This is a genomic window from Streptomyces pallidus (ex Mingjun et al. 2026), from assembly GCF_051550185.1.
Lineage (GTDB): Bacteria > Actinomycetota > Actinomycetes > Streptomycetales > Streptomycetaceae > Streptomyces.
Window position 1 is genome coordinate 517,568 of sequence record NZ_CP196182.1, and the last position, 57,671, is coordinate 575,238.

The following is a 57,671-nucleotide window of genomic DNA, read 5'->3' on the forward strand; positions in this document are numbered from 1 at the left end:
CCCACCCCGCACAGCCCCTACGCCGTCAGCAGCCAGAGGCCGTCGAGTACCTGCGGATGCTCGCGCTGGAGCGCCTGATCGGCCGACAGCACCACCCGCACCAACTGATCGAGGCAGGGCTCACCGCACTGGTCCTCGACGTCGAGACGGAGTCGCTTCCGCTGCTCGCGGGCCTGCCACGCAGCGGGCAGGAGAGCGCCCATGCGCTCTTCGACCAGGTACTGGCCGAACTCGGCCTACCCGGGACCCTTCCCGTAGACGACACCGATCTCCCCTGGGAGGCAGCGCGCTGGGAGCTCGTACGCTGGTGGCTCCGGCTGATCGTGAACGGGAGTCCGGCCCCCGGGACCGGCGCTGACGTGATCACGTACGAGGGCTGGGGCGCACTGGCCCGGCCACCGTCGCTTCGGCCCCTGGTCGACAAGGTCGCTGCGTACAACGACTCGGTGGAGACCCGGCGCGGGACGCACGAGCAGGCGATCACCAGGGAGGCCGAACGACTGCTCGCCGGTCCCTGGCCTCCGCCGGACTGACCGGTGGCGGTGAGGCCGGCGGCGGCCGGGGGTGCCGCCGCCGGGCAGGACGGCCGTGCCGCCGCAGCCCAGCGCGATCGAGCCGTTCGGCACGGGTACGGACGGCGTGCTGAACCACACCTACAACCCCGACGCCGGCTCCTGGCAGGGCTGGACCACGCTCGGCACCTGGAAGTTCAGGACCATCTGATCGAAGCGGCAAGCAACGCGCACCGCCCCCGTGGCCGCATCGGCCGCGGGGCGGTACGGGATCAGAGCGTCGTGATCAGGCCCCCGTCGATGGTGTGGTCGGACCCCGTGGTGTTGCCCGCCCGGTCGGAGGCCAGCAGCACGACGAGGTCGGCTACCTCCTCGGCGCGCGTGAAGCGCCCGGTGACGAGCCGGGCGGCGGTCCTCGCGACGACGTCGTCCGGGGTGTTCCCCGACCCGGTCGCGAGCGTGGCGGCCACGCCCCGGTCCCCGAGCCAGAGGTCCGTCTCGACCGGGCCGGGGCTGACGGTGTTGACCCGTACACCGCGCGGCCCGAACTCCTTGGACAGCGCCTTCGAGAAGTTGGTGAGCGCCGCCTTCGCCGCGCAGTAGTCGATCACCCCGGGGTCGGGCAGGAAGGCGTTGACCGAGCTGACGTTGACGATGGACGCCGTCCCGCGTTCGACGAGGTGCGGCAGGGCGGCCCGAGCGGTACGGACGGCCGTGAGGAAGTTGATGGTCAGGCCCCAGCTCCAGTCCTCGTCGGTGACCGACAGGAAGCCGCCCAGCCGCGGGCTGACGGCGCCGACGTTGTTGACGAGGACGTCGAGCCCGCCGAACGCCTCGACCGCTTCCCGTACCGTGCGCGCCGGTCCGTCCGGGGTGGTCAGGTCGACCGCGACGGGCCGGACCCGCCCGCCGGCCGCCAGGTCGGCCAGCGGGCCGTCCACCGTACGCGCGGCGGCGACCACCCGGGCGCCCTCGTCGGCCAGCGCCCGGGTGATCGCCAGGCCGATGCCCTTGCTCGCTCCGGTGACCACCGCCACCTTGTCCGTGAGATGCAGGTCCACGCGGTGCTCCTCGTCGCGATGCGGACCGGGACCCGGCCGCCTCGGCCCACGAGCACCGAGTGTGCGGGAACACGGCCCCCCGACCGAACTGACAGGGCCACGACGTCAGGCAGGTGGCCCAGCGGCCCAGCGGCCCAGCGGCCCGACGGTCCAGCGGCCCGTCGGCCCGGGACGCCGGGCCGACGGCTCCGACCCCTGGCCCGGCCATCACCGAGAAGCAAACGCTCACGTGAGGCCCGTGCCGCACATGAAGATTTCATGAGAGGCCCAACCCGGTACGCGAACTGATCATCTTCTTCGCCGAGTCCGTCACCGCCCCCCTCCGAGGTGACGGCTCGTGAGCGAGGAGGTTCGCATCCCCATGAGGCTGCCCCGCAAACGCCGCGCGGATCGCACCGGTTGCCCGGACGACATCGGAAGCCAGGAGCAGGCGGAAGGTTCGAAGCGCACCCGGCGCCGTGCCGGCCGAGCCAAGAGCCACAGGAGAGCCTCCCGCAAGGCCCGTCGCCGCCTCGTCGACTTCCCCAGGCGCGGCCGGCGGGGCTGGCGGCGCTGGACGCCCTCCTGGAAACTGACCTCCGGCTTGTTCCTGCTCTGCGCCGGCGCACTCACCGGCCTCTTCGTCGCCGTCTACACGCAGGTCGAGATCCCGGACCCCCACGACTCCGCGCGCCGGCAGGCCACCGTCTACTACTGGGCGGACGGCAGCCGGATGGTGAGCGTCGGCGACGTGAACCGGCAGGACGTGAAGCTCTCCGAGGTACCCGAGTTCGTCCAGCACGCCGTCATCGCGGCGGAGAACGCGGATTTCTACCGGGACGCGGGCGTTTCCGTGACGGGCATCGGCCGCGCCGCCGTCAACATCGTCAAGGGCGAGGAGACCCAGGGCGGCTCGACGATCACCCAGCAGTACGTGAAGAACACCTATCTGAGCCAGGACCAGACCGTCCAGCGGAAGATCAAGGAACTCTTCCTCTCCCTGAAGGTCAGCAACCAGCGGCCCAAGGCGGAGATACTGGAGGGGTACCTCAACACCTCCTGGTTCGGCCGCGACGCGTACGGCATCCAGGCGGCCTCGTACGCGTACTACGGCATCCCGGCCAAGGACCTGAACCCCAGTCAGGGCGCCCTGCTGGCCGCCGTCCTCAAGGGCGCGGAGAGCTTCGACCCGTCCCTCAGCCCCGAGAACCACGAACGCGCCGAGGACCGCTGGAGCTGGATCCTGGACCGCCAGGTCGACACCGGTTCGATGAGCGCCGAGGAACGTGCGAAGTACACGGAATTCCCCGAGCCGAAGCTTCCCGTCAAACCGACCAGCCAGGCCGGGCAGATCGGCTACCTCGTCGACATCGCCAACAAGTACCTCAAGAGCCGCGGCATCACGGGCAAGGATCTCGCCGGCGGCGGCTACACCGTTCACACCACCTTCGAGAAGGACAAGGTGCTCGCGCTGACCAAGGCCGTCGAGCAGGTACGTGCGGAACGACTGGACCCGACGAAGCGCCCGGACGACGAACACGTGCAGGTCGGCGCCGCCTCGATACGCCCCAAGGACGGGGCGATCGTCGCGGTCCACGGCGGAACCGACGCGATCGAACACTTCACCAACAACGCGGACACCTCGGGCGTCCCCGCTGCCTCGGCGTTCAAACCCTTCGTGTACGCCGCCGCCCTGGAGAAGGACCTCGAAGGCAGCGGACGCTCCGCCGAGGGCACTGACCGGGGCCCCCTGAAACCCGCGCCGATATCGGCGCCCATGGCATCGATGAACCTCCACTCGGCCCTGGTGGCCTCCGACCACACGCCGTTCGTGGAGATCGGCAAGAAGGTCGGGCTGACGAAGGTCCGAGAGGTCGCGGTCGCGTCGGGACTGCGCGAGGACAGCATGGCCAAGCTGGAACCGACCTTCTCCATCGGTACCTCCACCCCCAGCGCCGTCCGGCTGGCCAGCGCCTATACGACCTTCGTCAACCAGGGCCGGGCCACGGAACCCTACTCGGTGTCCAAGGTCGAGCGGAACGGCGTCGCGGTGGACGGCCTGGGCCGACCCAAACCGCGGCGGGCGATGAGCTCCGAGGCGGCGTCGATCGTCGGCGCGGCGCTCCGCCAGGTCAGCGGGAGTGCCGTCGGACCGCTGAAGGACCAGCCGACGGCCCCGTCCTGGGCGGGCAAGACCGGTCCGAACGACCGCATGAACTCGGCCTGGTTCATCGGCGCGACCCCGGACCTGAGCACTTCGGTCGCGATGTTCCGCACGAAGCCCGACGTCCCGCAACTGCTGCCCATGCAGGGTGTGGGCGGCCCGGATTCCGAGCGGGGCAGTGCCCTCCCGCCGCTGATCTGGAAGGCGTACAACGAGGCGGTGGCCCCCGCGAAGCCGTACCCGGCGGACGGTCCCCGGAACCGCCCGTGACGCTCGTCCGGTCCGGCCGGCCAGTGAGCTCGGCGGGGGGTCGCCGCTGGCGATGCCGACACGGGTCAGTACGGCCGGGCCCGCTTCGTGAAGGCCGGCGACAGCTCGTGCTGCAAGGCGCTCGGGAAGGCGACGGTGTTCGGGTCCCCGTCCGAGACGTACCGGCTCTTCTCGGTGGCGAGTTTGTCCAGCCAGCGCGACGAACCGAACTCGGCGTCCTCGTCATCGGGCCCCGCCGAGCGGATGCGGGGGATCGCGCCGGGGGTGAAGGCCTTCGCGAACGGCGAGACCGACGGGTTGGCGCCCACGAGGTACACCCCGTCGTACCGGTAGCCCGCTCCGTGCGTGGCGAGCCCGGCCGGCTCGGGCATGGCGCCGAAGGGCAGGGCGAGCGAAGTGACCCGCGTCCCGGGCGCGGCCTTCTCGATCGCCTCCTGGCCGGCCGAGATCGCCCTCGCGGCGTCCGCCTCGTCCAGGGAGCGCAGGTTCTCGTGGCCGCCGGTGTGGTTGGCGACCTCGTGCCCGTGCTGCTTCAGCCAGGTCAGGGCCTTGGCGGAGCCCGTGGCCGAGAAGGCGTCCGCGTTGACGAAGAAGGTCGCCACCGGCTTGAAGGCGGGGTGCTTCTTCGCGGTCTCCGCCAGAATGGCGATGGCGGTGTCCTTCGCCGGGCCGCCGTCCGGGCCGAGGCGCACCTGGCTGTTGGTCGAGTCGTCGAACGTCAGGACCACCGGGTGCGTGCCTGCCGGGATGTCGATGCGGCCCGTCTGGAAGTCCCGTGCCGTCACGGGCACGTAGTCCTCCCGGGCGAGGCGCTCCAACTCGGCCCGGAAGTCGGCCGGGGTGCGGTCGTAGACGCTGGCCGGCTTCTCGGTGAGCTGGTGGTACATCAGCACCGGCACCTGGCCGAGTTCGTTGGCGCCGACGTCGGCCGGGCCCTTCGCGGTGACGGGGCCGGCCGCCGCCGATGACGCGGCCGCGCGGCCTCTCCCCGCGGCCGGTGACGGCCCCGTGGAACAGCCGGTGACGAGCAGGGCGGCGGCGCCGGCCAGGGCGCCGAGCGGGACGAGCGGGTGGCGCATCAGAAGCCCCTCCAAGGCGATGTGTCGCGCCATGACTACCTGCGGCGGGCGCCCGCATATCGCACTGTCCCCTGCATGGCGTAGCCGCCGCGCCGGAACCGGTCGAGTCCGTTCGTATGAAATACGAGCACGCGGCAAGGCGGCCGGCACGCGGAGCGGCAATGAATGGAGGCACATCCGGCCCATGCCCACGGCGCGAAGGACCCCAAGATGTTCCCCACACGCAAGTCGCACTCCAGTTCCCCTCTCCGTTCCCGGCGCCCGGGCCGTCGGCGCGCCCTCATGGCGACGACCGGAGCGGTCGCGCTGGCCGGAGCGGGCGTCGGAGTCTGGACGTTCCTCACGCCGGGTCCGGACATCCAGGGCGTCAGCGACGGCGTGGTCCTCGACGGGCGCGCGGCCGCCCGGGTCAGCGCCTACCTCCCCGCCGACGAGGCCGGCGGCAGGAACGAGCTGCGCGTCAGCCTGGACGGCGCGGCGGTCCCCGTCAGAGCCGACGGCGCCCGCCTGAAACTCGTCCTTCCGCGCCTCAAGGAAGGCCGGCACAACCTGGTGGTGGCCGGCAGCGGCAGCCTCCCCTTCGCCTCGTACCGCAAGGTCGTGGGCTTCACCGTCGACGCCACCGCCCCCGAGCTGAAGGTGGCCGACCCCCAGGTCAAGAACGCCGCCCCCGTGACCATCGCCGGCAACGCCTCCACCGACGCCCGGGTGAGCGTCAACGGCAAAAACGTTCCTGTCGACAAGGCCGGGGCCTTCAAGGTCACCGTGCCGAAGGGCACCCCGCTCGTGACGATCACCGCGGTGGACCGCGCCGGAAACACCACCACCAAGGACGTGTCCGCCCGAGGGCGCCGCCCCATGATCCGGGCCGCGCACATCACGGCCATCGGCTGGGGCGACGCCAAGCTGCGCGGCGACATCCTCGCCCTGGTCCGCAGCGGCAAGCTCAACGCCGTCGAACTGGACGTGAAGGACGAGGACGGCGAGGTCGGGTACGCCTCCCAGGTGCCGCTGGCCCGCCAGATCGGCGCGGCCAAGGGCTACTACGACGCCCGCAAGGCGATCGCCGAGATCCACGCCGCCGGCGCCCAGGCCATCGGCCGCATCGTGGCCTTCCGCGACCCCAAGCTCGCCTCGGCCTCCTGGAAGTCCGACAAGCAGGACCAGCTCGTGCTCACCCCGGACGGAGAACCGTACGACGGCGGGCACTACGGAGCCCTGTCCTTCACGAACTTCGCCAACCCCACGGTCCGCAAGTACAACCAGGACCTCGCCGTCGAAGCAGCCCGGCTCGGCTTCGACGACATCCTCTACGACTACGTGCGCCGACCGGACGGCCCGCTGACGGACATGCGCTTCCCGGGCATCGGCACCGCCACGCCCGAGCAGTCCGTCACCTCGTTCGTCGCGGACACCCGGACGGCGCTGCGCCCCCACGCCAAGTACCTCGGCGTCTCGGTCTTCGGCATCGCCGCGACCCGCCCCACCGAGATCGCCCAGGACATCGGTTCCCTGGTCAAGGTCACCGACTACATCGCACCGATGGTCTACCCGTCCCACTGGGGGCCGGGGGAGTACGGCGTCGCACAGCCGGACACCGCCCCGTACGCGATCGTGCAGCGTTCGCTCGCCGACTTCGCCCGCCAGGCGAAGGGCACGCAGACCGAAATCGTCCCGTGGCTGCAGGACTTCTCGATGGGCAGCACCTACGGGCCGGCCGAGGTGGCCGAACAGATCAAGGCCGCGGCAGCGAACAAAATGAACTCCTTCATCCTCTGGAACGCCGGCGCCCGCTACCAGGGCTCGGCACTCCAGAAGATCACCACGCGCTGACGCGGCCGGCCGTACCTGCCTGACCCCGCCGGCGCGCTGCTCCCCGCCGCGCGGGGAGCAGCGCGCCGGCATCGCACACGACCGCCTCCCACGGTGTCGGCGGCAATTCCAGGGCTGCCTGCTCCGGCCCGGCCACCCGCAACACCGGCATCGACCTCGGCGAGCGGAGCGGGCAGCACAGCCCTGCGGAGCTCACCCACCAGACGCGTGCCTCAAAGCGAGTCTTATGAAACTCGAACTCTTTGCTTATTTCGCTTATGGAAGGATGTCCGGTGGCCAGCAGGACGCCGGCAGCGAATGTGAGGAGTGGGCGCGTGAAGACGATCGGACTGATCGGCGGGATGAGTTGGGAGTCGACAGCGGAGTACTACCGGTTGGTGAACGAGTTCACGCGCGACCGGCTCGGGGGGCTCCATTCAGCCCGGTGCGTGATCTGGTCGGTGGATTTCGCGGAGATCGAGCAGTTGCAGGTCCAGGGGCGTTGGGCGGAGGCCGGCGAGGTCCTGGCCGCGGCTGCCCGGTCTCTGGAGGCGGCCGGCGCTGACCTGGTGCTCATCTGCACCAACACCATGCACAAGGTCGCCGACGTCGTGGGGGCGGCGGTGTCCGTCCCGCTGCTGCACCTGGCCGATGCCACCGCAGACGCCGTACGGGCGTCGGGCCTGCGGAGGGTCGGACTGCTGGGCACGGCGTTCACCATGGAGCAGGACTTCTATCGAGACCGACTGGCAGCGGCCGGGCTCCAGGTCCGCGTCCCGGATGCCCACGGGCGCGCACTCGTCCACCAAGTGATCTACGAGGAGCTCTGCCTCGGTATCGTGCGGGACGAATCTCGCACCGGTTACCGGAAGGTCATCGACGACCTCGTTGCCGCCGGCGCGGAAGGCATCATCCTGGGCTGCACCGAGATCGAGCTCCTCATCGGCCCCGAGGACAGTCCCGTCCCGCTCTTTCCCACCGCACGACTGCATGCCGGGGCAGCGGTGGACGCGGCGCTGGCGGGCCCCCGGAACGACACCCCCGCCCCGCGGCGTCCGTATCCCGCTGACCGGGGCGTGAGCGCGCTTCCTGCCTGAGTCGCGCCTGCGGCACGACGGCTGGGTTTCGGAACGGGCGGCGCACCGTTCCCCTGCGCCCGGCGGCGGCCCGGCCAGGTGCCGAGCACCTGGCCGGCGCCGGTGCGGGACAGCCGCCCGCACCGGGTGGCCGTCAACGGCCGGATCGCGACGATCGTCCTTGCAGGCCCCTGGGGCCTGTGCCAGCATGCGATCTGCGCGATCGTGATCTTGGAGCCGGCCGCGGTGCCGGTGAGCGGCCCGCGCCGATCTGTTGACGAGAGGTGCGACATTGAATTCGTCTGCCGACCCCGGGCAGCCCGTTCACACGACCCACTCCGGCCACTCCCACCAGCCGTCCGTACCCGCCCAGCCCGACGGCGGCCCTTTCACCGACTCGGTGACCGCCCCGGCCGCCGACCCCGTCGCCGAGCGCTTCCACTTCCTCGTGAACGCCCCGGCCCTCTTCAACGCCGTCGTCACCGCCATGGAATGGGACGTCTTCGGCCATCTCGCCCAACACCCCGGCGCCTCCTTCGAGGAGCTGTGCGCGTCCACCGGCGTACCGGCCCACTCCCTGCGGGTCCTCCTGCACGCCGTGTGCACCACCGGCCTGCTGGAACGGCACGCCGACGGCACCTACCACAACGCACGGGCGGCCACGGAACTGCTCGCACCCGACGGCCCCGACAGCTGGCGCCACATCCTCACCGGCTGGAGGGAGATCTACTACCCCGCCTTCTCCCGGATGAGCGAGGCCCTCGCAGCCGGCACCAACACCGCGCTGGACGACTACCCGGGCGAGGGAACGACGCTCTACCGCCGTCTGGCGCACGACCCGCAGCTGGAGGCGGTCTTCCACCGCAGCATGAGCGCCTTCACCCTCAAGAGCCTTGATGCGCTGGTCGAGTCCGAGGAGTTCGCGACCGTACGGCACCTCCTCGACGTCGGCGGCGGCGACGGAACCACCAGCGCACGGCTGACCGCGCGGTACCCGAGCCTCCGCTCGACCGTCTTCGACATCCCGTCGGTCGCGCGGCTGGCGGCGGGCGCCCAGGCCGGCGACCGCATCCGGCTGCACCCCGGCGACCTCTTCACGGATCCCTTCCCGGCCGGTGCGGACGCCGTGCTCTTCAGCCACGTGCTGGAGATATTCTCCGGCGAGCAGATCACGGAGCTGCTGGCGAAGGCACACTCCGTCCTTCCCTCCGGCGGAAGGGTGTTCGTCTACGGCTACAACGCCTCCGACGACGAGACCCGCGGATGGTACTCCGCGCGCCTCTCCCTCTACCTCAACGTGCTCGCCAGCGGCCAGGGAATGGCCTACCCGGCCCGCGACTACGAGGAATGGATGCGCCGGGCCGGCTTCGGCGACGCGCGGACGCTCACCGGCTACCCCTACGAGCACGGTCTGACCATCGGCACCAAGCCATGAGCCGGAGTCGCTTCCCGGCAGCCGATCCCGGGCCTCCCGCCACCGCCTCCCCCGTCCGCTACCTGGTCTGGTTGGCCACCCGCCAGCGGGCCAGCCTCGCCCTGGCCACGGTGTTCGGCGTGCTGTGCACCCTGGCACAGGCACTGGTGCCGGTGGCCATCGGCCTCGGCATCGACCGGGGGCTGCTCCAGCGGGACCGGGGCGCGCTGCTGTGGTGGGGCGGTGCGGTGCTGTCCCTCGGCGTCTTCCAGGCGGTCGTGGGGATGCTGCGCGACCGGGCGTCGACCACCAACCGGTTCGGCGCCGTGTACGGGACCACCCAGCTGGTCGTCCGCCAGGCCACCGCACTCGGTGCGGAACTGCCCCGGCGGGCTTCCACCGGTTCGGTCGTCAGCGTAGGCGCCATGGACGTCGGCCACCTCGGCACCGCCCTGGAGGGCACGGCACGGGGCAGCGGGGCGGTCGTCTCCATCCTCTTCGCGTCCGTGTTCATGCTGGTCACCTCCTGGCAGCTGGGACTGCTGGTGCTGATCGGCGTTCCGCTGATCGCCGCCACCGTGGCCCGGTTGCTGCGCGTGCTGCACGGCCGCCAGCAGCGGCTGCGCGACGAGCAGGGCGCGCTCACCGACCTGTCGGTCGACATCATCGACGGGCTGCGCGTCCTGCGCGGCTTCGGCGGCGAGAAGGTCTACGGCCGCCGCTACCGAGACGGCTCCCAGGCCGTGCGCGCAGAGGGCATGCGCGTGGCGGCCACGGTCGCCGACATCGCCTTCCTGCGCGTGCTGCTGCCCGGGGCCCTGCTGGTCGCCATCGTCTGGCTCGGCGCGTACCAGGTCAGCACCGGCCGCCTCGAACCGGGCCTGCTGGTCGCCTTCTACGGATACGCCGTCTTCCTCACCGACCAGCTGGGGCAGGTCACCACCATGCTCGACCAGCTGACCCGGGCCACCGTCGCGGCGGGTCGGGTCCTGGACTTCCTGGGCCTGGAGCGGGAACTGCCCTCGGGCACCCAGCCGCTGCCGGACGCAGCGGACGACCTCCCGCTGCACGACCCCGACTCCGGCCTGACCGTTCCGCCCGGCCGACTGCTCGCCGTGGTGTGCGGATCGGACGGAGACGCCCGGACCCTGGCGGACCGGCTCTGCCGGTACACCGACTCGGCCGTCCGGCGCGGCGACACGCCCCTGGCCGCCCACCGGACCGACGACCTGCGCCGCCACGTGCTCCTGACCGACAACGACGCCACCCTGTTCGCGGGACGGCTCGGCACGGAGCTCGATCCCCGCGACAGCAGGCCCGAAGACGCCGTTCTGCGAGCCCTGGACGCGGCCTCCGCCCGGGACGTCGTCGACGCCCTGCCCGACGGGCTGGCGCACGAGATCGCCGGCGGACGCGAGTTCTCCGGCGGGCAGCAGCAGCGGCTGCGCCTGGCCCGCGCCCTGCTGGCCGATCCGCAGCTACTCGTCCTCGTCGACCCGACGAACGCCCTCGACGCCCACACCGAGGGCCGGGTCGCCCGGCGCCTCGGCCCGTACCGCGCGGGCCGGACCACCGTCGTCTTCACCACCAGCCCCATCGTCCTCGACCACGCCGACCGCGTGGTGTTCGTCAAGGACGGCAAGGCCGTCGCCGAAGGGCACCACCAGGGTCTGCTCGCCGACCCCGACTACCGTGCCGTCGTCACCCGGGAGGTCCCGGCATGACCGCCACCGCCGCCCCGTCCGCCGAACGGCTGCCCGTCGCCTCCCCCGGGGAGGTCCGGGCCCAGGCCCGGCGCACCATGCTCAAGCACCGGGGCGCGCTGGCCCGTTCACTGGCACTGCACGCGCTGGCGTGCCTCGCCGCGCTGGCCGCGCCCCAGCTGCTCGGCCGGATCGTCGAGGACGCGGCACGCGGCACGATCGCGGTCACCCCGGTGGCCCTCGCGATCTGCGCCGCGGTGGTCCTCCAGGCGGTCCTGACCCGTTTCGCGCGGCTGGCCTCCCTGCGCCTCGGCGAGACCGTACTCGCCGAGCTCCGCGAGGAGTTCGTCGACCGGGTGCTGTCCCTGCCCACCCACACCGTGGAGCGGGCCGGGACCGGGGAGCTGGTCACCCGGACCACCCGGGACATCGACGTCCTCGCCTTCACCGTCCAACGAGCCGTCCCCGACACCCTGGTCGCGGGCACCACCATCGTCCTGACCCTCGGGGCCGTCTGCCTGACCGACCCGCTGCTGGTGCTGCCCTGCCTGGTGGCCGTACCGGTCCTGTGGCTGTCCACCCGCTGGTACCTGAGGCGGGCCCGAGCCGGCTACCTGCGGTCGAACTCCTCGTACGCCCGGCTGACCGACCACCTCGGCGAGACCGTGGCGGGCGCCCGCACGGTGGAGGCACTCGGGCTCCAGGGGCGGCGGCGCGGACGGACGGACACGGACATCGCCGCCTCCTACGAGGCCGAACTGCACACCCTGAACCTGCGCAGCATCTACCTCCCGATCGCGGACACCGGATACATCCTGCCGGTGGCCGCCACACTGGTCATCGGCGGGCTGATGTACATCGAAGGGCTGGTCGGCCTGGCCGCCGTCACCGCCGCCACCCTGTACGTCCAGCTGGTGATCGGGCCCGTGGACACCCTGCTGTACTGGATGGACGAACTCCAGGTCGGCGGCGCGTCCATGGCCCGCATCCTCGGCGTCCGCGACGCGGCCGCCGAGGACACCTCCGCCAGGAGCGCCCAGGACACGACGCCGCGCCCCGCTCCCCGGGACGGCGCGATCGACGTACGGGGGGTGCACTTCGCCTACCGGGAGCAGCAGGAGAGCCTGCGCGGCGTCGACCTGTGCGTGCGCCCCGGTGAACGGCTGGCGGTCGTCGGCCCTTCCGGGGCCGGCAAGTCCACCCTCGGCCGGCTCCTCGCCGGGATCGACACCCCCGGCCGCGGCAGCGTCGCCCTGGGCGGGGTGCCCCTGACCGAGCTGTCACCGGCAGCGCTGCGCCGCGGCGTCATCCTGGTCACGCAGGAATACCACGTGTTCCGCGGCACCCTGGCCGACAACCTGCTCATCGCCCGCCCCGACGCACAGCCCGCGGACCTGGAACGCGCCCTGCGGGCCGTGGCCGCCTGGGAGTGGGCGTCGGCGCTGGGCCTGGACCACGAGGTCGGCTCCGGCGCGGCAGAGCTGTCCCCGGCCCGGGCCCAGCAGCTGGCGTTGGCCCGACTGGTGCTGCTCGACCCGCCGGTCGTGGTCTTCGACGAGGCGACCGCGCTGCTCGACCCGCACACCGCGCGCACGGTGGAACGGGCCCTGGCCGGGCTGCTCAGCGGTACGGTCGTCTCCATCGCGCACCGGCTGCACACCGCCCACGACGCGGACCGGGTGGTGGTGCTGGAGGACGGCCGGATCACCGAGAGCGGGACCCACGACGAACTGGTGGGCCGGGGCGGTGCGTACGCGCAGCTGTGGAAGTCCTGGCACGGCTGAGGTGAGGGCCGCCCGGTGGCCGCCCACCCCGCACCCCACCGCGCCGCGGGGCTCGTCTCACCAGGCCACGGGCAGCCGGTGGACCCCGTAGAAGCCCATGTCCTCCCCCAGCGGCACCTCGGACGGCGGCACGGCCAGCTTCAGGCCGGGGAAGCGCGCGAAGAGCGCGGGGAACCCGATCCGCATCTCCGTGCGGGCGAGGTGCTGCCCGATGCACTGGTGCGCCCCGTGGCCGAAGGCGAGATGACCTGCGGCGGAGCGGGTGATGTCGAGGCGGTCGGGATCCGCGAACCGTGCGGGATCACGGTTCGCCGCGGAGAGCGAGACCGTCACGGACTGCCCCGCGCGCAGGGTGTGCCCCTCCAGCGTGACGTCCTCCAACGGGGACCGGGGCACCCCGAAGTGGAAGATGGTCAGGTAGCGCAGCAACTCCTCCACGGCGTTCCCGGCCAGGGACGGGTCGGCCGTCAGGCGGGCCAGCTGGTCGGGGTGACACAGCAGCGCGAAGGTGCCGAGCCCCAGGGAGCCGGCCGTCGTCTCGTGTCCAGCCGACAGCAGCAGGGCGCCCGCGCCGGCGACCTCGGCGGTGGACAGCTCGCCCCCGGTGACGAGCGTGCTCAGCAGGTCGTCGCCCGGCGCACGGCGCCGGTGCCGGGCCAGCTCGGTGAGGAAGGCGTCCAGTTCGGCCATCGCGGCCGCGGCTTCCGCGGCGGTCGCCTCGATCCGGAAAAGGGTGGCGCTGCTGCGCTGGAACCCGGCGCGTTCGGAGTAGGGCACACCCAGCAGCTCGCAGATGACCAGCGAGGGGACGGGCAGCGCGAACCGTTCGACGAGGTCGGCCCGGCCGCCGAGGTCGGCCATCGCCTCCAGGTGCTCGTCGACGATCTGCTCGATCCGGGGCGTCAGGGCCCGGGTCCTGCGGGCGGTGAACCAGCCCATGAGGTGCCTGCGCAGCCGCGTGTGGTGGGGCGCGTCCATGTCGACCAGCCAGCCCGGCAGGGCGGGACTGCCGTAGAACGGGTCCGTTCCCGGCCGGGCCACCGGCACCCGCTTGAGTTCCGAGCGCGCGCTGAACCGGGGGTCGGCGAGCACCCGGCGGGCCGGCTCGTGGCCGGTGACCAGCCATCCGATGTGGCCGTCGGGGTAGCGCAGGCGGCTGACCGGGCCGCGGGCGCGCATCGCCGTGAGCTCCGGGGGCGGGTCGAACGGGCAGGTCCGGTCCCGGGCAGTGGGGTGGGCCGGAACGCCCCGGCCGCTCATGACCGGGCTCCGGCGGCGGCCGCGGTGCCCGGCCGCGGCCCGGCGTGGGCCCGGAGGAACGCGACGAGCCGACGTACGCCCTCGTCGATCTGGTCCGGGTCCAGGTAGCTGCACGACAGCCGCAGCGTGCGGGTGCCTCCGCCGCCCGGATGGAAGGGGGCCATCGGGGTCCACAGGACGCCGTACTGCGCGGCCGATGTCTCCAGGAGGTCCGTGTCCGCCGGCACCGGCAGCCGCATGCGCACGAAGAACCCGCCGCCGGGCCGGTTCCACTCCACCCCCTCCGGCAGGCCGGCGGCGCTCTCGCGGTCCAGTGCCCGCAGCAGGCGGTCGAGGTTGCGGCGGTAGAGCACGGACCTGGTCCGGCTCAGTTCGGCGAGCGAGCCGCCGTGCTCCAGCAGCATGCCGGCGATCAGCGCCTGGCACACCGGTGAGGTGTTGACCGTGACGGCGGTCTTCAGCCGCGCCAGTTCCGCCGCGAGCGTGACCGCGGAGCCGTCGGCGGCGCGGACGGTCTGGTCGGCGACGACGTAGCCGACGCGGGCCCCGGGGAAGCACACCTTGGCGAACGTGCCGATGTGCACGACCCGCCGTCCGGTGTCCAGGGCCTTGAGGGCGGGCAGTTCGGTGCCCGGGAGCGCCGTGAACCCGTACGCGTTGTCCTCCAGGACGAGGAAGTCCTCCCGCTCGGCCAGCTCCAGCAGCCGCGGGCGCCGCCCGGCCGCCATACGGGTGCCGCTGGGGTTGGCGTAGTCGGGGGCGACGTAACACGCCCGGATCCGGCGGCCGCGGCGGCGGGCCGCCCGACACGCCTCGGCCAGTGCGTCGACGTCCAGGCCGCCGGCGTCCTCGGGGACGGGGACCACACCGGCGCCGAGCAGACTGGCGGCGCTGGTGATGCCCACGAAGCAGGGGTCGGAGACCGCCAGCAGGTCTTCGGGGGAGGCGATCAGGGCACGCAGCGCCAGGAACATCGCCTCCTGCGCGCCGACGGTGATCACCAGTGTGTCGGGGTCGGCGTCGACGCCCTGGTCGCGGCGGAGGGCTTCGGCCACGATGCCGTTGATCAGGCCCCGGGCAGGCCCGTACTCGTAGAGCAGCCGGGCCGCCCCGTCGGGGGTGCGGCCCGCTGCGGCCGCGTGGGCGGTGAAGCGGTCCAGGTAACGGGAGGTGTCCAGCCCGGCGTAGGGGGCCGGGTGCGGGGCTCCCGGGGCGAAGGAGAGGGCGTCCGGGTACCGGCTCATGATCTCGTTGAGGAAGCCGATCGACTCCAGCACCGGGTCCTGGAGCGAGGCGTGCAGGGCCTCGCGGGCGAGGCCCGTCATGTGGCGGCCCGTTCGGAGCGCGCCCAGTGGCGCTCGGTCTTGGCCAGGACGTCGGGGCTGTAGATGCGGCGGGCCTGGACGACCGCGAACTCCGCCAGATACGTGCGCAGGAGGTCAACGGGTTCCTCGGCCAGCGTCAGCATGGCGCGGTTGGCGGCCACGGCCGGGGCGGCCAGGTCGCGTACGGCGCGCTCGGCGGCCCCGTCGAGCGCGGCGGCGGGCAGCACCTCGTCGACCAGCAGGGCGGCCGCCGGGTCGTCGGTGTGGATACGGCGGCCCGAGAGGATGATCTGCCGGGCCGTCCGGGCCCCGGTGAGCCGGGTGAGCCGCAGGTTGCCGAGGCCCGGGACGATGCCCTCGTCGGCGGCGGGCAGGCTCAGGAAGGCACCCTCCTCGGCGATCACGCGGTCGAGGACGAGCAGGAGCTGCATGCCGCCGCCGATGGCGAACGAGTCGACGACACCCACCCAGGGCTTTCCCGCCGTGGCGGTGCCGCCGGTGGCTGGACCGTCGCGGAGCAGACCGCGGGCCATCTTGTTGACGTACCCGAGCTCGCGGGCGAGCAGGAACTCGACGAAGGAGATCGCGCCCGAGCGCAGCTCCTTGAGGTTGATGCCCGCGCTGAAGACCCGCTTCCCGGCGTGGCGCGGGTGGGTCACGGGACCGCCGCGCAGGACCCCGACGCGTACGCGGTCGTCGAGGAGGACGACGTCGACGGCGGTTTCCAGGTCGGCGATGAGCCGGTTGTCCTCGGCGTTGAGGCAGTGCCCGTTGCGGAAGGTGACGTGGGCCGCCTCGCCCCGGCGTTCGAGCAGCACGGCGTCGAGCTCCAGCCGGTCCGTACGGCGGAACTCCGCGAGACGGGCGGCCGAGCCGGGGGCGGGGCAGAGCATGCTTTCGATGAGGTGCGCGCCCGCGGTCGGGGAGCGCAGCAGGGCCCCGAAGAAGATGCCCTGGTCGATCTCACGGCCTTCCTTGTGGGCCTGGAGGCGGCCCCGTTCCGCCGCCAGTTGGGCGGCGTCCGGCACGAGACCGGGGAAGCGTACGGCGGCCTCGGCGGCCAGGTCGGTGAGCCGGGGCCGGCGCGTGCGCCCGGAGGTGAGGCCGTCGTAGACCGCTTCGGCGTGGCGCGTGAGGAAGGCGTGCCGGGCCGCCCGGCAGCCCTCGTGGAGGCGCGCCGCCTGGTCCGACTCGGCTTCGGTGCGGGCGGGGCGGGGCGGCAGGTGGGCGAGCATCCGTTCGGTGTCGGCGGCGTGGCGGGCGAGGGCGTCGGCGTCGGCGGCGAGGTCGCCACCGAAGCCGGGGGCGCGGGCCCGGAGGTCCTCCTCCTGGTGGCTCGCCCGGTCGCTCACGCGGGCTCTCCTGCCGTGTGGCCCGGCTCCGCGGTGGCCAGGCGGCGCAGTTCCCGGTCGCAGGCGGCCAGGTGGGCGCCGAGCGCGTCGTCGAACTCCAGGCTCTGCGCCTCCAGCAGGAGCTGCCGGCGGACGGCGAGCTCGCGGTCGGAGATCCGGCCCATCAGCACGGTCGCCGTGTGCGCCGCCTCCTCGGTGTCGTCCGTGATCTGGTCGATCAGGCCCAGGTCGCGGGCCCGGTCGGCGTCGATGTCGTCGCCCCACAGCACGATCTGCCGGGCCCGGGCCGCCCCGACCTGCTGGGAGATCCGGTAGACGGCCATCCCGGGCCAGAAGTGACCGTCGTTGACCGGCGCGAGGAGCCGCAGGTCCGGGGCGCCGATCCGGTAGTCGCTGACCAGCAGCAGGTCGAGGGCGGGGCCGCCGCAGGCACCGGAAGCGACGGCGATGCTCATCGCGGGCAGCCGCTCCAGCCTCCGTACGGCCCGCTCCCAGCGGTTGATCTGCTGGATGTCCACCGGGCCCGGCCAGGACCGGGCCCCGGCGGGGGCGTCCGGCAGCCGCAGGAGCACCACCGAGCGGTCGGCCCGTTCCTCGGCCCGGGTGCAGGCGTCGTTGACGGCGGCGGTCAGCTCGGGCAGCGGCTGCCCGGCGTCGAGCTGCAGTGTGACGCGCAGCCCGTCCGAGGTAGCGTCGTTCGCGTTCTTGGCCGTGCCTTCCGCCGGTCCGCCCTCCGCGGGCAGCGGCGGCATGTCGTGCGTCCGCATCGCGGTTCCCTTCGTCGTCGTGCCACGTCATGCCGTGCGGGCCCGGGGCGGGTCACCACCGCGCCAGCGCCATCTCGATCGTCGATCCGGGCCCCATCGTCATCAGCACGCCGAGGTCGCCCCGCCGTACCCCGCCTTCGGACGCCAGCCGCTGGTAGGAGAAGAGGAAGGAGCCGCTCGACAGGTTGCCGTGGTCGCGCAGCACGCCGGTGGTGTGCCGTACGTCGTGCCGGGTCAGCCCGAGGTTGACGCGCACGGAGTCCACGACCTTCTTGCCCCCGGAGTGCACCACCCAGTGGTCGATGTCGGAGGCCAGCAGCCCGGTACCGTGCAGCAGCCCCTCCAGCGCCCCCGGGGCGTGGGCGCCGACGACGTACGGGACCTGCGGGTCCAGCCAGAAGCTGAACTTGCCGTGCCGGTCGTCCCAGTCGTAGCGCATGGCGTCGACGGCGTCGGGGATGATGCGGCTGGAGAAGCGGAGCAGGGCCGGCGCGAGCGTCCTGTGGGCGTCCAGCCCCCCGTCACCGGGTGCGGTGACGGCGACCGCCGCCGCGCCGTCGCCGAAGAGGCTGTTGACCACGGAGGAGCGCATGGTGCCGTCGAACACGTACGCCGCCGAGCACACCTCCACGCACACCAGCAGGGCCAGTTCGCCGGGGTGTGAACGCGCCCAGCCGGCGACCGCGTTCAGGGCGTTCAGACCGGCGTTGCACCCCATGCCCACGACGTCCAGCCGCGCGCACGAGACGTCGAGGTCCAGTTCCTTGATGAGCAGGGCGGAGAACCCGGGGGTCAGGAAGCCCGTGGACGTCACGCAGCAGAGGTAGCGCACGTCCGACGGCCGGGCGCCGGCGTCCGCGAGGCAGTTCTCGATCGCCCGACGGCCCAGTACGACGCCGTGTCCGGTGTGCTTGCGCAGCAGTTCGCCCTGCGATTCCACGACGGGGGAGCCGTCCGGGGCGAGGGCGGGGAGCGTCAGGCCCCGCCGCTCGATGGCGCTGTTGAGGAAGACCGAGCGGACACGGGGATCGGTGACGGCCAGCAGGTCGAGCAGCTCGCGCTGGCTGTAGCTGGTGTCGGGGACAGCCGTGCCGACCCCGGCGAGTCGGGCGGCTCCGGCGTCCGGTCGGGTCATCCGAGGTAGTCCTCCGGGCCGCCTTCGCGCACGGTGTCCAGCGTGAAGCAGTGGAAGCCTCCTCCGAACAGCCGCCGGTGCCGGTGCCGGACCGGGACGACCGTGAAACCGTGCTTCTCCAGGGTCCGCACCAGCTCCGGGCAGGCTTCGTTGACCAGGACGGTGTCGGGGCTGGCGGACAGCACGTTGAGATCGATGAACGGGCTGGTCAGAACCAGGTCCTCGTCCTCGTAGCGGGGGAAGTTGTCGGTCTCAGGGGCGGGCGCGACGATCCGGTCCCAGCGCCGCAGCGCCTCGGGCAGCTTGTCGGCGACGGCCTCGGAGCGGACGAGCAGGATGCCGGGCCGCAGCGCCAGGACCATGCTGTCGATGTGGCTGTCGCTGAGCCGGTGCACGCGGTGGATCCGGAACCGGCCCCCCACGTGGCGTTCCAGCCAGTCACAGGCCAGAGCATGGTGCGCGGTGGAGACGTTGACGACGAGGTCGCGGCCGAGCCGCAGGACCTGGGCGCCGTCGAACATCATCTCGATGCCCACGTCGTAGGGCGACGGGCTCGGCGTGCCGATCGGTTCCGTGGGCCCGCCGACCGTGCTCTCACGGGCGTAGTCGAGGTCGAACGACGCGTCCGTCATCAGGGGGCGGGGCATCACCGTCCAACGGGCGCCCTGCGCGAAGTACCGCTGGAAGACCGGCGTGAGGAACTGGGTCTCGAAGTAGCGGGAGCGGATCATGGGCGGTGTCTCGATGATCTCGTCGCCCAGGATCAGCGTGTTGTCGCGGATGTTCAGCGGGGGGACGACGGAGGCGGACCAGGCGGGCGTCCGTATCTCGCTGGTGCCGGCATCGAGGTCCATGGGCCGGTGCACCGTGACCCCGAGGTCGGTCAGGGCCGCGGCGATGCCTTCGAGGTCCTCGACGAGCTCGTCCACGTAACGCTGCTTGATGGGCACCCGGCCGCGGCGAGCGCCGTCCTGGCCGGTGTCCCCTGCCTTGGCCCCACTGACCGACAGCCGCGGGTAGTACCACTCGGAACGGGAGGAGTTGTCGCCGGCGATGTTGTCGTGGAAGAAGAGGTCGAAGGACAACTCCCGCTCGTGCGAGGTGTAGTTGGCCGCCGAGCCGACGACCACTTCCTTGAGGGTGGACCATTCGTCGAAGCTGTTCAGCGTCATCGTGAGCTCCATCGATCGCTTGGTGTGCGCCACCGCCGAACCCCACCGGCTCCGACCAGCCCGGACCGGGTTGTCGTGCTCTCCAGCGTCGGCGTGGTGGCGATCAGCGGCAAGGGGCTTTCGCCGCGGTGGCCGCTTTTCGGTCTCCCCCCGGGAGGGGCGTCCCCCGCCCGGCACGCGGAGGGCGGGTGCGCGCGTGTCGGAGGAATATTCCTGGTCAGTGAGTCACGCGACCGGCGGAACGGGATTCCCCAGATCTGTTCACGGTGGCAACGAGGCATGCGCGAGAAGTGTCTGGATCCATTCACGGACCACCTTTGTGTATGTGGCGTGGGTCACATCGGCTGCCCGGGTGGCGCCCGGTGTGCTTCCATCGGAACCGGCGAGGCCCCGGCCGGCAGGACGACGCCGAGAGCGTCCTTGAAATCCAGACAGCGCTGATTTCCAACGGAATTGCCCCCACCGACACAGGTTCCCCCGACTCTCCGGGACCCAGGCGTTCCGCGCGCCGGGGCCCCGACGCCCGGGTTTCCTTGCCCAGGCGGGCCGGCTCGTACCTCCCGCCGTTCACGGCATGATGACGGCGCACGCAGGGGTCTCGACCTGTGTGCGCTTGCAATGCATTGCATGTCGCGCGCGCCGCAGGCTCCTGCGCATGCGTCACCCCTTGCCCCTTCCCGCACACGGACGACGAGGTGGACACACGGACATGCCCCGGCTCCTGATCGGTAACCGACCGAGTGACGACCTGGTGGGAACGTGGGGCAAGCCCGCCATGGGCTGGTGGGCCCAGCGCCTGCTCTGGTTCGTCCGCGACGGCGACGTCCTGGTGCTGCCCGAGCCCCCGGACGAGGCGTTCCTGTCCTACGTCACCGGACTGACCGGCACCGACCGCACGAGCCTCACCCTCGTGGTCCGGGCGGCCGGGGAGCGCCCCGGGGAATGGCTGCTCGACCCCGAACTGGTGGAGCGAACCAGGCAGGCCCTGGCCGGGCGCCCCGTGGACGAGGTATTCGCCCTCTGCCCCAACGAGGCGGTGGTCGAACTCGCCAGGGAGGTCGGGGCGGAGGAAGCCGTGCCCGGCCACGCCTTCCTCGACCAGGGCGGCGCCCTGATCGCCGACAGCAAGGCGGTCTTCCGCACGCTCGCCGCCGGCGCCGGCCTGCCCCTGCCCGAGGGCGGGGTGTGCGCCAACCAGGAGAGCGCCCACCGCCTGATCACCCGGCTGCTGTCGGCGGACCGGCCGGTGATCCTGAAGAAGGAGTTCCTCGCGGCCGGCAACGGCAACGAAGTCCTCACCCTCACCGAGGACATCAGGGTGAACGGCGCCGGCCGCACGGTCGTCCTGAACGACCCGAGGGAAGCGGTGCGCACCTACCTCAACGAGCGCTGGGACTGGCTCACCGAGGGCCGCCGCCACCGGGTGGTCGTGGAGGAGTACCATCCCGGCAGCCGGGGCGTCTTCGCCGAGTTCTGGATCGGCGACGAGGAGATCGAGCTCGGCGGTCAGGGTGAGATGGTGGCCGAACCGGTCGCCGACCACTCCTACCTGCCCGCGCCGGACCTGGCGCCCGACCAGGAAGCCGCGCTGACGGCCGGCGGGCGCAGGCTGTGCGAGGTGCTCCAGGCGATGGGCTACCGCGGCGTCCTGAGCGCCGACGCCATCATCGTCACGCGCGGCACCGACCCCGTCGTCCTCTTCACCGAGTACAACGGACTGGTCACCGGCTCGACCCACGTCTACCACCTCGGCAAGCGGCTGGCCGGACCGGACTACGCCCGCGACCGCCTGCTGGCCGAGTACGTCTCCTGGCGCGTCCCTTCCTTCGCGGAGGCCCGCGAGCACCTGGACAGCGAGGGCATCGCCTACGACCCGGCCACGCGCACCGGCGTCGTGCTGCTGAACTCCTGGCGGGACAATCCGGGCGTCGTCCCCTACTGCCTGATCGCCGCGGACGTCGACGCCGCGGAGCGCCTGAAGGAGCGGCTCAAGCAGGCCCCCGGACCCTGAGCCGCCACCCCGCAGACCAGTCCGCGGACGGGTCGACCCCTGCCCGCGGACCGGACACCACACCGCCGCACACGGAGAGGAGTGAAAACCATGCAGAAGGAGTTCGAGGACTTCATGCGCCAGTACGAGGCGTCCCGCGCGCGCCTCAACAAGAGCGAGTCCCAGTAAGGGACTCGCCCCTCGGGCCCCGACAGGGGCCCGGTAGCACCGGTCACTCCGGCCGAGGGCCGGACCGTTCGTGGCGGGCTGCCACCGGGCAGCCCGCCACGACGGATACCACCCCCACCACGGAGAGCCTCCATGCCAGCGGCCCGGAACACGGACCCCTTCCTCCTCCAGGGCGAACGCTTCGAGGACACGTTCCGGCAGACCGGCGTCGACTACCAGCGCCGCTTCCGCGCGCAGCTGCGTACCCTGCCCGCCCACGTTCCCGAACCGGCCCTCGTCGTGTTCACCTCCGCCCACGACGCCGAGATCGACCGGCTCTCCCTCGAACTGGGCCTGCAGGGCTACCCGCTCTACCGGGTCGACGCCGACGACTGCGTGAACCGCTCCCTCGTCCTCGATCCGGACGCGGGCACGATGCGCATCGACGGCCTGCTCGTCCGGCCGGTCCTGCTCTGGATCAGGCACTTCCTGCCCAACGCCATCGTCGTCGACGGCTCCCCCCTCCTCGACCGCTACGTCCGGGACCAGTGGGCCGCCGTGCTGGAAGTCGTACGCGAGTGGCCCACCACCCACGTCAACCCGCCCGCTTCCCGCCGCGCCAGCCGCCTCGCCCAGGTGCGCCAAGCCGCCGCACTGGGCGTACGCGTGCCCGAGACGGTCCTTGCCAGCAGCGCCGACGAGGCCGCCGCCGCCCTCGGCTGCCTTCCGACGGACCTGATCGCCAAGGCGGCCGGCGACCACTTCGTCCAATCCGAACCGGCCCGGTTCACCGGCGTCTTCCCGCGCCGCGTGACCACCCGGGTCCCCGGCCCGGAGCCCGTCCCCCTGCTGTTCCAGCGCCATGTGCGCCACACGCACGAGGTCCGCGTCTTCAACGTCGGCACGGACCTGTTCGCCTACGAGATCCGCAAGGGCGACCCGAGGGACGTCTGGGCGGACCCCGGGGCCGTCTCGGTGACCCCCGCCGCGGTGCCCGCCCCCCTCGCCCAGCAGGTCACCGCCCTCCTGCAGTGCACCGGTTACACCTTTTCGGGCTTCGACTTCCTGCTCACCCCCGACGGCGCCCCGGTCTTCCTGGAATGCAACGCCAACGGCGACTGGGCCTGGTTCGAGCGCGGCGCCACCGACAGCCGCGTCAGCCGAGCCGCTCTCCACCACTTCGTCAGCCACCCGGCCCTCGCTCCGACGTCGGCCGTCGACTTCCGGGGCTGACCGGCCGAGCGGGCGGTCGGTGCTCCCGGGGCCGGACACCGGCCGACGGTACCGGCGCCCCGGTCACCGCTCGCCGCCCGCACGCCGTCCCGGACGCCCGGGCAGCCCGGGCCGGAGCGGCAGCCCGAGCGAGAGGTACTTGCCGTCCTCCTCCAGGCAGATGCCGTGTGCGACGCAGGACCCGAGGAACTCCTCGACCTCCGCCCGCTCCACCGGCCCTCCGCCGCGTTCGCCTGCGCCCCGCTCGGTCAGCTCCCGGTGGATGCGGGCGGCGCTGCGCGGGGCGTCGCCGCACAGCTCGTACACCTGTGCCCGCCAACCGGTGAGGGTGGCCTTGCGGCGCCGGCCGCCCCGGGTGTCGAACAGCGTGAGCCAGTCCGGCCCGCGCCGGTAGGTGAGGGTGGGCCGGTCCGCCGAGGCCCATGCGCGTCCCCACGCCTCCACGGCCTTGGCGAGCTCGGCGACGGAGTCCGGGGAGGCGACGTCCGGTGCCCGGTAGTCGAAGAAGTACGCGATCCGGCTGTGGTCCAGCCCGGGGACCGGGAACGCCAACCGGTAGGCGCTCTTCGGGGCGATCTCGCCCATCCCGAACGAAGGGTCGGTGAAGTACGGGCTGAACCGCTCCAGCCAGATGCGCCCCACGCCGGCGGGCGGCTCCAGATGGGTCAGCAGGGGCACGAGGGCGGCCTGGCCCGTGTAGTCCTCGTCCGTCTCGCCGGGGAAGCCGGCGAGGAGGTTCCAGTCGACGCGGACGCCGTAGTAGTGGGCCCACTTGAGCAGACGGATGTTGAGGAGCCGCGAGGAGCCCTTGCGCATGAGCCCGAGGACGTGGGTGCTCAGGCTCTCCAGGCCCGGCTGGATCTTCCACACCCCGGCCTCGGCCAGCAGGCGTATCTGGTCCCGGGTCAGGTTGGCCTTCACCTCGAAGAACAGGGCGGTGTCCCAGACGGACCCGCGCAGGCCGGCGCAGAAGGTGTCGAGGTAGGCCATGTCGAGGATGTTGTCGACGGCGTCGACCGCCAGGACCCGGTGCCGGCGCATCAGCTCCTCCAGCTCGGACAGCGCCCGCGCGGGAGACTTGGCCCGGTACTGCATGCCCAGCGCGTTGAGCCCGCAGAACGTGCAGTGGTGCTTCGCGCCCCACCAGCAGCCCCGGGAGAACTCCACCAGCAGCCGCTGGGTGTTCCGGCCGATCACCCGGTCCCGGCCGAGGGCCTCCAGGGCGGTGAAGTAGTCGTCGTAGTCCGGTACCGGCAGCTGGTCCATGTCCCGGGTGCGGGTGCCGGGGGAGGGGGTGGTCACCCGGCCTTCGGGGGTGCGGCCGCAGACGCCCGGTATCCCGGTCGGGTCGGCGCCGCGGGCGACGGCCGCCGCCAGCCGGGGGAGCGTCACGTCGCCCTCCCCCACGACCACGTAGTCGATGAAGTCGAAATTCCTCAGGTACTCCGGGCCCATGTCCCCGTCGTAGTTCGCGCCGCCGAATACGACGATCAGATCGGGACGGGCTTCCTTCAGGCGGCGCGCCAGCGCCAGGGCGGCGACGTTCTGGATGAACGTCGACGTGAATCCGACGATGTCGAGTTCCGACCAGATACTTCGGGCGGCGAGTTCGTCGATCCACGCGGGCAGGCGCACGCACCGCAGATCGGCCACGGCGTCCCAGTCCGCGCCGGCCTCGGCGCACATTTCGGCCACCTCGGGAAAACGCCGACGGTAATCCTCCACGTCCTCGGTGACCCCGAAGGCAGCCGTCCCGAAGAGCCATTCGCCGAACAGGTGGACCCGTTCGGAAGGGGCTTCGGTGATGACCTCGTAAAGGTCCGCGCCCAGCTCGGCGGACAGCTCCAGGTTCGGGTAGACGCTCCGCGCGTCGTGCCCGAAGGAGCGGAGTGCGGCCTGGAGCAGCCCGCACTGGATGGAGGGGGTGTCGGTGCGCGCCCACGGCATGTTCACCAGGCCGATGCGCAACGGCCTCGCCGGAACGCAGTCCGCCGGGAAGAGGGGCTGGTCGAACAGGGGCTGGTCGATCAGTTTCAACTCACCGTCGCCTGACACTGGTTCCTCCGTACGTCCGCTCCGGCAGGCCGGACCCCTCCCCGGCGGGCGGGGAAGGACCCGGGTCACGCGTTGGTCGGTGCGCCGGCTCAGTCCTTGACGTTGCTGGCCGAAACGACGCCGATGTCCTTCACGTTGCTGTCCGAGACGATCTCGGCGACGTCGGATTCCTCGATCTCGGTCCAGACGATTTCACGCTCCATGCTTCACCTCCCTCCTCATATGCGGACATGAGATTCCGTCGGTGAACGGTCATCGATCGTAGGAACCGCCCCGGCGGTGAACAAGGTGGCGATCCGGCCATCGGAACACCGAAGCCGCGTTCCGTGCCCGACTCCCGTGGGGCTTCGGAGGCGGGTGCGCTATTGACGCCCCATTCGGCCGCTTCTCACAATTGGCCGGTCCAGCCGGGCGAGGAGTCCTTCGCCGGCCCGCCGGAAATTGCACTGCGACCACAGGAGTGTCACCGCATGCTGCGACTTCTCATCGGAAACGACTGGAGCGAGGAGCTGGAGGAGCCCGTCGGGACCGGCTGGGCCGTGCAGCGCCTGCTGTGGTTCGCCCGCGACGGCGACGTCCTCGTCCTGCCCGTCCCGCCCGAGGAGGAGTTCCTCTCCTACGTCACCTCCCTGACGGGCACCCGGCGCGACTCCCTCCAGGTGGTCGTCCCGCCCCCCGGCCGCACCGGCACCGGCGCGCTCACCGCGGACCGGCTCACCGACCCCGCCCTCATCTCCGAGCTGCGCGAGAAGACCGCCGGCCGGCCCGTCGACGAGGTCTTCGCCCTCTGGCCCGACGCGGCCGTCGCGGCCGCCGCCGACGCCCTGGGCTGCCCGGGAGCCCTCCAGGGACACGCGTTCCTCACCCAGAGCGGCGGACTGCTCGGCAGCAGCAAGGCCGTCTTCCGGGCCCTGGCCGCAGGCGTGGGCGCCCCCCTGCCGGACGGCGCGGTCTGCGCCGATCCGCGGCGCGCGGAGGAGCACATCGTCCGCCTGCTGGACGGCGGCAGCCCGGTCATCCTCAAGCAGGACTTCGGATCGGGCAGCGACGGCAACGAGATCCTCAGTCGCACCGGGGACGTGGAGCTGCGCGGCGCACGGGAGATCCGCCGGCTCGCCGACCGCCCGGCGGTCTCCGCGTACCTCGCCGAGCGCTGGGACTGGCTGACCGCCGGCGGCCGCGACCGAGTGGTCGTCGAGCGCTACCACCCCGGCAGCCGCGCCTACTTCGCCGAGTTCTGGATCTCCGACGCGGGCATCCGGCTCGGCGGGCACGGCGAGATGCAGTACTGCCCGCTGCCCAACGCCCAGGTGATGCCGGCCCCGGACCTGACAGCCGGGCAGCTGGACTCGCTGGTGGACGGCGGGCACCGGATCTCGGCGGGGCTACGGGCGGTGGGCTACCGGGGGATCCTCAGCGCGGACGCCGTGGTCACTCCTCAGGGGGAGGTGCTCTTCACCGAGTACAACGGCCGCGCCACCGGCTCCACCCACATCTACGAGATCGTCGGCAAGCGGGTGGTCGGACCGGGTTTCGGCACCGACCGCATCCTGCTGGAGCGGGTGTGGCCGAAGCACTGGGAGGTGCCCTCCTTCAGCGCCGCCCTCACCCGGCTCCGCGAGTCCGGCCACGCCTACGATCCGGACACCCGCCGCGGCGCGATCATCCTGGCCGCGTACCACCCGGGCCGCAAGGGCGTCATGCTGTGCTTCGTGGACGACACCGTCGGTGCCGCCCTGCACCGCGAACAACTGGTGGGCGGGTTGTTCGCCCCTGCCACCTGACCAGCCGGGACGACGGCCACACCCACCACGGAGGTCGCGCACTCGGACCCGGAGCCCCGGCGCGGCGATCGTTCGCGACGACGCCCTGCCGCGGACAGGGCACGCCGGGGACGTGCGCACTGGGCCGTGCAGGGAGTCGTGTGGGGACGTTTGACGAAGCGCGTGCGTGGGGGCGGGTCGCGCTGCGCAGGGCTCGGGAGAATCGCCGACACCCAGGGCACCCCCACGAAAGGTCCTGCTCTCGATGAAGCACATCGGACGACGAGCCGCTGCCGGACTGGCGGCGCTCGTGCTCCTTGGTACCGGTTCTGCCCGTGCCCTCGCCGCGGACGACCCGGACGACTCCGGCACGGTCGTGATCCTCAACACGGGCGACAACACCAAGATCGCTGGACGGGACCTGATCGACGGCAACGACAACACCATCGGTACCGGGCACACCGTCACCCGGGGCACCACGCCGCCCACCACCCCGGTCACGACCGCGCCCCGTCACGTGGTGGCGTTCTACCAGACCGGTACCACCACGGGCGACGGCACCCCGTACGTCTCCCCGGCGCCCCTGGCCGGGTACGCGGACGTGGTGGAGGTGGCCGCCTTCCACCTCAACGACCCCGCGCAGTTCCCGATCCTCACCCTCAACGACGACGCCCCCTCCGCGGCCAAGTACGCCCCGATGTGGCGCGACGTCGCCGCCCTACAGGCCAAGGGCGTCAAGGTCACCGCCCTCCTCGGCGGCGCCGCACCCGGCACGTACACGCGCCTCGACGCCGACTTCGACATGTACTACCCGCCGATCCGCGACGCCCTCAGGACCTACGAGCTGGACGGCATCGACCTCGACATCGAGGAGACCTTCACCGAGGCCACGGCAGAACGACTCGTCAACCAGCTGCGCGCCGACTTCGGGGCGAACTTCCTGATCACCCTGGCCCCGGTTCCGGGCGACCTCACGGCAGCCCCCGGCAGCGGGCTTCCCGACGTCGACTACCGCACCCTCGAGGCCAACGTCGGATCCAAGATCAACTGGTACAACGCCCAGTTCTACTGCGACAACGGCAGCCTCGCCGACACCAGCGACTACGACGCCGTCATCCAGAACCAGTTCCCCGCGTCCAAGGTCGTGGCGGCCGCCATCACCAACTCCACTCTCAACTGCGCCGGCTTCGTCGACATGCCGACCCTCCAGAACACCCTGCGCAGCCTCGCCAACAGGTACCCCGGATTCGCCGGCGCCGCAGGATGGGAATACGCGCCCTCCCGCGACGTCAACGCCACCAACTGCCCCACCGGCCCCGCCAACTGGTACTGCGCCGTCCGGCAGGCCCTCCCCACCACGACCACCCCCTGACGTCGAGGGCTCGGAGCACGACTTCGCGCGTGCCCCGCGCCCCGCGCCCCGTGCGGCCCGCATCGCATGAGGTCCTTCTGCTGTTGCTGCGTCAGGCCGTCGATGTGGGACGCGTCGACCGGGATCTCGTTGTGGGCTTGTCCGGTTCGGCGGAGGGGTTCGCGTCGGCCCGGGAGACCACGCGCAGGGCTTCCTCGATCAGCGCGCTCGCGCGGCAGCAGCGTGAGACGGATCAGCACCGAATGCTCGCGGCCGTGGGTCGTGTCGGGACGAGGCGTCAGGGACGCCGTGCAGGCGCGGCGGCTTCCGTTCGCCCGTCCGCTCGGCTACGCCGAACGCGCCAGCTCCACACGGTGTGTCCCACGAGAGCCACGGCGACGACGCATGCTGCGACGCGAGTGACGTTCCAGGTCACGGCGAAAACCGGACCCTGCGAGTCCGCCTCTACGCTCAGTCGTTGAGTCGCCTCGAAGAACGCGGTCAAGGGAACGAGCAGACGGAACGGAAGCCCGCCAATTCCGGGCGTTCGCGCTACGTTCCCCATGAGTCCCACAGGCGCACCGAAAACGAAAGCCGCCATTCCCCACACGAGGATTTGCGCCTTGTTGAAGGAGTTGGATTCCATTCCATCCGGAACGGAGGTGGCGGATTCCAGTCCGGCCGGAATGGTGGGATTCAAGTCCTTGAAGACGTAGTACGTGACCACGCCGATGGCCAAACCCAAAGATGCCAGCAATGCCGACTCGATTTTGGATCGACGGAAATAGCCCACCAGCAACGCATAGCAGGCCCATGGCCACCCGCTGGAAAAAACAATACTCACGGCGACGCAGGCGGGATTGTCCCATTTTCCGGCAATGGGGCCCACCAGGCCGAGTAGTAAACCCGCTCCGAGAGACACGGTGACCGGCGCAACGCGACCGCGCGCAAGGTGCATGATTGCCCTTCCCCCGTTCAGTGGGTAGGTCCGAGGTGGAGGTGGCGCCGCTCCGGGGCTGCGCGGACAACTGAGCAGCCCCGGAGCGGCTCACCAACCTACCGCACCTTCCGAGGAGTTACTGCTCGGATCGGCGATCAGGGCCTAATCGACGCTGTAGTAGGTGGAGCAGGTGTAGGCGAGACCCGCAGTGAGGTTCGCGTTGGAGGTGTTGCGGGCTGCGGCCCAAGCGCGACGCGTATTGCCCGCGAGCTTCACCGTGGACGAGTGCCCCTTCGTCTGGTGGAAGTAATTCGAGTAGCAGTACTTATTGACCACCCCGGGGCTGACCTCCCTGGCCTGCCAGCCGTAACACCAGTTGCCACCGCTGGACGGGCTGAGGCACGCCTGCGACTGCGGGCCGAAAGAGCCCGTCGAAGCGTCCATCTTGAACGTCACCACACCCCATTCGGAGGGGTTTCCCAGCTCTGCGGGCGGCTGGGTGCCGTCTCCGCGGTGGTGAACGGTGACGGTGGCTCCGAAGGCGCTGGCGCTGGCGCTGGCGCTGGCGGTCGCGGACGCGTCGGCGGCGGCCGGCGCTGCGAGGCCTGCAGTCGCAATGGCTGCGCCCGCCATGGCGAAAGCGACGGACCTGGCGGCAGTCTTCATGAAATTCCCTCCCTTGATTCCCCCTGTTGGGAACGGGAGAGATCCTTCACGGGTCCTCACCTGCCGGCAAAGAAAAATTGCACCTTTTGGCTCGAAATCGCCCTAGTCGATTCGTGTGCTCTCGCCCAAGTATTTCAGTATTCATCATCACCTGTTTTGAAATGATTAGTCCGATAAAGCTGCCCAGTTCGACACGTCAGTCATGCAGCGCCTCCGATACTGAGCGGTGGCCGATACCTGACGCTTTTGTTTGGTCTGTGGCGTCGGCGTGCCCACCCGTCCCGTGCACGCGATACCGGACCCCGGCAGCAGCGGAACCTGGGTGAGTGGAGTGGGGGCGAGCGCGCCGAGCACCATCGGCCCGGTTCCGTACCGCCGCGCGACACCCGGGGCGCACGGCGCGCCGGCGGCCGAGCCGGTCTCGTGGCGGCGCTCACCGCGATGATCCGCGCGGAGCCCGGCCGCCCGGGGGCAAGGACCGCGAGCAGGCCGACCGCGCGTCCCGGCCCAGACCTCCCGGACCCGGACGTCCCTGGCCCGCTTCGCGTACCCGCCCACGCTCTTCCGGCTTTGCCATCTTGAAGCGGTTGGGGTTACTGCCGGAAGAGGGTCTCGACGATGATCTGTCGTTCGGCGGTGCGGGCGGAGTGGACTGGCTCGATGCTGACCTTCGCCGTGTCACACCAGGCCCGTGAGCGTGTCGACGAGGTGAAGCCAGGGCCGCGCGGGATTCGGCCACGTCCGGTGGTTTTGTGCCATTCGTCGGCAATCCGCCTCCCGCGTCACAGAGACGCGGCTACACAGGGAGCCTGGGCTGCGTCCTGCCGCCCACCTGTGATGGCCGGTCCTGGGGGAGGTCTGGACGGTTGCTGACCATCAACGTGGCCGTGCTGCTCGTCGTCATCGTCTTCTTTCGCCTTCGGCGGCGTACGGAGGCCCGCAGCCGCTTCGACGAGAGGATGACCGTCGTCATCGTCCTGGCGCTCGGTGTCCTGCTCGCACCCACGCCGGTCGGCCAGGGAATCATGGACGTCCTGGGACAGCTCGCGAGCGGCGTCACGCAGGCCAGCCGATGAGCCCCCGCCGGCGCAAGGGACGACCGTCGACGAGCCGGCGCCCGCCGGCGCGGCGGCGCACCCGCAGGCCCGGCGGGCGGCGGCGCGCAGAGGACGGGCTGGTCGGTCTCCTCGTGGCCGCGGCCCTGGCCATCGCCTTGGTCGTGGCCGCCGTCAATTGGTTACTGGCCCACTGGTGGGTCCTGGTCGTCATCGGCACGCTCGCGGTACTGGCCGGCGGCGCCCGGCTCCGCCAAAGGCAGCAGCAGGCGCGGTGGGAAGCGGCCCGCGCGCAGGGCCTGCGCTACGACCTGTCCCAGCTGGATGCCCTGCACCACTCCCGGTTCGAGGACGCGGTGCGGGACCTCATGCGCCGCGACGGCTGCCAGGACGCGGTACGCGTGGGCGGCCGCGGGGACTTGGGCGCCGACGTGAAGGCTACCGACCCTTACGGGCGGCGCTGGGTGGTCCAGTGCAAACACCGCCGGAACGGTCTGGCCGGCTCGGCCGTGGGTACGCCGGACCTCCAGGTCCTCAACGGCACCGCCCGCCCGGTCCACGGCGCCGATATCGCGGTCATCGTGACGAATGGCCGGGTGACTGCACCAGCCGTGGCCTTCGCCGAGCAACAGCGCCTCCACGTGGTCGACCGCCACGCCCTCGGAGCCTGGGCGTCGGGCTCACGTCCCCTGTGGGAGCTGCTCCGCGCCGTCCCGCCACCCCGCAAACCGACGGCCCTTCCCTGAACCCGCCCGCGGCCGGGCCTGCGGTCAACCCCGGTGACAACCACTCAACCCCTGCGTGTGCGAGTGGGCACAGCGGGTAGACGCGCGGCATGACCGTGCAGAAGACTCCCGTGATAGCCCTCGACTGCGCCGACCCCAAGTCCCTGGCGCAGTTCTACGCCGACCTGCTGGGCGCGGAGGTCCGGCCCGGTCCCACCTCGGACGACGTGGGCGTGGTGGGCGTGGCCGGTGTCAAGATCGCGTTCCGCCGTGACGCCGGTTTCACGCCGCCGAGTTGGCCCCGGCCGGAGGACTCGCAGCAGGCGCACCTGCGGATCGAGGTGGCCGCAGCCGACCTCGACGAGGCCGAGCGGGAGGCGGTGTCGCTGGGCGCCCGCCCGCTCGCCACCGGCAGCACCAGCACCAGCACCAGCATCGATTCCGGCATCCACACGGGGGACGGGTTCTGCTCCGCCCGCCTCCTCAGCGATCCCGCCGGCCACACCTTCGCCTTGGTCCCGGCGGATCCTTCTTCGGACCCGGCCGCGGTGGGCGGTTGAGGGTTCGCACGCAACCAGCTCGGGCCCGCCAGGGTGAAAGGACACCATCTGTTCGACGTGGTGGACTTGGACTCGTGGAGGCAAGACGTGGCGGTCGACCGCCGGTGGGCCCGGATGCGGTATCCAGTGGCGGACGAGAGCCGATGAGCACCAAGATGCGATCATGGACTCAGGCGCGCGCGACGACACATCACCGGTGACCCGGTGGACCCCTTCCACCCGCTACCCCGACATGTGGGTCGACCCGGATGACGACCCGCGCGAGACCGAACTCGAGACGGTCGGCGAACGCGCCACACTGCTGGAGAGTCTGCGCCACTTCCGCCTGACCATCGAGATGAAGTGTGCGGGCCTGGACGCCGAACAGATGGCCCGGCGCTCCGTACCGCCGTCCACGATGTCCCTGCTCGGCCTGGTGCGGCACATGGCCGAGGACGAACGGCACTTCCGCCGGATGGCCGGTGAGGACTCGCCCAGGATCTACCGCACCGCTGAAGACCGTGACGGGGACTGGAACGGCGCGGTCGCCGACCCGGCGGTCGTGGGGGACGCCTGGCGGCAGTGGCGGGCGGAGAGCGAGGTGACCGACCGTTTCATCGCCGGCTTCGCCGACCTCGGCACGCGCACCGGGGAGGCGCCGCTGCGCGAGATACTGGTGGCGCAGATAGCCGAGTACGCGCGGCACTGCGGCCACGCCGACCTCCTGCGCGAGAGGATCGACGGCCGAGTAGGCCAATGACCAACGGTGCCGTCGAGGGTGGAGCGGGAGTTGTCCGTCCTGTTCCTGACTGCGGCAGGACGGCCTCCTACGATCTGGCGCGGACGACCGCCCCCGAGCCGAAGGTGGTCGTCGAGGGCCGGGGCCCAGCTCCCGGCGGCCATACCCTCGTACGTCGTGTGGCCCACCCGGAGCACGTTCCGCGGCGGGGAACTCCTCGTGCGCGTAAACGGCGTGGCCAGCGTCGAAAGGGGCCGCGGGGCCTGCCCCTGCTGACCGGACGGAGCCGGTGGGGAAGGGACGGCCGGTCAACCCGCCCGGCCCGGGCGGCGGGCTGTGCGGACCGCTGGCCGCGACAGTCCCGGACACCACCGCGACGAAGGCCCTCACCGCAGAGGTGGCGCGGTCCGCAGGCCCCTCACCTCCCAGCAGCCGGCGAGTGACGAGCCACGGCAGTCGGGCGCCGTTCACCGCTGGCGACGAACAGTGCGGTCGCACCGCCCGCCACGGCACGGATCGCAGGGCAGATCTCGCCGAGGAACTCCACTTCGGCCGCACGGCGGCCCGCTTCAACGCATCGGCGCGCCCCTTTCCGGGCACACGAACCGTGTCGTGCCCCCGACCGGACTCGGACACCGGCTGCACCAGGACCTGCGGCCCGCGGGCCCGCGTACGAGCAGATAGGCCGGTCGGGACCGGGCGATCGCCTCCGCGCGCCAGGACGGGGGAAGAACTGACGCCCGGCCACCGGGTAGCCGGCCCACCGGGCCGACGTGGCCACGCCAGGACCGGACCCGACCCCGATCCGGACTCCGCGGCCTCTCCGGGGCGGCGTTCCGGCTCCTGGGCCCGCTCCAACGGCTGGGCGGCGAGCCGGTGGTGAGGGGGACCGTGGCGATCGGGTGATACGGGTTCCGCGGCCGTGATCACCCCGGACCCGGCGCGTTCCTGCATGTGCAGGCGTCCCGCGCGAGCGCGCTCCCGCCCCTCGGCCGGCCGGGCCCGTGCCTCCCTGCGGACCCACATCCACCACAGGAGAAGACCCATGACGGCCATCCACACAGTGGAGCGGCGCTGCGGCTCCCACGGCACTGCCGGGCAGTCGACCGCCGGTTGCGGGCTTCCGCAGCCGCCGGCCGGAGTGCGGTAGAAGAAGGAGGTACGCATGTCCGTTCCCACAGGATCCGTCATTCCACGTCCCGTCCGGCCGCAGGTTCGCTCGCTGACGGCTGCCATGCTCTCGACGGGCATGTCCCTGGCCCTCCTGCCGTTGCTGGCCGGTCCGGCCCGCGCACAGGGCTCTTGTGTGCAGTCCGGCAACCAGGTGGTGTGCACGTTCGACTACACCGGAGCGGCCGACACGTTCACCGTCCCGAGCGGGGTGACCCAGCTGTCCGTGGAGGCCCGCGGTGCTTCCGGAGGTGCAGGAGCCGGTGATCCCGATCCCGGAGGAGCCGGGGGCGCCGGTGCCGTGGTCACCAGCAGCCTGACCGTCACGCCCGGACAGACGTTGCAGGTCAACGTCGGCGGTGTGGGCAGCGCCGGGACGGAAGGCGGTCCGGGGACCGGTGGCTTCAACGGCGGTGGGTCCGGCGGGGCGTCGGACGACGCCCACGGCGGTGGTGGCGGGGGAGCTTCGGACGTTCGCTCCGGAGCCTTCGACCTGCTCTCCCGGCTGGTGACGGCCGGTGGTGGCGGCGGCGGTGGCGGAACCTCCGAGCTGGCCGGTGGTGGCGGCGGCGCCGGCGGCCAGTCGGGTTCGGACGGCGGCGACGGCACCCCGGGCACCGACACCACAGGCGGCGGTGGCGGCGGGGGCGCGACCCCCACCGCGCCGGGTGAGGGCGGGCCCGGAGGGACCGGCGCCGACGACACCGGTGGGGACGGCAACCCCGGGACCTTCGGCACCGGCGGCCTCGGCGGCCCCGGCGAGGCCGGAAACCCGGGCAGCGGGATCACCGCCGGCGGTGGCGGCGGAGGCGGAGTCTTCGGAGGTGGCGGCGGAGGCGGAGGCGGCATCACCAACACGGAGTTCTCGGGCGCGGGCGGTGGCGGCGGCGGGTCCAGCGCCGGACCCGCGGGCAGTACCTTCACCACCGGCGCGAACACCGGCAACGGGCGCGTCATCCTCACCTACGCACTGCCCGAGCCACCTGACGGCAGTGACGGCACGTCCGTCCTCCCCGTCAACCTCAGCGGGCTGATCCCGATCTACAACAACATCAACACCAACACCAACTTCAACAGCCCCAAGGCCAGCAACACGAACACCCAGAAGTTCAGGGCCACCGCTCCCTGACGGAAGAGCACCCCACAGAGCCGCTCTCCCACCCACGGCCGCGCCCACCGCCGCCCGCCCGGGCGCGGAATCTGCGGGTGTACGGCACCGTCACGAGCAGTGCCGTACACCCGCAGTACTCGTCGAACCCGTAGAGCACCTGGATCCCGGCAGAGGTCAGCCGCTGCGCCTTGTCGCGCAGTCCGGCGACGCTGCACCCGCGGTTCTCCTGCTCTCCGCAGTAGTTGGGGCCCTTGATCTCCAGCCAGACCAGCGCCAGCCGGCGTCCCGCGCTCGCATGCGAGAGAACGGGGTCGATCATGCTGTCGAGGCTGGGGCCCAGCCGGTTGCCACCGGCCGAGGAGCCCGCCATTCGTTCGGGTTCCACCAGGCACAGACGTCTATCTCGATGCTGTTGGCGCCGTGCTTGAGCCGCGTCCACGCCGCCGAGGGTGTCGACGCGGTGCGCGATGGCGGACCCCATCGATTGGCCGGAGCTGCGGACCTTGTACGGCACGCCGGTACCTGATCTGAGCACCTGCCTCTTCCTCTACCTGCACATCGACGAGCGCGACACCTCGGTGACGTGCACATCGACGAGCGCGACACCTCGGTGACGTTCGGCTTCGAAACCCAGCAGCTTCCCCAGCACCCGAAGCCGGAGTGGGCGGAGAAGGCGTACAACGCGCTGCGCTTCTGGATCGAGTTCACCGGTGTGGCGGACCTCCGGCTGCGGGGCATCCAGGCTGAGGCGGAACGCTCCGTCCAGATCGCCGGTGGCGACACACCCGGCTCTCTTCACCTCTCGGTGCGCAGCAGCACCCGGTCGATAGCCTTCACCGCCGCCGCTTCCCGGCTCTCGCATACCCGGGTCTACCTCCAGGGACCGGTGTAGCGGGCGCTGCCGCCCACCCGGCACGACACCGTCGTCACCCGCTGGGCACTCGACCACCCCGTCCACGACCTGTTCCCCGGCCTGCCGCGGCAGAAGTGGAAGCGTCGTTCCTGCGGCGAAGGGGCACACGGTCGGCGGATCTACGACTGGGCCCGCGTCGAGGTCAGGCCCTGGCACCGCGAAGACCGCCGGCACTGGGTGCTCGCACGCCGCAGCGTCAGCCGACCCGAGGAGATCTCCTACTACATCGCCTACTGCCCGGCCGACACCACCCTGGACGAACTCATACGCATCGCGGGCAGCCGCTGGGCTGTCGAGGAATGCTTCCAGACCGCCAAGCAGGAGTGCGGCCTGGACGACTACCAGGTCCGCCGCTATCCCGGCTGGCACCGCCACACGACCTTGGCGATGGCCGCCCACGCATGCCTCACCGTCCTGCGGGCCCGCCAGCTGGACACGGAGAAAGCAGAAACGGATCCTCCGAGCTCATCCACCTCAGCCTCGCCGAGATCCGACGGCTGATCACCCGCCTCACCGGCCGCCGTCCCACCCCGATCGGCCACGTCCTGCACTGGTCGACCTGGCGCCGCCGACGCCAACACCAAGCCCGCATCAGCCACTACGAACGACGCGGACACAGCGAAGACTGAGGGACATGGGTGAGCGGCGCGAGCAGCTGACCGATGGCGGGGTCGTCCGCACGGTGCTCGACGATCACGGTCCCCGCGCCGGCCGCGGGCAGCCACACGGTGGGGTCGAGGATCTCGGAAGCCCGGTCTTCATGGCCAAGGCGGCGCAGGCCGGCCAAGGCGGCGATCATCACGTCCGCGCCGAGCGTTCCCTCGTCCAGCCTCCTGAGCCGGCTGTCGGCATTGCCGCGGATCGGCACCTGTACGAGCTTCGGGTGGAGGGCCTTGAGAAGGGCCGAGCGGCGAGGTGCGCTGGTTCCGACCCTGGTGCCGGGCGGCAGTTCGGCGAGCGTGGCCGCCGGATGCCCGGCGGGGAGGACGAGGGCGTCGCGAGTGTCCTCCCGGGGCAGGACCGCTCCGATACTGATACCGGGGGACCGGTCGTGCGGGCCGGGCACGTCCTTGGCACACGCGATCGTTGCCTGGACGCGTCCGTCGAGGAGGTACCGGTCCGCGTTACGGGTGAAAGCCCCTTTCCCCCCGATCACCGAAAGCGGGCCTCTGTGCCGGTCGCCCTCCGAGACGATCTCGACGACGTCGAGGACCGTCTCCGGACTAGGGTCTGTTTCAGAAGTGGATCAAGGTCTGGGATGATCACGTCCCGTGGCTCGGGGAGATCTGACAGACGCACAGTGGACGGTGCTGGAATCGCTGCTGCCGGTGGGCATCAAGCCTGGTCGGCCGCCGGTTCACAGCAAGCGGCAGCTGATCGACGGGATACGGTTCCGCACGCGAACCGGCATCCCGTGGCGGGACCTGCCCGTGCGCTACGGGCCGTGGGAGACGGTGTACGGGCTCTTCCGCCGCTGGCAGCGGGATGGCACATGGCACCAGATCTTCGAGCGGCTTCAGGCTCGCGCCGACGCGAAGGGGCTTATCACCTGGGACATCTCGGTCGACAGCACGATCGCCCGCGCACACCAGCACGCGGCTGGCGCTCGCAAAAAGGGGATCTGCAGGTCGAACCGCCCGGCGGCGTCTTCACCGAGCCCGACGACCACGGCCTCGGGCGCTCACGCGGCGGACTGACCACCAAAATCCACCTCGCGGTTGAGCAGGCCCAGAAGCCGATGTCGCTGGTCATCACGGCCGGACAGCGCGGTGACTCCCCGCAGTTCCAGGTGGTCCTGGGCCGCATCCGAGTGCCCCGACTCGGACCGGGACGACCGCGCACCCGGCCGGATAAGGTCCGCGCCGACAAGGCGTACGGCTCCCGCGCCAACCGTGACTACCTGCGCCGACGCGACATCCGCTGCACCACCCCGGAGAAGCGCGACCAGATCGCCAACCGCCGGAAGCGCGGCTCCCACGGCGGCCGGCCACCGAAGTTCGACAAGGACGACTACAAGGAGCGCCACGCCGTCGAATGCGGGATCAATCGCCTCAAGCGCCATCGAGCCGTGGCCACAAGGTACGACAAGCTCGCCGTTCGCTACGAAGCCACAGTGCTGGTCGCGGTCATCAACGAGTGGCTGTGACCAGCACTTTCGGAAGTCAGTCGAGGATGGCGTCAAGCTCCATTTCAACGAGCCATTCCGGATCGATGAAGCGTGAGACCTCAACGAAGGTGCAGGCCGGACGGACAGACGCGAACCGCTCTCCGTGCGCTCGTGCGGCTTCCTTCCAGCGGGTCACGTCGGTGAGCATGATCCGAGTCCGCACAACGTCCCCCAGCGATGCCCCCGCTGCCTTCAACGCGGCGTCTGCGATGTCCAGACACCTGACAGTCTGGGCATAGACGTCACCCCGCCCCACGGTCGTCCCGTCGTCCCCGATGGGAGCAGTCCCGGCGACCGCGACGTGCGCCCCCTTGCGAATCGCCCGGGAAAACCCGATTTGCGGTTCGAGAGGCGAGCCAGAACTGACCATCTGCCGAACATGATCCATTGCACCATGCTCCCAGATCCCACACTTTCGAAACAGACCCTAGCGGGCGCGGAAGGCGTCAGCGAAGCGGCCGGTTTGTTCCAGGGCCATGGGGCTGGGCCGCGTACCCAGCCGGACGGCGGTGAGGGCGGTGCTGCTGCTGGTCATCAAGGTCAGGCTCCATGGGCGGTTGCGAGGTGGGCGGGTGAGAGGCGGGTCGTCCGCACTGCTGCCGCGCGCCCATCGAGCGGATTACCCCGAGCTCGGAACACAGCTCTGCGACTGCCACGACGCGTATGGCGATCCGTGATCGGAGTGGAAGCCCCATGCACCCTCGATTCAGACGCTCGCCCCGCCGCCCAGCAGCCGGGCGAGCATGCTCACCGCCCCGTCGATCTCGAGGGCGCACCCGTACAGCACAGGGTGGGGCCTCCCCCGCGGGTCCGCGACGTCATCCTCGGCCGGCGGGACCGGGGCGGCGGCACCCCGACGGCCGGCCGCGGCCGCGACTACGACGTCGAAACCGGCCACGACCCGCGGGCCTTCCCCGTCCGGTACGCCGCCCTGCGCGGTCGCCGCACCTTCCCCGCCCGCTTCCCCGCCCCGCACTTCGTCGACTCCCCCCACGGCAAGACGTACGAACTCCTTCAGGGTGAAGCAGCGCCGCATCGCCGACGGCGCGAGCCGCACCGCCGCCTCCCGGTGCTCGATGGCGAGCCCGAGGACCAGCGCCGCTCTCCCCACGAGCTGCGCGGTGAGCGGGCGGGACGCGAAGCCGGAGCCGTCACCGCCCAGCTTCTCCAGCACCGCCCTGGTGGAGCTCTCCATGCCGGGCCGGGGCCACGCCTCCGTGCCTGCGCTTTCCGGCCGCACGGCCGAGCCGGGCGGAAGCCTCGCGGCCAGCAGCCGCTCGGCGAGCACCGAGCGGTGCACATTGCCCGTGCAGACGAACAGGACCCGGGTCATTTCTCACCCGCGAGATGCGTCGCCGCGGCCGCGGCGTCCTCCCTCCGGCGGTCCGCCGCGCGAGGAGCGGGCAGCGCGCCGTACGACCCGTAGGTGCCGTAGCGGTCGCCCCTGGGCACCGGGGCCATGTTGAAGACGGTGCCGAGGACGCGGACACCCACGCGGTCCAGCGATTCCGCGGCGGTGCGGACCTGTTCCCGGCTGGTCTTCGCGGCGCGGACGACGAGCAGCGCGCCCTGGGCGAGCGAGGCGAGTCCGACGGTGTCGGCGACGGGCAGCAGCGGTGCGGTGTCGACGATCACGACCTCGTAGGTGTCCGCCAGGTCGCGCAGCACCTCTTCCATCCGCGCCGAGGCGAGCAGCTCTGTGGGATTCGGTGGTAGGGCGCCGCTGGCAAGCACCGAGAGCCCGCCGCCGACCTGCTGCATCACGTCCTCGATGCAGGCCTGCCCGATGAGCACCGTGGTCAGACCGGCGTCCTGGACGAGACCGAAGGTCGAGGCCACACACGGACGGCGCAGGTCGCCGTCCACGAGGCAGGTGGAGACACCTGCCTCGGCGAGCGAGAGGGCAAGGTTCACCGCGGTGTTGGTCTTGCCCTCACCGGGCACCGAACTCGTCACCACGATGATCCGTGGCGGGTCGTCGACCTGCGAGAACTGCAGGTTGGTGCGCAGCTTGCGGATGGCCTCGGCGCGGGGGGAGTGCCCGTCGGCGCTGACGAGCGGTTGCTTGGGGACGTTCCTGTCGTACGGGATGGTGCCGAGACCAGGCAGCACGGTGAACTCGCCCAGCGCCTCGCTCGTCTTGAGCGTGGTGTCGAGGTTCTCGCGCAGGGCGACGAGTCCGGCACCGAGCAGCAGGCCGCCGAGCACTCCTGCGGCCAGGTTCAGAAGCGGGCGGGGCGAGACCGGACCGACGGGGGCGACGGCCTCCTGGGTGACGCCCAGGGAGACCGGTGAGGCAGCGTCACCCGTACGGCTGCTTCGGGACCGCTCTGAGCCGGGCGCGTACTTGGGGGCTTCCAGTCGCTCGACGACCGCGCTGAACCGCTGCGCCACGGCGTTGGCGATGCGCGCCGCACGCTTGGGCTCGGTGTCCCGGACGGTGATGTCGATGAGCACGGTGTTGAGCGGGGCGACGGCGGTGATCCGCGATGCCAGTTCCTCCGGAGTGGTGCGCAGCCGCAGTTCCTCCACCACGGGCCGGGTCACCTGACGGGTGGTTACGATCGCGGCGTACGATTGAACGCGCGCCTGCGTGAAGCTCTGCCCCTGGTTCAGCTGGGCGGTGTCGTCGCCGGTGCGGGTGGCGACGAAGAGCTGGGTCCTCGCCTCGTAGACGGGTGTGCTCAAGCTCGTCGCGGCGAGCGCCGCCCCGATCGCGAGAACCAGACAGACCACGACGGTCGGCCAGCGTCTGGCAAGAGCCTTCAGGAATCCGTGGAGATCCAAGCTGCACCCCTCATGGGACCGAGGGAACCACCCGAAACGGAATGTCCTGTTCCCTATGTACGCAGCCGACGATAGGGACTCGCGCGCTTCAATCGGGGGAGCCACCCCTATGTCGCCCGCCAGACGACCCGCGCGAACGCACATCGCCCCGCCGGGGGTGACGGCGTGGGCCATCGAGAAGCAAGCGCTACACCATCGGGTGACTTCTGGGCAGCGCCACGCCAGTCGGTGCTATATGTCCCATTTTTTCCATGTATCCAGATGTTGGTATCCGGATCTTGCTTACGGGCGACGTTGCGGCCTGGCCCGGACTGAAGTCGAGGAGAGTGAAGAAGATGACGACATCGCCCAGATGGCGGGTTGCGCTGACATCGGCAGCATCAGCCGCTGTGCTCGTTGCCGCACCCCTGATGGGGGCGCAGACCGCCCACGCACAGCCGCCTTCTCCGACGTGCTACGCGTACCCGCCGGTGCCCCCGCAGCTCACCCTCAGCCGCACTGTGGTGCCTGCCGGGGGCACGCTGACGTTCAGTGGCAATTGCTTCGCCCCCTTCGAGAGGGTCGTGGCGGAACTGCACTCGCATGGGGTCGTCCTGGGCAGTTTCAGGGCGAACGCGCAGGGAGTCGTCAGGGGCACGGTGACCATCCCGCGGAGGACCAAGCCGGGTTACCACACCTTCGAGCTGGAGGGCCGCAAGTCCAGGCTGGAGCTCTCCGCCCGTATCAAGGTGCGCGCATGAGACATGAGCAGGGTGACAGGGGGCCCGAGCAGTCCGACTGGTCCGACGGATCGAACGGACCTGACCGTCGTGACGGACAGGGCGGGCCCGGCCCGCGCGACTCCGACGGACGGGGCAACTCCTGTCATCCCTCGGCTCTGGCTGTCGCCGGCAGCGAGCAGGCCCTGGCGGTGAGCGGCCTCGCGGCCGGGCTGGTTGGGGCGGGCGGGGGCACGTTGCTGGCCGTGCGCCGTCGCCGCAGTTCATGACGGAGCAAGACATCGGCACGGCGGAACCACGGCGTCCCGGTCCCGGCGGAGACACCTTCCGCAGGCCGGGCCGCTCCCGCGAGGGGGTACCGGGCCGCCGTCGCGTGCTCAGGAACACCCTGCTGACCGCCGCGGCGCTCCCGCTGGCCGGCGCCGTCTGGATCGGTGTCACCGGGCTGCTCGCGCGCTCGGAGCTGACCCAGGCTGGGCGGGACCTCGACGCGCTGCGGCAGTCGGTGGCCGTCGCGAGGGCGCCCGGCTCCGCCGCCGGAAAGGTACCCGGGCCCGCCCGGGTACCGGAAGAGGCAGTGCGCTCGGCCGCCGTCCACGCGGCTCGGGCGCATCGTCTCACCACCGGGCCGGCCTGGTACTCCGCCGCCGAGCTGCCCCTCCTCGGGGGTCCCCTCAGAACCGTGCGCGGCGCCGCATACGCGGCGGACCGGCTGGCCAGCGACGTGCTGTCTCCGCTGACCGGCGTCCTGCCGCCGTCCACGCCGCACGGAAGCGGCGGCGGGATGTCCGAGGCCCTCGCGGCGTTGCAGCGGCACGGGCCGGAAATCGCCCGGGCGGCAGACGTCGTTGCCGAGGTGCGGTCCGACGTGCACGGTCTGCCCCGGTCCACCTGGCTGCCGGCGGCCGACCGGGCCCGTGCCGCGCTGCAACAGCAGCTCGACCGCCTCGCCCCGGCCATGACCGACGCCTCCCTGGCGGCCCGCGTCCTGCCGTCCATGCTCGGCACGCAAGGACAACGACGTTACTTCCTCGCGTTCCAGAACCTCGCCGAGGCGCGCGGCACCGGGGGTCTTCCGGGTGCCTTCGCCGTGCTGCGGGCCGACCGCGGCCGGCTGTCCTTCGAGCGGTTCGGCAACAACACGGAGATGGAAACGGCGAAGCCGGACATCGACCTCGGAGCCGAGTTCAACGCCCGCTACGCGAGTAGCGACCCCACCCACGTGTGGCCCAACTCCAATATGAGCCCGCACTTCCCCTACGCGGCCCGTATCTGGGCAGCGGCATGGCGCAAGCACGCCGGCGAACGCGTGGACGGGGCGATCGCCGTCGACCCGGTCACACTGAGCCGTCTCCTGCAGGTCACCGGCCCGGCCCGCATGGCCGACGGCACCGAACTCACCGCCGACAACGTCGTGGACCTCACCGAACGGGCCAGCTACGCGAAGTACGACGACGTCGCCCGCCGCAAGGCGTTCTTCGTCGCCGCCGCCCGTGCCGCCGCCGCACGGCTGATGGGGGCACTCGACGACAGGCGCCGACTGCCCGCCCTGCTCGTCGCCCTGAACGACGCCCAGGGGGACGGACGGCTGAAGGTGTGGAGCGCGCATGCGGCGGAGCAGCGCCTCCTGGAGTCCCGCCCCTACTCGGGCACGCTCCCCGACGCCCCTGGCCCCTTCGCGGGACTGGTGGTGAACAACGCGGCCGGCAGCAAGCTGGACTACTACCTCGACCGGAGCCTGACCTGGGAAGCGGGCGCCTGCTCCGGCAGTGACCGCGCGGTCGCCGTGACCATGACCCTGACCAACCGGGCGCCGGCCTCCGGCCTGCCCGCCTACGTGACCATCAGGGCGGACTCCCCTCCCTACCGCACCCGGCCGGGTGACAACCGCCTCCAGGTGTCGTACTACGCCGGGGTCGGAGCCACCCTCGCCGACGCAACTCTGGATGGCCGCCCCGCGCTGCTCGCGTCCGGCGTCGAACGCGGCCACTCCGTGTTCACCCTGGACCTGGAGCTGCCCGCGGGCTCCCGCCGCACCCTGGTGCTGCATCTGCTGGAGCCGCACGCGGACGGCGCCCCGACACTGCTGCGGCAGTCGCTGGTCACGCCGCTGCGGACGACGCTCAAGCCGGGAAGTTCCTGCCGTGTCTGAGCGTGTGCGCCGCACGGCGGGAGCCGTGCTCGCGGCCGCGCTGCTGCTCGCGGCACGCCCCCCGGCAGACCGCGCCCCCGACGACCCCGCAGGCCGAGCCATGGGTGGGCGGCAGGCCGCGGCGCACCGGATCGAGCACCTGCGGGTCAAGGTGCTCAAGGCCCTTCCGCACGACCCGCAGGCGTTCACCCAGGGACTGGAGATGGCTGGCGACACGCTCTACGAAGGCACCGGCATCTCCGGCCGGTCCTCGGTACGGGCAGGGCCTCCGGGCAGGAAGCCCGCGGTCCGCGCGGCACTCCCCGCGCCCTTGTTCGGTGAGGGCATCACCGTGCTCGGCCGAACCCTGTGGCAGCTCACCTGGCGGAACCGGACCGCCATCGAGCGCGACGCCAAGACGCTCGCGGAGCTGCGTCGAGTCCCGTACCCGGACGACGGCTGGGGCGTGTGCCTCCAGCGCGCCCGGCACCGGCTGGTGACCAGCGACGGCTCGTCACGGCTGACGTTCCGTGACCCGGGGACGCTGGCGAAGACGGGCGAGGTCACCGTGACCGAAGGGGGCCGGCCGGTGACGGAGCTGAACGAGTTGGAGTGCGTCGGCGCCGCCGTGTACGCCAACATGCTCTTCACCAACCGCATCGTGCGCATCGATCCCGCCACCGGAGCGGTGACGGCGAGCATCGACGCCTCGGGCCTGCTGCGCGACGACGAGCTCGTCCCGGGGTCCACGCTGAACGGCATCGCGGCGGTCCCCGGGACGGATCAGTTCCTGATCACCGGGAAGTTCTGGCCCAGAATGTTCCGCGTGGTGTTGGTCCCGGCCTGACAGAGGGGCGGCCCCGGCGGCTGAACCGGAGGGCGGCCGTGGACGTCGCCCCGCTGCTCCGCGACTCCGTGAAGACGCCGGTCGGCCCTGCGGCTGAGGCGGACGTGGAGAGCGAACCGGAGCCGGAGCACGTGAAGCAGGCGGGGTTCGCACGCGCCCTCACCCCCCGCCGGCCCCCGGCGTCTGCATATGCACCAGGCATGGAGCTCTGCTCAACGGGTGAGAGTGGCCCGCGGCCCAGCGTCGCGCCCCGCTGTTCAGTGCACAGCCATACACACTCGAATAGTCCTTTTTGACGCGCTTGGAGGGCGAATGCGGCTGTTCGAGGAGACAATGCCCCGCGTGCCAGCGGCAAGACCTGCGCAGACACGGGACATCCGGGAGCAGCCGACGACCAGACGCCGCACCGGCAAGCCCCTCTGGTACGCGCCGGCCGCCGTCATCGGCGAAGCGGCCGGCGCCGCCGTGCCGGTGTATCTGGCCTTCGCGCTGGCCCGCAGCGCGCATGCCGCGGCCTACGCGACGGTGGCGGCCGCAGCATGGCTGCTCGTGCGCGGGGCACGGGACCGCTACTGCGAGCACCGTCTCGGTGAGCGCGACAGCACCGGCCCCGCGCTGCAGGACTGGCTCGTGCTGATCGGACTGCTCGCGGTGGTGCGGGCGGCGACGGGCGAGGAGTCCCCGTTCCTCTTCGCACTCGCCGCCCTGGTGCCCTGCGCGCCGACGAGCGCCGTCGTGCACACGCTGATCCACCGTCATCTGATCGCCCGACGCCGCGACGGCCGGGCCGTCCGCCGGGCCCTGGTGATCGGGGAGGCGAACGCTGTCGACGGTCTGGTGAGCCACCTCGCGAAGCGAACCGACCACGAGCTCGTCGTCGTCGGGGTGTGCCCGGTCGGCGACGAGGACCCCCATGCGCTGGCCCCGGTCGCCGCCCGCCTCGGCAGGCAGGCACCGGAGCACATGTCGGTCGACTCCATCCCGGTGCTGGAGGCGGCCCGGCTGCTCGACGTGGACGTCGTCCTCGTCGTGCCGGGACCGTACATGACCGGAACGCGCCTGCGGTGGCTGTCGTGGGCAGTGCACAGCGAGGAGCGCCCACTCGTGGTCGTACCGGGCCTGACCGAGGTTGCCGGGCGCCGGGTGGGCGTCCACTCCGTGGCCGGTCTCACGATGCTGAACGTGGCCCCGCCCCTGCGGCGGGGGCTTGCGACGCTGCTCAAGTCGGTGACGGACCGGCTGGGCGCGGCGCTGCTGATCGTGCTGCTCGCCCCGGTGTTCGTGGCGGTGGCCCTCGCCGTACGGCTGGACTCCCCGGGCCCCGTCGTACACCGGCAAACACGCGTCGGCCGCGACGGAAAACCGTTCACCATGGCCAAGTTCCGCACCATGGTCACCGACGCGGAGCGGCTGAGGCACCAGCTGATCGGGACCAACGAGCAGGACGGCCGGATGTTCAAGATCCGCCGTGACCCGCGGATCACCCGCGTCGGCCGGGTGCTGCGCCGCTGCTCCCTGGACGAACTGCCCCAGCTGTTCAACGTGATGCAGGGACACATGTCCCTGGTCGGTCCGCGACCGCCGCTGCCCGACGAGGTCGCCGGTTACGACGAGGTGGAGCGGCGCAGGCTGGCCGTCAAGCCGGGGCTGACCGGCCTGTGGCAGGTCAGTGGCCGCTCCGACCTCTCCTGGGACGAGACGGTCGCCCTGGACCTCCGGTACGTGGACAACTGGTCCCCGTCGGTGGACCTCGGGGTGCTGTGCCGGACGGTGGGAGCCGTCGTAGCGGGCAGGGGCGCCTACTGAGCAGCTCCGGCCCCGCTCCCCCACTCGACGGCACCGACGACATCCACCAGCACCGGCGATCCCCCTGGAGGGCCCATGCCGCCCGGAAGCCCCACCGACCACTCACCCCGAGACCGCTTCGGCCCGGACCACCACGCCGCCGGGGACCGCCTCGGCTCGCCCCGCGAGGCCACGGACGTGCTCGCCCTGGCAGACCGGCTCTTCCGGTGGGCCGACGCCCGCGACTGGGCGGGCCCAGACCCGTACGACGGGCTGACCGGCCCGCTGGGACGGCTCGCCGTGCACCGTGTGCTTCGGCAGGCGCTCCTGCAGGCCGTCAAACGCAGCCGGATCGACCTGCGTCCGGTCCTGGGCATCCGCCCGCTGCGCACCGCGACGGCCGCCGGTACCGCGGCCGGCGCCTGCGCCCGGCTCTCGGCCTCCCCCCTGTGGCGGGAGCGCGCCCTCCGGCTGGGCGGGTTGACGGCCGCCGAGCAGCTGTCCGGGCGCTACGCCGGGCTGTGGCGCTACGAGTTCGACGTACAGACCCGCTGGGCGTACTACCCTGCCACCGTCCCCAACCTCGTGGCCACCACGTTCTGCGCGGACGGCTGTCTGGACACCGGGACGCTCGGCGACGGGGCAGTACGGTCGCTCGCCCACGGACTCCTGGAACACCTGCACAACGGCGAGTTCTTCACCTACACACCGGCCTGCGACGTCCTCGTCCACAACGCCAACCTCATGGGTGCCGCGCTCGCCGCCCGCCTGGCCCGCACCGGCACTCTGCCTGGCGGACTGGCGGACCGCCTGGTCGACGCCGCCCGCGGTGCGGTCGAGGTGAGCCTGGACGGTCAGCGCCCCGACGGTTCGTGGCCATACGGACGGGACCCGCGGCTGGGCTGGGTGGACGGCTTCCACACCGGGTACGTGCTGCTGCGCCTCGAACAGGCGGGAACGCTGCTCGGCATCGACGTCCGGCGCCCTCTCGAACGGGGGGTGGACCACTACCTGCGGCACCTGTTCGACGGCCCTCTGCCCCGTTACTTCGCGGACGGCCGGAGCAGACGGGACCCGAACAACGACGCGACAGCGGTACGGATGGCGGCGTGGGCGGCCCATCACGGTTTCGTCCAGGCCGACTTCGCCCGATCCGTGCTGGCGGCGGTCGCGGACCGCTATCCCGGTCTCGCCGCGGACGCGCGGGCCAAGGGCTGGCAGGCGAACAGGGCACTGTGGGAGTCGCCCCGATGGAGCGCCGCTCCCCTTCTGGACGCACTGACCGCCCTCCACGCCGTCCTGCCGGACGGCTGGCGCCCCGCCGCCCCGGCCGCTCAGCCGACGACGGCCGCCTCGTAGCCCGCCAAGACGTCCGCGGTCCGCCCCGCGCCTCCCGCCGCGTTCCGCTCCCACCACACGGCCGCGCAGAACAGCCCGAACACGGCGAGCCCCCGGTCACGTCGGCCCCGAACGTGTTCGGCGACGAGGCGGTCGGCGGTCCTCCGGTCGAAGACGTCGTCGAACACCGGGGAGCGCCGTACCTCGGTCCACAGACGGTCACCGTGCTCGCGCAGCAGCGACCGCACCGGCGCCCCGAACCCGGTCTTGCGGCGCCGGGCGACGAACTCCGGCACACCCGACGCCACCGCGGCCGCGCGGAAGCGCGCTTTGCCGTCGCCCAGCCTCAGCTGCTCCTCCGCGACGGCGCCGAGGGCGGCGGCCACCACCGGCTCCCCCAGGAACGGCACCCGCAGCTCCACGCTCGCCCGCATCGACGCGCGGTCGCCGTACAGCAGGTTCAGCCCCGGCAGGAACAGCCGCCGGTCGCACTCCGCCAGCGCCGCGAGGGGCGTCCCGCCCGCGTCGAGCACGGCGCCCGCCACCTCGCGATGCCGCTCGGTGACCGCCTCCAGCCCGACGAGCGGCGACAGCGCCGCCCACTCCCGCCCGGAGTAGTACGCCTGTGCCGCCCACGACCAGTCACGGGGGCCGACCTGGAGCAGCCGCCCGAACTTGTCCGCACGGCCCTGGTAGCGCCGGGGCCCCGGGACCACGGTGGTGGCGCCGAGGGCCGGGCGCGCCCACGCGGGAATCTGTTGCAGCAGCTGCACGGCCTGGTAGCGCTCGTACCCGAGGAACAACTCCTCGACCCCGAGCCCCGACAGCAGCACGGTCGCCTCAGCGCGTGCGGCGCGGGAGAGCTGCATGAGTGCGACGGCGGCCGGGTCCCCGAAGGGGAGCTCCATGGTAGTGACCAGCTCCGGGATCCGGCGCAGCACGTCGACGTCCAGGTCGACCCACGTCAACGGCAGGCCCAGCCGGTGGGCGACCCGGGCGGCGTAGGGGGCGTCGTCCTCGAACGGCTCCGCGGTGGCCGCCGTGGTGCGCGCTCTGGCGGCGAAGGCGGGTCCGGCGAAGCCCTCCCTGCTCATCTCCACGCCCAGCCAGGTGCTGTCCAGCCCGCCGCTCAGCAGCAGCCCCACCGTCACGTCCGCCCGCACCTGCCGGGCGACCGACGCGCGAACCGCGGCACCGATGTCCTCGGCGGGCACAGCGGCAGCGGCGCGCCACCAGAGTGACGCCTCGTCATATCCGGGAGCGCGCCGGGACAGCACCGTCCCGGCCGGTACGGCACGGACGCGCTGCCAGCCGGTCCGCGGCGGCGGCGTCCACAGGAACATGACGCCCTGCGCCACCGCGACCGGGTCGACACTGCCGGTCAGCCCGGCTGCTCGCAGCGGTTCGATCTCACTGGCGAGCGCGACCAGGCGGCCCGCCGCGTCCAATGCCGCGTACAGCGGTTTGATGCCCAGTCGGTCCCGCCCGTAGCGCACCTCGCCGTCGGGCAGGACGAGGGCGAAGGCGAACATGCCGTCCGCCTCGTCGAGCAGCCGCGGGGCGTCCGGCTGCAGCAGCAGTTCGTAGAGGACCTCGGCGTCGCCCTCGGTCGTGAAGGTCACGTGCCGCTTCCGCAGCACCTCGCGCAGGTGCGGAGCGTTGTAAATCTCGCCGTTGTAGACCATCACGCCCCGCTCCCGGGAGCCGAAGGGCTGGTCGCTCCTCGGGGCGGGATCCACGACGGCCAGGCGGCGGAAGTGCAGCGCCGCGTGCCAGTTGCCACCGCCGAGGTCCAGGTGTCCGCTCGCGTCGGGGCCGCGGTGCGCGAGCGCCGCGCACGGGTCCCGGTCCGACGGCGGCCGACGCTGCGCGGTCCGGTTCAGCAGGATGACGAAGCCGCACATCAGGTCGCCCCCGTGGCCGAGGGAGAACCACCGGCCGGGCGGGTGGCCTGCCCGCCCGGTTTCGGCACTGCGGCCGCAGGGGCGGGACCGGGCGGCGGGCACCCCAGTGCCCTGGCCAGAGCCGGTGTGGAGGGAGCGGCCACCACGACGCAGTCCTCGGTGATCGAGCGAGCTGCGCGGCACGCGACGAGGGAACTCCACAGCGCCGAGGCGAAGTCGGCAGCGGCAGCAGCCTCCTCGCCGAGGGGCTCGTTGCGGACGAGGCGGACGAGGGAGCTCATCTCAGCCGCGTGTCCCTTCGGCGCACCGCGGTACTTCGTCGTGGCCGCCCTGCTCCCGTTCCACACGGTGAGCGAGCGGAAGTCGTCGATCCTGGCCGCCACTCCGTGGGTGGCCACTTCCAGGAGCTCCTTGGGGGCGCCGGGCGGTGTCAGCCCGCCGTACACGATGGACGCGGCCGAGCCGTCGTCGTACGTGAGCTGGAGGGTGACGCTCTGCGCGGCGGCCGGGCCCCTCGCGTCCACGCCGACGGCCCGCACAGCGACCGGCCTCCCGGAGACCAGGAAGCCCGCGGTGTCGATGAAATGGCACACCTCGCCGAGCAGCCGGCCGCCCTGCCGGGGGTCGAAGTACCAGTGGTCGGCCGGGAGCCGGCCCGCGAACACCCGGTAAACGACCTGGAGGGGCGCTCCTGCGGGGAGCGCGGCGCGCAGGTCCCGCATCGCGGGGGCGAACCGCCGGTTGAACCCGGCCATCGCCGGGGCGCCGGAGGCCAGCCACGCGTCCGCGACGTCCTCCAGTTCAGTCTCCGTGAGGCCCAGGGGCTTCTCGCAGTACAGGGCGGCGCCGCCGCGCAGCACCCGCGCCGCGTACCGGCCATGGCTGTCGTGGCGGCTGAGCACCATCACGCAGTCCGCGTCGTCCGAGGCGAGACCGGACTCTGCGCTCTCCGCGACGGTACGGAAACCCCACCGCCGGCCCTGGTGTGCGGCGGACAGCCCCCGTCCGCTGGCGACCCACGAGAACGCGACGCCGGGCTCCCGTTTCAGCTGGGGGAAGAGCGTCCTCGTCGCGAAGTTGCCTGCCCCGATCGCCGCAACCCGCAGCGTGCCCCGGGGGGTGGTCCACGTGCGCGAGCCGGCCGACGGGGGCGGCTGGGGCGGGAGCTGTGCGGTTCCGGCGTAGCGCAGGAGCAGGGCAACGCTGCGTCCGCCGCGCGTCGGCTTCAGCGCCTCGTACGCTTCGGCTGCGTCCTCGAGGGAGAAGACCCGCGGCCTCAGCTGGGCGAAGTCCACCGCGCCCGTCGCCAGGAGGCGGAGCACCTCCGCGAGGTTGCGCCGTTCCGTCCACGGGACATAGCCCTCGGGGTAGGGGTGGCCGCCCTCTTCGAAGCGGGGGTCGTACCGGCCAGGGCCGTACGACCGTGCATAACGGATCGTCAGCTCCTTGTGGTAGTACGACGATCGCGGTGGCGCGACGTTGACGTCGCCGACGACCACCACGGCGGCGCGGTCCCGGGCGAGGTGGCCGGCGAACTCGACGGGGTCGGCGCTGGGCGTGGCGGCGGTGATGAGCACCGCGTCCGCACCGGCGCCTGCCCAGTGCCGGGAGACGACGTCGGGCAGTCTGTCCGACCCACGCGGGAAGGCCACCAGGCCCCCCGACTCGGCGAGCGCCACCATCGCGGGGTCGGGGTCGATGCCCAACCCGTCGTATCCGTAGGCGCGCAGCAGTTGGAGCGTGATCTGGCCGACCAGGCCAAGGCCGATGACGGCGATCCGTGAGCCCGGCACCGCTTCGGCCTGGTGGATGCCCTGGAGTGCGATCGCGCCGACCGTGGCGAAGGCGGCCCACTGGGTGTCCACGCCGTCCGGCACGGGAACCACGAGGTTGCGGGGCACGGCGACGATCTCCGCGTGGGATGCGTAGCGGGCCCCGGCGGCCGCGACCCGCATCCCGGGGCGGATGTCGTCGACTCCCTCGCCCGTCCGCAGGACCGTGCCCCCACAGGAGTATCCGAGTTGCACCGGACGGTCCAGGCGGTCCTGGACCGTCCGGTAGGTGTCGGCGAGGCCCGTCCGTTTCACGCTGTCGAGCACCTGAGCCACCTGCTCGGGCCGCTGCCGCGCCTTGCCGATGAGGCTCTGCGCGCCGGTCGAGACGGTGGCCCGCTCCGTACCCGCGCTGATGAGCGACCATTCGTTGCGGATCAGCACCACCCCGGCGGCTGCTTCGGGGGCGGGAATTTCTCCCACCGTGATGGAACCGGTGCGCGGGGACAGGAGCACTGTTTTCATTTCCTGCCTTTACAGGAGGGGAAACGCGGAGCACGGCGCAGTGTAGGGAGGCAGATCACCGCAACTTGCGTCTTTCCTGTGGAGCCGACCAGACGGACGAACATCTCCATACGCAGGGGTGAACACGCCTCCTGTATGGCGGGCATTGTCACGGAATACCGATTCGCTGGTGCCCAGAGAGCGCTTCTCCCGCTCCGGGGAATGCGGCCGCCGGTGTGGGCTGCCCCGGCCGCGGTCCGACGCCGCTCGGAGGGAGACTCGAGTGAAGCAACTGATGGTCGTCTATGGAACAAGACCGGAGGCGATCAAAATGGCCCCCGTCATCGAAGCCCTCAACCGGTCCTCGATGTTCCGGCCGACGGTGACAGTGACCGCCCAGCACCGCGGCCTGCTCGACCAGGTGCACGCGTTGTTCAGCATCCGCGCCGACCACGACCTGAACATCCTCAGCGAGCGCCAGTCCCTCGCCGACATCACCGTGCGCGTCCTCGACGGGCTGTGTCCCCTGCTGCGGCGCGAGCGCCCGGACGCGGTGCTGGTCCAGGGGGACACCACGACCGCGTTCGCCGGGGCCCTCGCCGCCTTCTACAACCAGGTCCCCGTGGCCCACCTGGAGGCGGGACTGCGCACCGACGACCGGTGCTCCCCCTTCCCTGAGGAGATCAACCGCCGGCTCGCGACCCAGCTGGCCTCCCTCCATCTGGCGCCCACCCGTCACGCGCGGGACAACCTGCTCCGGGACGGTGTGCCCCCGTCGTCCGTCGTGGTCACCGGGAACACGGTCATCGACGCTCTGCGCTGGGCGGTCGGACAGAAAACGCACTACGGAGACCCGGCACTGACCGACCTCGACGACACCGCTCGCCGGGTCCTGCTGGTGACGGCCCATCGCCGTGAGTCATGGGGTAGCCGAATGGAGTCCATCGGCGGTGCCCTCGCCGATCTGGCCCGTACCGAGCCCGAGCTCCTCATCGTGTTCCCGCTGCACCCCAATCCGGTCGTGCGGGCGGCGATCCTGCCCCAGGTCGCCCACCTCGGCAGCATCCGCCTGACGGAACCGCTGCCCTACGGGGCGTTCGCCCGGCTGATGAACCGCGCGCACCTCATCCTGACCGACAGCGGAGGCGTCCAGGAGGAGGGGCCGGGCCTCGGCAAGCCCGTGCTGGTCATGCGGGACACCACCGAACGGCCCGAGGCCCTGCGGGCGGGCACCTCCCGTCTGGTGGGCACCGACCGCGAGCACATCGTGAAGGAGGTACGACGGCTCCTGCACGACCGCGAGGTGTACGCGTCGATGGCGAAGGCCGTCAACCCGTACGGCGACGGGCGCGCCGCGGACCGTGCCGTACGGGCGATCGGTCACTGGATGGGGCTGTGCCGGCGCCCTGCGGAATTCGGCTCCGCGCCGGACCCCGCGGGCGGCTCCGCCTCAGCGCCAGAAGCCGCGAGTGTCAAACACCGCCTTGCCGCGCAGCGCGGTCCTCTTGACGCCGCGGAAGGCGTCGTGGTCCACGAGCAGCACGACGACGTCCGCGTCCCGCACGGCGGCGGTGACGTCGACGAGTTCGGCCCCCCCGGTGCGTGCCAGTGAGTCCGGCAGTTCCCTGATGTGCGGCTCCGCGACGAGCAGACGGCCGACCTGCCGCTCGGCCAGTTGCGTGACGATGTGCAGGGCGGGGCTCTCGCGGAGGTCGTCGATGTTCGCCTTGAAGGCCAGGCCGAGGCAGGCGATCACGGGGTCCTTGAAGCGGTCGGCTGTCCGGACGACCTCGCCGAGCACATAGTCGGGCCGCTCGTCGTTGACCTCGCGGGCGAGCCGGATGAGACGCGACTGCCGGGGCGCCGTGCCGACGATGAACCAGGGGTCCACGGCGATGCAGTGGCCGCCGACGCCCGGCCCCGGACGCAGGATGTCGACGCGGGGGTGGCGGTTGGCCAGTGCGATGACATCGCCCGCGTCGATGCCGAGGTGGTCGCAGACCATGGCCAGCTCGTTGGCGAAGGCGATGTTGACGTCCCGGAAGGCGTTTTCGCTGAGCTTGGCCATCTCCGCCGTGGTGGCGTCGGCGAGCAGGCACTCGCCCTTTGTGAACACCTCGTAGAGGGCGCGGGCCCGTTCGGCGCAGCCCGCCCCCACGCCGCCGACGACACGGTCGTTCGTCACGATCTCGATCATCGTCCGGCCCGGCAGGACGCGTTCGGGGCAGTGGGCCACCCGCACGTCGGGTGCGTCGCCCTCTTCGTGGGGGAACGTCAGGTCGGGGCGGTGCTTGCTCAGCCACCGGGACAGCTCCACGGTGGTGCCGGGGGGTGAGGTGGACTCGAGGACGACGAGGTCACCCGCCTTGAGCACCGTCGCCACCGCCGCCGCGGCACTGCGCACGTGCGACAGGTCCGCGGTGTGGTCCTCCTGAAGCGGGGTGGGGACGGCGATGATGAAGGCGTCCGCAGGCTCGGGTGTGCCCGTCGCGCGCAGCCTCCCCATGGCCACGGCGCCGCTGACGGCCACCGCCAGATCCGGTTCGACGAAGGGGGCGCGGCCGGCGTTGACGAGTTCGACGGTGGTCGGGTTGACGTCGACGCCGATGACGTCGATCCCGTTCGTGGCGAGCGCAGCGGAGGTGGGCAGGCCGATGTAGCCGAGGCCGACGACGCAGACGGTGGAAAACACCGGGAGAATTTCCTTTCGGAGGGTGCCACAGGCGAACCGGTCGATCGCGGTCCGGCGAAAACTCGGGAGGCGCCTAACAGAATGGACCTGAAGGACACTCATCGCCTGACAAGCACGCCGTAACGACGGACGCACGCTACGGCCGGACGGGTGAATTGCACTTCCCGAGCACGGGGGGCCGGACCATGAAGGTGACTACCGGAATAGTGTACCGGCGTGACAGAAACCTTGAAAAGGCCCACCATTGGGCAACTCCAAGAACGGGCCCATGGCGATGGGCATGATTATGCGAAAGGCTCTCCGCATATCCGGCATCACAGCGTCCGCGAGCGCGTGATCTCGGGCGTGCATACTCTCGTGGGCGAGGTCATCGAACGGAACGGCCAGTGTCGGGTCCTCGAGGTCGGCGCTGGGCACGGAACTTTCACCGACCATCTGGTGGCGGCCGGGGCAAGGGTCGATGTGACGGAAATGAGCGCCCCCAGCGCGGCGGTCCTCCGACACCGCTTCCGCAACAATCCGAACGTCACAGTCGTTCATGATTTCGAAGGCGAAGAGATCTTCCGCTCGGAGCCGGTCGACGCCGTGGTGTGTATTTCCGTACTGCACCACATCCCAGACTACTTGGGTGCCGTCGGACATCTCATTCAGCGGATCGCCCCCGGCGGCGGTTTCTTCAGCGTCCAGGACCCGCTGTGGTACCCGCGCCGGTCAGCACTCTCCATGAACCTGGATCGTGGCGCCTATCTCCTGTGGAGGCTCAGTCAGGGCGAACTGCGCCGCGGCCTGGCGACCAGGGTGCGCCGACTGCGCGGTCGCTACGACGAGACGAACGAGGCGGATATGTCGGAGTACCACGTCGTCCGGCAAGGAGTGGACGAGGTGGCCCTGCAGAAACTCCTGGAACCGGCCTTTCGTGATGTGGAGGTGCAGCGTTACTGGTCGACCCAATCAGGAGCGCTGCAGGCCCTGGGGGAACGTTTCGGTCCGGCCACCACCTTCGGGCTCTTCGCGCGAAACCGCGGCTGAGCGGCATCTCCGCTCAGGAGACGGACCCGCGCGAACCCTCCACGCCCGCTGGAGGCTCGTCTCCCTGACGGGACCGAGTCATGGCGCATCGTTCCCCTTCGGGCCCGCGAGGCGCGGGTGGAACGGTCGGCGGCTCAGCGTCACGGCTCGGGGGCGCGGTCCGGCGGCTGCGGGCCACGGCCCCAGCCTTGGCCCGGATCGCGACGAGCACCTCCGCCGCTGGTCACCGCCGGCCCAGCGCCGGGTAGGGGGGCGGACGCTGTGAGGCGTCCTTCACATGGAGCGTTCCGAAGCCTGTGCCTGTGCGGCGGTCGTGCAGCCCTCCCCGACGCGATCACGTGGCAGACCATCGCAGACCGGGATGCGCGGCGGCTCCTCGCTCTTTCTGGTCAGACGGCGAGTCAGCCACCGTCGTGCCGGTGTTTCGAACACGTCTGTAAGGACGAGGCCTCCTGCTACCAGCCCGGCCAGGAAGAGCAGTCCGCCCCATGGAGCAATGGTTTCGAGCCGCCATCCGGTGAACTGCAGGACGGCCGCATACAGAAGGGCTGCCAGCGGGCGGTGCAGTACGTACACGCAGTAGGACGCCTTGCCCAATGATTCGTAGATGCCCTGGGTGGCAGCCCTCGGCTCGTTACTCGCGCCGAGCAGGACAATGAGCGGAAACACCAGCAGTACAGACAGTAGTTGCACGATCGGACCGGGACTGAAGAGCGCCATGACTGGCAGCACGCCCATCAGCACCAACGGCGGAAACTTCGGTGTGCGCAGCCTGCCCTTGAAACGGTGGACCAGCAGGCCCGCACCGAAGGAGTAACAGACCCGCGCCAGCCCCCCGGGAAAGGTTGCCCAAGTAAGGCCCAGCGCCGGAGCTTCGACGTACATCAAGGCACAGGCATAAAGTCCACCGCACACCAGAACGGTACCGAAAAGAATCTTAACAGATTGCAGCGGGCGCCAGAAAACAACCCAAAGAAGGTTCGCGAGCAGCTCGAAGAAGATCGACCACATCGGCCCATTGAGAGGGAACAGCCCCTGAGCCACCGGCGCGGGAATCATGAACGCCGCAAACGGAAGGGTGATGAACAGCTCCCCCCAACTCAAATGTTCAGTGGGTGAATTATATTTAATGCACAATACTGCATGCGCGACACCCAAGAGAAATCCCACGCCATAGAGCGGGTACAGCCGCGCCCAGCGCTGACGCAGGAACGCCAGAGGGGTCATCCCGCGACGGAGGCGATCCTCGTAGGCGTGGGCCAGCACGAAGCCGCTTAGTGCGAAGAAAAGATCGACTGACAGTGCCAGGAAGAGCGGCGCCGATCCGAACAGCCGCGGGGAGTGCAGAAGGACGATGCACAGGGCCGCGACACCACGGATTCCGTGAAGTGTCCGATAGTTCTTGACTGGCATAGGTGGGCTGCCCCTTTGGGAGGTGAAGCGACTTGAACACTCGTCGTCCGTATCAGCGGTGTTCACTTTAACCCTGGCCGCAAGGCTTGCGTTTGACGACCGGCCGCCTGACATGGGGCTTTACTTGATGCAGTGAGGAGTATTTCTGTGATGGGCCCGCTACGGTAATGAAATCGGCTTTTCCCGCCGAAAGTGTGAATCGAATGCGTGCGTCCGCTCATCTCCGGTAGCCGTGATCCCGCCCGCGGATACGTTTCGCGTATGAGTCGCACTGAGGCCGATACCTGCGATAACAACGCA

Annotated in this window: 46 protein-coding genes and 3 pseudogenes (2 of these 49 running past the window's edge); 28 read left to right on the forward strand and 21 right to left on the reverse strand. The window is 71.4% G+C overall.

The window, feature by feature from the left end; translation table 11 throughout:
* The 3 genes in view from ACSHWO_RS37090 to ACSHWO_RS37100 are tightly spaced (at most 55 nt apart) and all read left to right on the forward strand, a layout consistent with a single transcriptional unit that may run on beyond the window.
* A protein-coding gene (locus tag ACSHWO_RS37090; protein WP_438319671.1) for a hypothetical protein crosses the window boundary here: on the forward strand, positions 1-78 show its final stretch. It extends 162 nt beyond the left edge of the window; only the last 78 of its 240 coding nucleotides appear in the window; the start codon falls outside the window, past its left edge; the stop codon is at positions 76-78.
* Positions 57-533 (forward strand): hypothetical protein, encoded by a 477-nt coding sequence (locus ACSHWO_RS37095; RefSeq protein ID WP_438319672.1) that lies wholly within the window; start codon positions 57-59, stop codon positions 531-533. Before ACSHWO_RS37090 ends, ACSHWO_RS37095 begins: the two co-directional genes overlap by 22 nt.
* A gap of 55 nt (positions 534-588) precedes the next feature.
* Complete coding sequence (locus tag ACSHWO_RS37100; protein WP_438319673.1) at positions 589-723, forward strand: hypothetical protein; 135 nt, start codon at positions 589-591, stop codon at positions 721-723.
* A gap of 61 nt (positions 724-784) precedes the next feature.
* On the opposite strand, the gene ACSHWO_RS37105 is transcribed toward ACSHWO_RS37100, so the two are convergent.
* Positions 785-1,573: an SDR family NAD(P)-dependent oxidoreductase gene (locus ACSHWO_RS37105; RefSeq protein ID WP_438319674.1), complete on the reverse strand. Its 789-nt coding sequence runs from the start codon at positions 1,571-1,573 to the stop codon at positions 785-787.
* A gap of 361 nt (positions 1,574-1,934) precedes the next feature.
* Between ACSHWO_RS37105 and ACSHWO_RS37110 the strand changes: the two genes are divergently transcribed.
* Complete coding sequence (locus ACSHWO_RS37110; protein WP_438319837.1) at positions 1,935-3,986, forward strand: transglycosylase domain-containing protein; 2,052 nt, start codon at positions 1,935-1,937, stop codon at positions 3,984-3,986.
* 65 nt (positions 3,987-4,051) lie between these two features.
* Here ACSHWO_RS37110 and ACSHWO_RS37115 read toward each other — a convergent pair whose 3' ends face one another.
* Positions 4,052-5,065, reverse strand: coding sequence for a polysaccharide deacetylase family protein (locus tag ACSHWO_RS37115; protein ID WP_438319675.1), 1,014 nt, complete (start codon positions 5,063-5,065; stop codon positions 4,052-4,054).
* A 282-nt stretch (positions 5,066-5,347) separates the two neighbouring features.
* On the opposite strand from ACSHWO_RS37115, the gene ACSHWO_RS37120 reads away from it, so the two are divergent.
* The 5 genes from ACSHWO_RS37120 (at position 5,348) to ACSHWO_RS37140 (ending at position 12,854) form a co-directional block, all read left to right on the forward strand.
* Positions 5,348-6,898, forward strand: a complete 1,551-nt coding sequence (locus tag ACSHWO_RS37120; RefSeq protein ID WP_438319676.1) for a putative glycoside hydrolase — start codon at positions 5,348-5,350, stop codon at positions 6,896-6,898.
* Positions 6,899-7,212: 314 nt separating this feature from the next.
* Complete coding sequence (locus ACSHWO_RS37125) at positions 7,213-7,974, forward strand: aspartate/glutamate racemase family protein (protein ID WP_438319677.1); 762 nt, start codon at positions 7,213-7,215, stop codon at positions 7,972-7,974.
* A gap of 271 nt (positions 7,975-8,245) precedes the next feature.
* A complete protein-coding gene (locus ACSHWO_RS37130) occupies positions 8,246-9,388 on the forward strand; it encodes a methyltransferase (RefSeq protein WP_438319678.1) in 1,143 nt (380 codons plus the stop codon).
* Complete coding sequence (locus tag ACSHWO_RS37135; RefSeq protein WP_438319679.1) at positions 9,385-11,091, forward strand: ABC transporter transmembrane domain-containing protein; 1,707 nt, start codon at positions 9,385-9,387, stop codon at positions 11,089-11,091. The genes ACSHWO_RS37130 and ACSHWO_RS37135 overlap by 4 nt, the downstream gene beginning before the upstream one ends.
* Positions 11,088-12,854 (forward strand): ABC transporter ATP-binding protein, encoded by a 1,767-nt coding sequence (locus ACSHWO_RS37140; protein ID WP_438319680.1) that lies wholly within the window; start codon positions 11,088-11,090, stop codon positions 12,852-12,854. Before ACSHWO_RS37135 ends, ACSHWO_RS37140 begins: the two co-directional genes overlap by 4 nt.
* A 57-nt stretch (positions 12,855-12,911) precedes the next feature.
* Here ACSHWO_RS37140 and ACSHWO_RS37145 read toward each other — a convergent pair whose 3' ends face one another.
* The 6 genes from ACSHWO_RS37145 to ACSHWO_RS37170 form a co-directional block, all read right to left on the reverse strand.
* Complete coding sequence (locus ACSHWO_RS37145; RefSeq protein WP_361096289.1) at positions 12,912-14,114, reverse strand: cytochrome P450; 1,203 nt, start codon at positions 14,112-14,114, stop codon at positions 12,912-12,914.
* The gene (locus ACSHWO_RS37150) at positions 14,111-15,439 is read right to left on the reverse strand and encodes a PLP-dependent aminotransferase family protein (RefSeq protein ID WP_438319681.1); all 1,329 of its coding nucleotides are present in this window, start codon (positions 15,437-15,439) and stop codon (positions 14,111-14,113) included. Before ACSHWO_RS37150 ends, ACSHWO_RS37145 begins: the two co-directional genes overlap by 4 nt.
* A complete protein-coding gene (dpgC, locus tag ACSHWO_RS37155; protein ID WP_438319838.1) occupies positions 15,436-16,662 on the reverse strand; it encodes a (3,5-dihydroxyphenyl)acetyl-CoA 1,2-dioxygenase DpgC in 1,227 nt (408 codons plus the stop codon). The genes ACSHWO_RS37150 and dpgC overlap by 4 nt, the downstream gene beginning before the upstream one ends.
* Positions 16,663-16,787: 125 nt before the next feature.
* The gene (gene dpgB, locus ACSHWO_RS37160) at positions 16,788-17,558 is read right to left on the reverse strand and encodes an enoyl-CoA-hydratase DpgB (RefSeq protein ID WP_361096280.1); all 771 of its coding nucleotides are present in this window, start codon (positions 17,556-17,558) and stop codon (positions 16,788-16,790) included.
* Between the two features lie 52 nt (positions 17,559-17,610).
* Positions 17,611-18,693, reverse strand: coding sequence for a 3,5-dihydroxyphenylacetyl-CoA synthase DpgA (gene dpgA / locus ACSHWO_RS37165; RefSeq protein ID WP_438319682.1), 1,083 nt, complete (start codon positions 18,691-18,693; stop codon positions 17,611-17,613).
* Positions 18,690-19,865 carry a glycine amidinotransferase gene (locus tag ACSHWO_RS37170; protein WP_438319683.1) on the reverse strand — a complete coding sequence of 392 codons (1,176 nt, stop codon included), beginning with the start codon at positions 19,863-19,865 and terminating at the stop codon, positions 18,690-18,692. The genes dpgA and ACSHWO_RS37170 overlap by 4 nt, the downstream gene beginning before the upstream one ends.
* 709 nt (positions 19,866-20,574) lie before the next feature.
* Between ACSHWO_RS37170 and ACSHWO_RS37175 the strand changes: the two genes are divergently transcribed.
* Positions 20,575-21,876, forward strand: a complete 1,302-nt coding sequence (locus ACSHWO_RS37175; protein ID WP_438319684.1) for a peptide ligase PGM1-related protein — start codon at positions 20,575-20,577, stop codon at positions 21,874-21,876.
* 300 nt (positions 21,877-22,176) lie between these two features.
* A complete protein-coding gene (locus ACSHWO_RS37180) occupies positions 22,177-23,256 on the forward strand; it encodes a hypothetical protein (protein ID WP_438319685.1) in 1,080 nt (359 codons plus the stop codon).
* Between the two features lie 63 nt (positions 23,257-23,319).
* Here ACSHWO_RS37180 and ACSHWO_RS37185 read toward each other — a convergent pair whose 3' ends face one another.
* Both ACSHWO_RS37185 and ACSHWO_RS37190 read right to left on the reverse strand, forming a co-directional pair.
* Positions 23,320-25,311, reverse strand: coding sequence for a RiPP maturation radical SAM C-methyltransferase (locus ACSHWO_RS37185; protein WP_438319686.1), 1,992 nt, complete (start codon positions 25,309-25,311; stop codon positions 23,320-23,322).
* Between the two features lie 89 nt (positions 25,312-25,400).
* Complete coding sequence (locus ACSHWO_RS37190; RefSeq protein WP_361096263.1) at positions 25,401-25,514, reverse strand: pheganomycin family RiPP precursor; 114 nt, start codon at positions 25,512-25,514, stop codon at positions 25,401-25,403.
* Between the two features lie 267 nt (positions 25,515-25,781).
* On the opposite strand from ACSHWO_RS37190, the gene ACSHWO_RS37195 reads away from it, so the two are divergent.
* Entirely contained in the window at positions 25,782-27,095 is a 1,314-nt protein-coding gene (locus ACSHWO_RS37195) for a peptide ligase PGM1-related protein (protein WP_438319687.1), read from the forward strand.
* A 244-nt stretch (positions 27,096-27,339) separates the two neighbouring features.
* Positions 27,340-28,446, forward strand: coding sequence for a glycosyl hydrolase family 18 protein (locus tag ACSHWO_RS37200; RefSeq protein ID WP_438319688.1), 1,107 nt, complete (start codon positions 27,340-27,342; stop codon positions 28,444-28,446).
* A gap of 277 nt (positions 28,447-28,723) precedes the next feature.
* Here the strand turns inward: ACSHWO_RS37200 and ACSHWO_RS37205 are convergent, their stop codons facing one another.
* On the reverse strand, positions 28,724-29,383 hold the full coding sequence (locus tag ACSHWO_RS37205) for a hypothetical protein (protein WP_438319689.1): 660 nt from the start codon (positions 29,381-29,383) through the stop codon (positions 28,724-28,726).
* A gap of 144 nt (positions 29,384-29,527) precedes the next feature.
* Positions 29,528-30,031, reverse strand: a complete 504-nt coding sequence (locus tag ACSHWO_RS37210; RefSeq protein ID WP_438319690.1) for a lactococcin 972 family bacteriocin — start codon at positions 30,029-30,031, stop codon at positions 29,528-29,530.
* 866 nt (positions 30,032-30,897) lie between these two features.
* On the opposite strand from ACSHWO_RS37210, the gene ACSHWO_RS37215 reads away from it, so the two are divergent.
* The 5 genes from ACSHWO_RS37215 (at position 30,898) to ACSHWO_RS37235 (ending at position 35,388) form a co-directional block, all read left to right on the forward strand.
* Positions 30,898-31,107: a hypothetical protein gene (locus ACSHWO_RS37215; RefSeq protein WP_385848661.1), complete on the forward strand. Its 210-nt coding sequence runs from the start codon at positions 30,898-30,900 to the stop codon at positions 31,105-31,107.
* A complete protein-coding gene (locus ACSHWO_RS37220; RefSeq protein ID WP_438319691.1) occupies positions 31,104-31,832 on the forward strand; it encodes a restriction endonuclease in 729 nt (242 codons plus the stop codon). Before ACSHWO_RS37215 ends, ACSHWO_RS37220 begins: the two co-directional genes overlap by 4 nt.
* 89 nt (positions 31,833-31,921) lie before the next feature.
* On the forward strand, positions 31,922-32,371 hold the full coding sequence (locus ACSHWO_RS37225) for a VOC family protein (protein WP_438319692.1): 450 nt from the start codon (positions 31,922-31,924) through the stop codon (positions 32,369-32,371).
* A 163-nt stretch (positions 32,372-32,534) separates the two neighbouring features.
* A complete protein-coding gene (locus tag ACSHWO_RS37230; RefSeq protein WP_438319693.1) occupies positions 32,535-33,110 on the forward strand; it encodes a DinB family protein in 576 nt (191 codons plus the stop codon).
* A gap of 1,144 nt (positions 33,111-34,254) precedes the next feature.
* A complete protein-coding gene (locus ACSHWO_RS37235; protein WP_438319694.1) occupies positions 34,255-35,388 on the forward strand; it encodes a hypothetical protein in 1,134 nt (377 codons plus the stop codon).
* Here ACSHWO_RS37235 and ACSHWO_RS37240 read toward each other — a convergent pair.
* Positions 35,369-35,905 carry a hypothetical protein gene (locus tag ACSHWO_RS37240; RefSeq protein ID WP_438319695.1) on the reverse strand — a complete coding sequence of 179 codons (537 nt, stop codon included), beginning with the start codon at positions 35,903-35,905 and terminating at the stop codon, positions 35,369-35,371. The genes ACSHWO_RS37235 and ACSHWO_RS37240 overlap by 20 nt on opposite strands.
* A 48-nt stretch (positions 35,906-35,953) precedes the next feature.
* Here ACSHWO_RS37240 and ACSHWO_RS37245 point away from each other — a divergent pair, with 48 nt between their 5' ends.
* Together ACSHWO_RS37245 and ACSHWO_RS37250 are read left to right on the forward strand one after the other, a co-directional pair.
* Positions 35,954-36,262, forward strand: coding sequence for an Imm50 family immunity protein (locus tag ACSHWO_RS37245; RefSeq protein WP_438319696.1), 309 nt, complete (start codon positions 35,954-35,956; stop codon positions 36,260-36,262).
* A gap of 15 nt (positions 36,263-36,277) precedes the next feature.
* Positions 36,278-36,784 (forward strand): annotated as a pseudogene (locus tag ACSHWO_RS37250) (IS701 family transposase); the annotation flags it as partial.
* Positions 36,785-36,881: 97 nt separating this feature from the next.
* Here the strand turns inward: ACSHWO_RS37250 and ACSHWO_RS37255 are convergent.
* Positions 36,882-37,481: pseudogene (locus tag ACSHWO_RS37255) on the reverse strand (hydroxymethylbilane synthase); the annotation flags it as partial.
* Positions 37,482-37,554: 73 nt separating this feature from the next.
* Here ACSHWO_RS37255 and ACSHWO_RS37260 point away from each other — a divergent pair.
* Positions 37,555-38,429 (forward strand): IS5 family transposase gene (locus tag ACSHWO_RS37260; protein ID WP_438319697.1). Its coding sequence is split into 2 segments (ribosomal slippage): positions 37,555-37,899 and positions 37,902-38,429, totalling 873 coding nucleotides; the frame shifts between segments, so codons are not numbered across the junction.
* Positions 38,430-38,445: 16 nt separating this feature from the next.
* On the opposite strand, the gene ACSHWO_RS37265 is transcribed toward ACSHWO_RS37260, so the two are convergent.
* The 3 genes from ACSHWO_RS37265 to ACSHWO_RS37275 all read right to left on the reverse strand — a co-directional run bounded on the left by ACSHWO_RS37265 (position 38,446) and on the right by ACSHWO_RS37275 (position 41,237).
* Positions 38,446-38,838, reverse strand: a complete 393-nt coding sequence (locus ACSHWO_RS37265; RefSeq protein WP_438319698.1) for a RidA family protein — start codon at positions 38,836-38,838, stop codon at positions 38,446-38,448.
* Positions 38,839-39,156: 318 nt separating this feature from the next.
* Positions 39,157-39,783: a low molecular weight phosphatase family protein gene (locus ACSHWO_RS37270; RefSeq protein ID WP_385848667.1), complete on the reverse strand. Its 627-nt coding sequence runs from the start codon at positions 39,781-39,783 to the stop codon at positions 39,157-39,159.
* On the reverse strand, positions 39,780-41,237 hold the full coding sequence (locus ACSHWO_RS37275; RefSeq protein WP_438319699.1) for a polysaccharide biosynthesis tyrosine autokinase: 1,458 nt from the start codon (positions 41,235-41,237) through the stop codon (positions 39,780-39,782). Before ACSHWO_RS37275 ends, ACSHWO_RS37270 begins: the two co-directional genes overlap by 4 nt.
* Positions 41,238-42,329: 1,092 nt before the next feature.
* Here ACSHWO_RS37275 and ACSHWO_RS37280 point away from each other — a divergent pair.
* The 4 genes from ACSHWO_RS37280 (at position 42,330) to ACSHWO_RS37295 (ending at position 48,078) form a co-directional block, all read left to right on the forward strand.
* Positions 42,330-44,108, forward strand: coding sequence for a DUF4012 domain-containing protein (locus tag ACSHWO_RS37280; protein WP_438319700.1), 1,779 nt, complete (start codon positions 42,330-42,332; stop codon positions 44,106-44,108).
* Positions 44,101-44,934 carry a glutaminyl-peptide cyclotransferase gene (locus tag ACSHWO_RS37285; RefSeq protein ID WP_438319701.1) on the forward strand — a complete coding sequence of 278 codons (834 nt, stop codon included), beginning with the start codon at positions 44,101-44,103 and terminating at the stop codon, positions 44,932-44,934. Before ACSHWO_RS37280 ends, ACSHWO_RS37285 begins: the two co-directional genes overlap by 8 nt.
* Before the next feature lie 333 nt (positions 44,935-45,267).
* Positions 45,268-46,740 carry a sugar transferase gene (locus ACSHWO_RS37290; protein WP_438319702.1) on the forward strand — a complete coding sequence of 491 codons (1,473 nt, stop codon included), beginning with the start codon at positions 45,268-45,270 and terminating at the stop codon, positions 46,738-46,740.
* A 75-nt stretch (positions 46,741-46,815) separates the two neighbouring features.
* Positions 46,816-48,078: a hypothetical protein gene (locus tag ACSHWO_RS37295; protein ID WP_438319703.1), complete on the forward strand. Its 1,263-nt coding sequence runs from the start codon at positions 46,816-46,818 to the stop codon at positions 48,076-48,078.
* Here the strand turns inward: ACSHWO_RS37295 and ACSHWO_RS37300 are convergent.
* Both ACSHWO_RS37300 and ACSHWO_RS37305 read right to left on the reverse strand, forming a co-directional pair.
* Entirely contained in the window at positions 48,054-49,961 is a 1,908-nt protein-coding gene (locus ACSHWO_RS37300; protein WP_438319704.1) for an asparagine synthetase B family protein, read from the reverse strand. The genes ACSHWO_RS37295 and ACSHWO_RS37300 overlap by 25 nt on opposite strands.
* Positions 49,961-52,258 (reverse strand): bi-domain-containing oxidoreductase, encoded by a 2,298-nt coding sequence (locus ACSHWO_RS37305; RefSeq protein ID WP_438319705.1) that lies wholly within the window; start codon positions 52,256-52,258, stop codon positions 49,961-49,963. The genes ACSHWO_RS37300 and ACSHWO_RS37305 overlap by 1 nt, the downstream gene beginning before the upstream one ends.
* A gap of 274 nt (positions 52,259-52,532) precedes the next feature.
* Here ACSHWO_RS37305 and wecB point away from each other — a divergent pair.
* Positions 52,533-53,603 (forward strand): annotated as a pseudogene (wecB, locus tag ACSHWO_RS37310) (non-hydrolyzing UDP-N-acetylglucosamine 2-epimerase); the annotation flags it as partial.
* 84 nt (positions 53,604-53,687) lie between these two features.
* On the opposite strand, the gene wecC reads toward wecB, so the two are convergent.
* Positions 53,688-54,929: a UDP-N-acetyl-D-mannosamine dehydrogenase gene (wecC, locus tag ACSHWO_RS37315; RefSeq protein WP_438319706.1), complete on the reverse strand. Its 1,242-nt coding sequence runs from the start codon at positions 54,927-54,929 to the stop codon at positions 53,688-53,690.
* A gap of 216 nt (positions 54,930-55,145) precedes the next feature.
* On the opposite strand from wecC, the gene ACSHWO_RS37320 reads away from it, so the two are divergent.
* Complete coding sequence (locus ACSHWO_RS37320) at positions 55,146-55,958, forward strand: class I SAM-dependent methyltransferase (RefSeq protein ID WP_438319707.1); 813 nt, start codon at positions 55,146-55,148, stop codon at positions 55,956-55,958.
* 273 nt (positions 55,959-56,231) lie between these two features.
* Here ACSHWO_RS37320 and ACSHWO_RS37325 read toward each other — a convergent pair whose 3' ends face one another.
* A complete protein-coding gene (locus ACSHWO_RS37325; protein ID WP_438319708.1) occupies positions 56,232-57,371 on the reverse strand; it encodes an acyltransferase family protein in 1,140 nt (379 codons plus the stop codon).
* 261 nt (positions 57,372-57,632) lie between these two features.
* Between ACSHWO_RS37325 and ACSHWO_RS37330 the strand changes: the two genes are divergently transcribed.
* Positions 57,633-57,671: the 5' end (the start) of an FkbM family methyltransferase gene (locus ACSHWO_RS37330; protein WP_438319709.1), read on the forward strand. 957 nt of this gene lie beyond the right edge of the window; 39 of the gene's 996 nt are visible here — the first part of the coding sequence; its start codon is at positions 57,633-57,635; its stop codon lies off the right edge, out of view.

Bases quoted from the DNA above. Each gene is read 5' to 3' on its own strand.
- ACSHWO_RS37095 (WP_438319672.1), top strand. From the start codon at position 57: ATGCTCGCGCTGGAGCGCCTGATCGGCCGACAGCACCACCCGCACCAA.
- ACSHWO_RS37110 (WP_438319837.1), top strand. From the start codon at position 1,935: ATGAGGCTGCCCCGCAAACGCCGCGCGGATCGCACCGGTTGCCCGGAC.
- ACSHWO_RS37115 (WP_438319675.1), bottom strand. From the start codon at position 5,065: ATGCGCCACCCGCTCGTCCCGCTCGGCGCCCTGGCCGGCGCCGCCGCC.
- ACSHWO_RS37120 (WP_438319676.1), top strand. From the start codon at position 5,348: ATGGCGACGACCGGAGCGGTCGCGCTGGCCGGAGCGGGCGTCGGAGTC.
- ACSHWO_RS37135 (WP_438319679.1), top strand. From the start codon at position 9,385: ATGAGCCGGAGTCGCTTCCCGGCAGCCGATCCCGGGCCTCCCGCCACC.
- ACSHWO_RS37140 (WP_438319680.1), top strand. From the start codon at position 11,088: ATGACCGCCACCGCCGCCCCGTCCGCCGAACGGCTGCCCGTCGCCTCC.
- ACSHWO_RS37145 (WP_361096289.1), bottom strand. From the start codon at position 14,114: ATGAGCGGCCGGGGCGTTCCGGCCCACCCCACTGCCCGGGACCGGACC.
- ACSHWO_RS37150 (WP_438319681.1), bottom strand. From the start codon at position 15,439: ATGACGGGCCTCGCCCGCGAGGCCCTGCACGCCTCGCTCCAGGACCCG.
- dpgB (WP_361096280.1), bottom strand. From the start codon at position 17,558: ATGCGGACGCACGACATGCCGCCGCTGCCCGCGGAGGGCGGACCGGCG.
- dpgA (WP_438319682.1), bottom strand. From the start codon at position 18,693: ATGACCCGACCGGACGCCGGAGCCGCCCGACTCGCCGGGGTCGGCACG.
- ACSHWO_RS37170 (WP_438319683.1), bottom strand. From the start codon at position 19,865: ATGACGCTGAACAGCTTCGACGAATGGTCCACCCTCAAGGAAGTGGTC.
- ACSHWO_RS37175 (WP_438319684.1), top strand. From the start codon at position 20,575: ATGCCCCGGCTCCTGATCGGTAACCGACCGAGTGACGACCTGGTGGGA.
- ACSHWO_RS37180 (WP_438319685.1), top strand. From the start codon at position 22,177: ATGCCAGCGGCCCGGAACACGGACCCCTTCCTCCTCCAGGGCGAACGC.
- ACSHWO_RS37190 (WP_361096263.1), bottom strand. From the start codon at position 25,514: ATGGAGCGTGAAATCGTCTGGACCGAGATCGAGGAATCCGACGTCGCC.
- ACSHWO_RS37195 (WP_438319687.1), top strand. From the start codon at position 25,782: ATGCTGCGACTTCTCATCGGAAACGACTGGAGCGAGGAGCTGGAGGAG.
- ACSHWO_RS37200 (WP_438319688.1), top strand. From the start codon at position 27,340: ATGAAGCACATCGGACGACGAGCCGCTGCCGGACTGGCGGCGCTCGTG.
- ACSHWO_RS37205 (WP_438319689.1), bottom strand. From the start codon at position 29,383: ATGCACCTTGCGCGCGGTCGCGTTGCGCCGGTCACCGTGTCTCTCGGA.
- ACSHWO_RS37210 (WP_438319690.1), bottom strand. From the start codon at position 30,031: ATGAAGACTGCCGCCAGGTCCGTCGCTTTCGCCATGGCGGGCGCAGCC.
- ACSHWO_RS37220 (WP_438319691.1), top strand. From the start codon at position 31,104: ATGAGCCCCCGCCGGCGCAAGGGACGACCGTCGACGAGCCGGCGCCCG.
- ACSHWO_RS37225 (WP_438319692.1), top strand. From the start codon at position 31,922: ATGACCGTGCAGAAGACTCCCGTGATAGCCCTCGACTGCGCCGACCCC.
- ACSHWO_RS37230 (WP_438319693.1), top strand. From the start codon at position 32,535: ATGGACTCAGGCGCGCGCGACGACACATCACCGGTGACCCGGTGGACC.
- ACSHWO_RS37235 (WP_438319694.1), top strand. From the start codon at position 34,255: ATGTCCGTTCCCACAGGATCCGTCATTCCACGTCCCGTCCGGCCGCAG.
- ACSHWO_RS37265 (WP_438319698.1), bottom strand. From the start codon at position 38,838: ATGGATCATGTTCGGCAGATGGTCAGTTCTGGCTCGCCTCTCGAACCG.
- ACSHWO_RS37270 (WP_385848667.1), bottom strand. From the start codon at position 39,783: ATGACCCGGGTCCTGTTCGTCTGCACGGGCAATGTGCACCGCTCGGTG.
- ACSHWO_RS37290 (WP_438319702.1), top strand. From the start codon at position 45,268: ATGCCCCGCGTGCCAGCGGCAAGACCTGCGCAGACACGGGACATCCGG.
- ACSHWO_RS37295 (WP_438319703.1), top strand. From the start codon at position 46,816: ATGCCGCCCGGAAGCCCCACCGACCACTCACCCCGAGACCGCTTCGGC.
- ACSHWO_RS37300 (WP_438319704.1), bottom strand. From the start codon at position 49,961: ATGTGCGGCTTCGTCATCCTGCTGAACCGGACCGCGCAGCGTCGGCCG.
- ACSHWO_RS37305 (WP_438319705.1), bottom strand. From the start codon at position 52,258: ATGAAAACAGTGCTCCTGTCCCCGCGCACCGGTTCCATCACGGTGGGA.
- ACSHWO_RS37325 (WP_438319708.1), bottom strand. From the start codon at position 57,371: ATGCCAGTCAAGAACTATCGGACACTTCACGGAATCCGTGGTGTCGCG.